This is a genomic window from Affinirhizobium lemnae (genome assembly GCF_022968395.1).
GTDB classification, from domain to species: Bacteria; Pseudomonadota; Alphaproteobacteria; order Rhizobiales; family Rhizobiaceae; genus Neorhizobium; species Neorhizobium lemnae.
This window is the reverse complement of sequence record NZ_JALJQZ010000018.1, coordinates 1-57,671: the sequence shown is the minus strand read 5'-3', so window position 1 is coordinate 57,671 and position 57,671 is coordinate 1. Positions and strand designations below refer to the sequence as shown.

Sequence of the window (57,671 nt, the reverse complement as noted above, 5' to 3'; positions counted from 1 at the left end):
CATCCAGGCCGAGACGCTGCGCGAAGGCGTGGCCTCCCGCGCCAACATCCTCGTCGCCGGAGGCACGTCCACCGGCAAAACAACGCTGACCAATGCGCTGCTCGCCGAGGTCGCGAAGACCGCCGATCGCGTGGTCATCATCGAAGATACGCGCGAGCTGCAATGCGCCGCGCCCAATCTCGTTGCCATGCGCACCAAGGATGGCGTCGCTTCGCTCTCCGACCTAGTCCGCTCCTCGCTGCGTTTGCGCCCCGACCGAATCCCGGTCGGCGAAGTGCGCGGTGCCGAAGCCCTCGACCTGTTGAAGGCCTGGGGCACCGGTCATCCCGGCGGTGTCGGCACGATCCACGCTGGATCTGCCATTGGCGCGCTGCGCCGTATGGAACAGCTCATTCAGGAAGCCGTCGTCACAGTGCCCAGAGCGCTTATCGCAGAGACGATTGATCTCGTTGCCGTGCTGTCCGGTCGCGGTTCAGCGCGCCGGCTTACCGAACTCGCCCGCGTCGAGGGCCTCGGCCCGGATGGCGACTACCGCATCGTCTCGGCCACGATTTTCCACCAGCCAGAAGAAGGAACCTCCCAATGATGCCTGTTGTTCAGCCTTCCCATCCCTTGGGCCAGCGCCTTACGCGCAACCGCCTCACCATGACCGTATCAGTTGCTACGCTCTCTGTGATCATGGCCGCGCCCGCTTATGCCTCCGGTTCGTCCATGCCGTGGGAGCAGCCGCTGCAACAGATCCTGCAATCGATCGAAGGACCGGTCGCCAAGATCATCGCCGTCATCATCATTATTACCACGGGGCTGACGCTGGCCTTCGGCGATACGTCAGGCGGGTTCCGTCGTCTCATTCAGATCGTGTTCGGCCTGTCGATCGCTTTCGCGGCATCGAGTTTCTTCCTGTCCTTCTTCTCGTTTGGCGGCGGAGCGCTGGCCTGATGATGACCGCTGGTGACGAGGTTCTGGGCTTCACTGTGCCTGTCCACCGGGCGCTCAGCGAACCGATCCTGCTCGGCGGCGCACCACGCGCCATCGCCATCCTAAACGGTACGCTCGCCGGCGCGGTGGGCCTCGGCCTGCGCCTCTGGCTGGTCGGCATCCTCATCTGGGCAATCGGGCATTTCGCGGCGGTATGGGCAGCCAAGCGCGACCCGCACTTCGTCGAGGTCGGTCGCCGCCATCTGCGCATCCCGGCGCACCTGACAGTCTGAGGGAAGCGCCGCCATGATGAACCTCGCCGAATACCGCAACAAAAACGCCCGGCTCGCTGATTTCCTGCCCTGGGTGGCGCTGGTCGGTTCCGGCATCGTGCTCAACAAGGACGGCAGCTTCCAGCGCACGGCGCGGTTTCGTGGTCCCGATCTGGATTCGGCCGTACCCGCTGAACTCGTCGCGGTTGCGGGCCGGTTGAACAACGCCTTTCGCCGTCTCGGCTCGGGCTGGGCGATCTTCGTCGAGGCGCAGCGCCATTCATCGAACCTCTATCCCGACAGCCGCTTTCCCGATGCCGCATCCGCCCTGGTTGATGCCGAACGAAAGGCTGATTTCGAAGAAGCCATTGCGCATTTCGAGTCCAGCTATTTCCTGACCTTCACCTATCTGCCGCCGACCGAGGACGCTGCTCGCGCCGAGACCTGGCTTTACGAGGGCCGCGAGAAGACCGGTATCGCCCCCCTTGAGGTGATGACCGGTTTCGCCGACCGCACCGACAGGCTGCTCCGCCTGATCGAAGCGTTCATGCCGGAATGCCGCTGGCTCGATGACGGCGAGACGCTGACCTATCTGCACGGCTGCGTTTCCACGCACCGGCACCGCGTCCGTGTGCCCGAGACGCCGGTCTATCTCGACGCGCTGCTCGCCGATCAGCCGCTGACCGGCGGGCTGGAGCCGCGCCTTGGCGGCGCGCATCTGCGCGTCCTGACGATAACTGGCTTCCCGACCGCGACGACACCCGGCCTGCTCGACGAGCTGAACCGGCTGGCTTTTCCCTATCGCTGGTCCACCCGGGCCGTCCTGCTCGACAAGACCGATGCGGTGAAACTGCTGACCAAAATCCGCCGCCAATGGTTCGCCAAGCGCAAGTCTATAGCCGCGATCCTGAAGGAGGTGATGACCAACGAACAATCGGTACTGGTGGATACCGACGCCTCGAACAAGGCGGCGGATGCCGATCTCGCGCTTCAGGAACTCGGCGCTGACTATGCCGGTATAGCCTATGTCACCGCCACCGTGACGGTCTGGGACAACGATCCACGCATAGCCGACGAGAAGCTGCGGCTGGTCGAGAAGGTCATCCAAGGTCGCGACTTCACGGCTATGCCTGAGACCATCAATGCGGTGGATGCCTGGCTCGGCTCCTTGCCAGGCCATGTCTACGCCAATGTGCGCCAGCCTCCGATCAGCACGTTGAACCTTGCCCACATGATCCCCCTTAGTGCCGTGTGGGCGGGGCCGGAACGGGGAGGTCCTAGCAGTGATGGGCACTTTGCAGCGCCCCCATTGCTGTTCGGCAAGACCGAAGGCTCGACCCCGTTCCGGTTTTCCCTCCACGTTGGCGATGTTGGCCATACGCTGATTGTCGGTCCTACCGGCGCGGGCAAATCCGTTCTGCTGGCGCTGATGGCCTTGCAGTTCCGACGTTACCAGCAGTCACAAGTCTTCGCCTTCGATTTCGGCGGGAGCATTCGCGCCGCGGCACTCGCCATGCGCGGCGACTGGCACGATCTTGGCGGCGGTCTAACCGAGGGCAGCGCCGACAGCGTATCGCTACAGCCGCTCGCGCGCGTCGATGACGCCGCCGAGCGTGCATGGGCGGCCGACTGGATCGGCGCAATCCTCGCCCGTGAGAGCGTCGCCATCACGCCGGAGGTGAAGGAACATCTCTGGACGGCGCTGACCTCGCTGGCCTCCGCGCCGGTCGAGGAACGCACAATCACCGGCCTCTGCGTCCTGTTGCAGTCCAATGATCTGAAGCAGGCGCTCCGCCCCTACTGTATCGGCGGGGCATGGGGCCGGTTGCTCGATGCCGAAATCGAATATCTGGGCACCGCCAGTTGCCAAGCCTTCGAGACCGAAGGGCTGATCGGCACTGAAGCCGCGCCCGCGGTGCTCGCCTATCTCTTCCACCGGATCGAGGATCGGCTCGACGGCTCGCCAACCCTCATCATCGTTGATGAAGGCTGGCTGGCGCTGGACGATGAGGGTTTCGCCTCCCAGCTCCGCGAATGGCTGAAGACGCTCAGGAAGAAGAACGCCAGCGTCATCTTCGCCACGCAGTCGTTGTCCGACATCGACGGTTCGGCCATCGCACCGGCCATCATCGAGAGCTGCCAAACCCGGCTTTTACTGCCGAACGAACGGGCGATCGAGCCGCAGATCACCGCCATCTACCGCCGCTTCGGCCTCAACGACCGCCAGATTGAGATCCTCGCCCGCGCCATGCCCAAGCGCGATTATTACTGCCAGTCACGGCGCGGCAACCGGCTGTTCGAGCTGGGCTTGTCGGAAGTGGCGCTGGCGCTTTGCGCGGCATCTTCCAAGACCGATCAGGCGACCATCGCGAAGATCATCGCCGAGCATGGCGCAGACGGCTTCCTCGACGCCTGGCTGCGCCATCGTGGCCTCGATTGGGCTGCCGACCTCATCCCCAACCTCACCAACCTGGAGACACTGTCATGACGCTTCGTCAATTCCCGGGCCGCACCCGCGCGGTGATGATCGCTGCCGCCCTTGCCATCCCGCTTTCAGCATCACCACTGCTGACGACACCGGCGTCCGCGCAATGGATCGTCTACGATCCGACCAATTATGCGCAGAACCTGCTCTCAGCGACGCGGGCGCTTCAACAGATCAACAATCAGATCACCTCGCTTCAGAATGAAGCGCAGATGCTGATCAACCAGGCGCGCAATCTGGCGAGCCTGCCATATTCGTCGCTGCAACAGCTCCAGCAGTCGGTGAGCCGCACCCAACAGCTTCTCGGCCAGGCCCAGAACATTGCTTACAATGTGCAAGCGATCGATCAGGCCTTCCAGACCCAATACGCCAATGTCTCCATGTCGGCCTCCGATGCGCAACTCGTTTCAGATGCCAAGACCCGTTGGCAGAACACGGTGGGCGGCCTTCAGGACGCCATGCGCGTGCAGGCCACCGTCGTCGGCAATATCGACACCAATCGCACCGAGATGTCATCTCTCGTTGGCGTCAGTCAGTCCGCCACTGGCGCTTTGCAAGCGACCCAGGCCGGAAACCAGCTCCTCGCCCTTCAGGCCCAGCAACTGAGCGATCTCACGGCGGTCGTTGCCGCCAATGGGCGGGCGCAGGCTTTGCAATCGGCCGAGCAGGCCGCCGCTGCCGAACAGGGGCGAGAACAACGCCGCCGCTTCCTGACGCCAGGTTCCGGTTATCAGGCTGGCAGTGCCCAGATGTTCTACGGCAATTGAGGGCGGCATAATGGACGGCAAGACCCTCGCGCGTCTCGCGGCCGTGATTTTCGTGGCCATCGCCATCATCGCGACAGCGATCGAGATGAACCACCGTGATGTGTCTCAAGACGCCTCCGTGACCTTTCCGCCTGCCGCCCCAAGGCCGGACCCGCTCGATGCGGAACTTGCCCGGTGCAGCGGGATTGGCGAAGCCGGAAGCCGCGATGCGGCTTGCCTGAAGGCATGGGCGGAAAACCGCCGCCGCTTCCTTGGCCAACCCGCCTGGTCAGCTCCGGGCCCGCAGCCGTCGTCGCCTGAGAATGGAGCGCACTGACTATGGGCAATACCGGCGTCATTGATCATTTTCTCGAGGTCTTCACCCGCTATATCGACGGCGGTTTCGGATTGCTCCGGCCCGAAGTGGCCTTCATCGCCACCACCTTGATCGTCATCGACGTCACGCTGGCAGCTCTCTTCTGGTCCTGGGGCGCCGACGAGGACATCATCGCCCGCCTCGTCAAGAAGACGCTCTTCGTCGGCGTCTTCGCCTATATCATCGGCAACTGGAACAATCTTGCCCGTATCGTCTTCGAAAGCTTCGCCGGTCTCGGTCTGAAGGCGTCGGGCACGGGGTTTTCGGTGAGCGATCTTCTGCGCCCCGGCAAGGTGGCGCAGACCGGCCTTGATGCGGGCCGCCCCCTTCTCGATTCCATCTCGAACCTGATGGGCTATTGGGCCTTCTTCGAGAATTTCATTCAGATCGCCTGCATGTTGTTCGCTTGGGCGCTCGTGCTGCTCGCCTTCTTCGTGCTCGCCATCCAGCTCTTCGTCACCCTGATCGAGTTCAAGCTGACGACGCTCGCCGGTTTCGTGCTGATCCCCTTCGGTCTCTTTGGCAAATCCGCCTTCATGGCCGAGCGCGTCCTCGGCAACGTCATTTCTTCCGGCATAAAGGTGCTGGTTCTCGCCGTCATCATCGGCATCGGATCGACGCTGTTTTCCGAGTTCACTGCCGGTTTTGGCGGCGCGACCCCGACCATCGACGAGGCCATGGCTATCGTGCTCGCGGCGCTATCGCTGCTCGGTCTTGGCATTTTCGGTCCCGGCATTGCCAGCGGCCTCGTGTCGGGCGGCCCGCAGCTCGGTGCGGGCGCCGCCATCGGCACTGGTCTCGCTGCCGGCGGCATGGTTGCGGCAGGCGCGGCAACAGTCGGCGCGGTCGCCTCCGGCGGCGCCTCTCTTCTCGGCGGTGCCGCAGCCGCCGCGCGTGGCGGCGCAGCGCTGGCCGGTGGCGCATCGACCGCCTACAGCCTCGGTGCCGCCGGTGAGACCGGCGCTTCCGCTGTGGCCTCCGGTCTTGGCAATGTCGCTTCGACGGGTGCCAAGGCTGCCGTTTCTCCCCTGAAGAAGGCTGCTGGCCGCGCGTCCGACAGCCTGAAATCCAGCTACCAGTCCGGCGCTCGTGCCGCCTTCGAGGCCAGTGGCGGATCGTCAACGGCCGGCACCGTAGGCGGCGATGGGCCGGAAACCGCATCAGGTTCCGCCTCTCCTTCTGAAAACCCTCCCGCCTGGGCGAAGCGCATGAAGCGCTCCCAGACCATGACGCACGGCGTTCAAGCAGCCGCGCACGCCGTCAAATCCGGCGACGCCCATGGCGGCGGATCGTCCGTCAATCTCTCCGAAGGCAATTGACCATGTTCAAGCGACCGTCCACCCATTACGGCAAATCTCCCGAACCCGAGACACCCTATCAGCGTGCCGCCCAGGTCTGGGACGACCGAATCGGCTCTGCCCGCGTTCAGGCAAAGAACTGGCGGCTGATGGCATTCGGCTCCCTCGCCTTGTCGGCAGGATTGTCGGGTGCGCTGGTCTGGCAGTCGATGAACGGCTCGATCGTGCCTTGGGTGGTGCAGGTCGACAAGCTCGGACAGGCGCAAGCGATTGCACCCGCGACTGCCGACTATCAGCCCAACGACGCCCAGATTGCCTTCTACCTTGCTCGTTTCATCGAACAGGTCAGGAGCATTCCCGCCGATCCGATCATCGTCCGTCAGAACTGGCTGCGCGCCTATGATTTTACGACGCAGGGCGGCGCGCTGGCGCTCAACGACTATGCGCGCGCCAATGATCCCTTCGCCAAGGTCGGCAAGCAACAGATCGCTGTTGAAGTGTCATCGGTCATTCGCGCCTCGCCGTCGAGCTTCCGCGTCGCCTGGATCGAGCGTCGCTATCAGGACGGATCATTGGCCGCGACCGAGCGCTGGTCCGCCATCCTTACCGTCGCCGTGCAGCCGCCCCGCGATGCCGACACGCTCAGGAAAAATCCCCTCGGGATCTACATCAACGCGATCAACTGGTCGAAGGAGCTTGGATCATGATCCGGCCGTCTCATCTGACCGCCGGACATCCGGCGGCGTGTAGCTACGCACTTCCGCCTTTCCGTAAATCCGGCTTGCCGCTTCTCTTGCTCTATGCCTCTGCGCTTGCCGGGTGCGCGACACCGCAAAAGCCCCCGGAAATTTCCTATAACGATGCCGCGCCCGCCGTTCTGGCGGCCGATCCGCCAAAGCCGGTTCAGGTTGTCGAATTGCCCAAAGTCCTGCCGCTCCCCGGCCAGTTGAAGCCGGTCGGCAAGGATGGCAAGCCCGCACCTGAACTGGCGGACCCGGCCGCCCGGGTGAGCGAAGCCAACGCCGCTGCCCGGATGCAGCCAGTTCGGAACGGCTTCATCAATTCGATGCAGGTCTACCCCTTCGTCGATGGCGCGCTCTATCAGGTCTATACCTCGCCGGGACAAATCACCGATATCGGCCTCCAGCCCGGCGAGCAGCTTGTCGGTTCCGGCCCGGTCGCGGCCGGAGACACAGTGCGCTGGATCATCGGCGATACCGAAAGCGGCTCAGGCGCCACCAAACAGGTCCATATCCTTGTCAAGCCGACGCGACCGGAACTGACGACGAACCTGGTCATCAACACTGATCGGCGCACCTATCACATGGAGCTACGCTCGACAGAAAAGACCTATATGGCCTCGGTCTCCTGGCAGTATCCGCAGGACCAGCTCATCGCACTCCGCCGCCAGAACACCCAGGCCGAGGCTCAGCAGCCGGTCGCCAGCGGCGTCGATCTCTCCCGTGTTAATTTCCGCTACGACGTGACCGGAGACCGAGCACCCTGGCGGCCCTTGCGCGCCTTCGATGACGGGCGGCAGGTGTTCATCGAATTTCCGCGCGGCATCGGCCAGGGCGAAATGCCGCCATTGTTCGTCGTCGGCCCCGAGGGCGACACGTCCGAACTCGTAAACTACCGCGTGCGTGGCAATTTCATGATCGTCGACCGCCTGTTCGCCGCCGCCGAATTGCGCTTCGGCGCGGGCAAGGACCAGAAACGTGTCCGCATCTCCCGGACCGACGGGAGGCCCGCGTCGTGAGCACAGAAGTCGATCCCGAAAGGCAAGAAGCCCAGAAGCCGGATGCGACTGAGGACGACGCCCGGCCGCTAACCGGCGAGCCCGTTTCTTCCATGCGTCTTCGCCCCGATCCACCGCGTGTCACGCGGCTGTCACGCAAGGTTCTGGCCGGTCTGGGGCTCGCCGCAGGCCTCGGCGTCGGCGGTGCCCTGATCTATGCCCTTCAGACAAGGAATGGCGGCAACCAGGGGCATGAACTCTATTCGACCGACAATCGCACCACGCCGGATGGTCTGGTAGGACTGCCCAAGGACTATAGTGGCGTTCCGAAACTCGGTCCCCCGCTTCCCGGCGATCTTGGGCGACCGATCCTGAACGCTCAGAACGGCGGTCAGCCGGTTGCAACGCCCGGCGTTGTCGCCAATCCGCCATCCGGCCCAAATCCGGAAGAGCAGCGTCGCGCGCAGGAGATTGAGGCTGCCCGCACCGCCCGGCTGTTTGCACCGACCGATGCAAATTCCACCAATATGGGCACGACCAATCCTGCGCAGACTACGGCGGCGGCGATGACCCCGCAGCCCGACCTCGCCAGTCTCGGTCTTGCGCCGCAGCCCTCAACACCCTCCGCGCAAGATCGCCAGCTTGCCTTCCTCAACCAGACGCCCGACAAGCGCACGGTTTCGACTGATCGCGTCGCCGCCCCGGCATCGCCGAACATCCTTCAGGCTGGGGCTGTGATTGCCGCCGCGCTCATCACCGGCATCCGCTCCGATCTGCCCGGTCAGATCGCCGCCCAGGTGACGGAGAATATCTATGACAGCCCGACCGGCAAAATCCTGCTCATCCCTCAAGGCACCCGCGTCATTGGTCAATACGACAATGGTGTAGGCTTCGGTCAGCGTCGCGTGCTCCTCGTCTGGAACCGGCTGATCTTTCCCAATGGCCGCTCGATCGTTCTGGAGCGCCAGCCCGGCGCGGACGCCGAAGGCTATGCCGGTCTCGAGGATGGTGTCGATTATCACTGGGGCGAGTTGTTCAAGGCGGCGGCCTTGTCCACGCTGCTCAGTGTCGGCGCACAGGCCGGTTCGTCCGGAAACGATGGCGATATCCTGCAAGCTCTGCGTCAAGGCGCGTCACAGAGCATCAACCAGACCGGCCAACAGGTGGTCAGCCGCCAACTCAACATCGCGCCAACTCTGACCATTCGGCCCGGATTCCCGGTCCGTGTGATCGTCACACGCGATCTTGTCCTCGAACCTTATGGATGTTGATATGGCGAAGTTGAAACTCTCGGTGATCGTCGATGACAAGCCCGTCAAGGTCACGCTGGAACTGCCGGCCGGCCTGCACCGCGATCTCGTCGCCTATGCCAACATCCTCGCCCGCGAGGCAGGCCAGTCGCCCGCCGATCCCGTCCGCCTGATCGTACCTATGTTGGAGCGGTTCATCGCCACGGACCGCGGCTTTGCCAAGGCGAAGAAATCCGTGTCCCAAACTACGCCGTCGATGTGACAAGCGAAACGTTTTGGGTCTCAAGAGAAGTCGCAATATCCAGAAACCGCAGGAAGGCCGGATTGTCGTTCTGGGCCGACCAGACCATGCTGTAGGGCAAGGTTTCGTTGCCGATAGGACGGAAGACGACGCCAGGAACCTGCGTCGCCGTGATGCCCTCGCTTGCCAGTGTCAGGCCCTGGCCGAGCGCCACGAGCGAAAGAAGGTTATGCCGCCCGACACTATGCGGCAGGATTTCCGGCTGGCGGCCCAGCCCGGCAAGCCTCTGGACCAGGTAGTTGTAAATCTCCTGTCCCGGGGCGGCGTCACTGACGATGAAGCGCTCGCCGATGACGTCGACCCAACCCACTTGCTCGGCGTCGGCAAGGACATGTTGTTCCGGCATGGCCACAAAGACCTGCTCTGACCAGAGATGGCGGCATTCGCAGCCTTCCCATTCGAGGGTTCCAGTCAGAAATGCCACATCAAGCTGCCGCTGACGGATGGCGGCGACATGCTCCGCCTGATCGCCATCGGCGAACGACATTTGGATGGCCGCGTACTTTTCGGAGAATTTCTGGATGAGGTCGGCCAGAAAGCTGGAACCCAATGACGACAGGATGCCGATCCGCAACTCTCCATCGCCCACCCGTCCGATAGCGGCGACTTCCGTTCGCGCAAGACCAATCTCGGACAGCGCCTTTCGGCCCCTGTCCACGAACTGCTTGCCCGCAAGTGTTAGTGTGACCCCACAGTGAGAACGGACGAACAAAGCCGTTCCAAGCCGAATTTCCAGATCGCGTACCCGTCGGCTGATCGCCGATTCCTGAACCCCGAGAGCCGCTGCCGCCCGACGAAAACTGCCGTGTTCGGAAGCGGCGAGAACGTAACTAATGTGGCGAAGTTCGATATTCGATCCCGGCACGCACACTCCATGAAGGCATTAAGAACTCCACAGAAACAAGTGTGAAGTGGCCAACATCGTCTCACGGTTTTGTGGCGGGCATTCGGCAAAACTTTGTCGTTCTTCACGTCTCTATCGTGCCTATCATTTGCGACCGTAGCTAAATCGCCCAATGCGCCAAAAGCAGTGGAAATCACACTATCGACAAAGCACAGGTAAATGCTGATGACCACGCTTATCGCTATGCTCCAAATCGGAGAACTGAAAAATGTGGCTGCGCGCCCTCATTCCCAATCGGCCGATTTCAGACCAAGGCTGCGAGCGTTCTCCGAAACCGCGCGTCGCACATTTTCACCGGCCCCATCTGGAAATTCGGCCGAGATTTCCAACACAAGGCGAACGTTCGCATTTGGATCAGATGTAAGCACCGACACGATTTCCTCGGCGATCTGCACCAAGCGCATTTTCGCGGTTGCGGGCGGAATCTCGGCGGAGCCATAGAAAGTTTTCAGCTTTGGGGTGGATGGTTCAGACGGGCTTACTACCACCGTCGGCGATGCGCTTCCGTCACTGGAGATAAAGCCGCTAGGCCCCTCAGCCACCCCGTTCGATGTTTTGGCAGTGGTCAGTGCAATAACCGGAGTCGCTGTTGGCCGGATTGCATCTTCATAGGCGTGAGCCGCTTGTGGCTCGATTAAAAGCAAGGTGTCATCGAAGACGGCATTGCCACCGCCGAGCGCAAAGCCCTCGAACTTGCCGTCAGCTTCGCCGTAGGCAGTGCCGAAAAAGTCCCTGCTGGCAGCGCCGGTACGGATCGCCTGCGCCAGAACATCCCTCGTCCTGAGGCGCGGCATGTAGAGATAGCGCAAGGTATCCTCGAAAAAACCGGCCGCGTTCGCCGCGCTCTGCCCCCCCTTCCAATAAAGCTCTTTGAGCTTGGTGCGCAGATGGATCGGCGACCAGATAGCGATCACCAACTCGTTGTCGGTGCAGACCCGCTCGATCTCGCCGCCGATGGAGCCGCCGGTCGTGTTCAAGGCAAACGCCTCGATGCCCGACTTGGGATCGGTTGGCGTATCCATCATCGGGCAGAGCAGCCATTTGTAGCACTCACGGACCACGCGCGGCAGCGCGTCCTCAGCACCCTTCAGTTCCTTCTCGGCCTGGTTTTTCTGCAAGAGGTCGATGTTCAGGCGGCCTTCCTTCACATCCTCGACGATCGACCCCCACGCGAGCGCGACGCGCGTTGCGTCGTTGAGCCTGGAAAGCGCGCCGTGATCGGGGGCAAGGAAGAGCAGCCGGTTGCTGCGATAGCGCGGCTTCGCGCCGTTTTTGCCGATAGTCTCAAGCACCGCCTCAAAGGCAAGCCGGTGCTCTTCGCGGGCAAACCAAGCCTCCGGCGGCAAAATGACAAGCCGCAGGGCGCTGTCGTCAGGCACGTCGCTATGCGGCGTGAAGGTGTGCACGCCGTCGAAGACATTGCCCACCGTCTTCTTCAAAGCGTCGGCGATCTTGCCGCGCACCTCCGTCCGGTCATCGAAACGGCGTTTTCTGTCCTCCATCTCCCGGCGCAAATTGGCGCGGGTATCGAACCAGAAGCGGGTGGCATCTTGGCTCTTGTCGCCGGAGGCGTTGAGATAGTGCAGCCGGTCGGCGAGCCGGCCGAGCGCATCGGAATAGACGGAGGCCGCCTGTCCCGGCTGAAGGCAGCCCAGAACGATATGCGCCCGGTCGAGACCGCGCGCGGCGACCTTGGACGCGACCGACGACGGGGCGCTGCCAAGGAAGATCGTTCGGGCAATGCGTCGCGCGGCCGCCACCTGGCCGAAGCGCGGCTCCTTGCTCTCCAGCGCCGTCGTTTCCGCACGGTCGCTATCGATGTCCCGCTCGATCACGGCATCCCAGCCTGCCGGCAGGTAGTAGGTGAGCTCGTTGCGGCTGCTGCTGTCATGCAGCGGCAGGCTGCCGGGCATGATTAGCAGGTCTTTGTTATCGTCCTTCCACAGCCGGTAGATGACCTTCGCCATGAGTTTCAGGACGCCGCGCGTGCGCTGGAAGCCATCGATGGTCGTCCAGTCCTCGTAGAGGCGATCAAACACCTCCGGGTGGATCGGATAGGCGTGCAGCAACCGCTCGTAATAGCGGCGCTCCTGCGTATCGGCCGGGAGCTTCACGCCCTCGGCGATATAGGCGTCGGCAAAGGCGCGACACACGGCTTCGCGGGTCTTCTCATCGCGCACCGGCTCGAACAGACGGCGGCGGACAATCTCGAACGCTTCCTCGGTCGCCACCGGCTTCCAAAGCGCCTGCACACGCCCGAAGGTCTTTTCGAGAGCACGCAGCGACGCCACTCCGCGCTGACTGCCCGCTTCAAGATCGGATTCCGGCAACGAGGCAAGCACGAAGGCGCGCGGCACCAGCTTCACCGCTTCGGTGAGAGCCTGCACAAAGGACAGGTTGGAGTCGTAACTACCACCGCTGATCGCCTGCGATTCCGGGAACTGGCGGATATAGGCGACCAACTCGTCGATCAGCACGACGCATGGCGCGTGCCGCTCCAAAAGGTCGCGCAACACGTCCTTGCCGGGGGATGTGCCGGTAGCGTCTGCCTCGGCAACGAGCGCGAAGGCTTCCGCGCCACCAAATTGCCACGCCATCTCGCCCCATAGGGTTTTGATCGTCTGGCTCCCGCGCTTCCACGGCTGCCCCGGCGCATGTGCGGTGCCATCCAGCACCGCGACTCGGGCCCGCGGCACATCCATCAAGCCTGCGCGGTCAACCAGAGCCGGGATGCCGGCGAGATCCGACAAAGCGCATTTGCGGCTGGCCAGGTGATAGACGGCAAGCATGGTGTGCGTCTTGCCGCCACCGAATGCGGTCTGAAGCTGCACGACCGGCTCGCCGCCCCGGCCGGCGAGGCGCTGCGCCACCTGCGTCAGCAACATCGCCATGCCTTCGGTAATAAAGGTGCGATCGAAGAACGCGCCCGCATCCTGATATTCGCGGCTGGCCCTTCCGGTGCTGACCGCCGTGATGTCGGCCGCGAACTCCGATTGCTGAAACGTGCCTTCGAGCACGTCCCGATGGGGTACAGCCACTTCTCTCCAAGGTTTCATCGACGGCTCCCCCTTCAGCCAAACAGATCACTTTGATGCGCCTTCGGCGCCGCAGTAGCGGCGGACTCGATGGCGCTCCAGCTTGTTATGATTTCATTGTAGGCACGGGCGTCCTCGGCCCAGCCAGCCCGCTCACAAAGTGTATAGAGGCGGTAGGAGAGTTGACGCGTTGCCTCGGCTTTTGCGGCGACTGCAGAAAGCACCTTACCCGCGCCGCTTTCGCCCTCTGCCCGAAAGATGCGGATGATTTGGTGCAATGCTTCCCACACCGGAAGCCGATCATCCTTGGCAGGATTCCAACCACCAGCATATTCGCTCCATTTCAGCAACCGAACAACACCGCCCGCCGCGTAGAGAACGCCCGATTGTCTTACGCCATCCACGCTGGTGCCCTTGGCCCGGGCAAGCGTATCTGCTTCACCAAACCGGCCGTCTTTCCATCCATACTGCTCGAACCAGTGTAAGCAGAATTGGGTGTCGTGATCGAAGTCATCCTCGGCAAGGAAACGATTGATAAGCTGGTAAGCCGTTTGAACGCTCATCACCGTTCCGTCCGCTTCAAGAACGGCAGCATATTTGGAAAACACGGCCATGCCGGGGCCAATGATAGCCTGCGACAGGTCCACCGGCGCGACGGGCGAGTGATCATCACCTGAGCCGCGCGTCATTTCATCAAGTGCTTCAGGCAGAACCTGATTCAACTCGCGCTGAAATGCACGTCGCGAAATGGTAGCGGCGGCAGCAGGTCTTCGGCGGGCTATTAGAACAATGCTGGAGGCAAGGGCGTTTGAATCATTTTCTCTCATACGTCCGGGCTTTTCAGTGCGAGTAGGCCAAGTTCCACTGATTGCGAAACCCGCGCGGACGACCGCTTCGAGAAACGTCTCCCAACCCTTGCTAGATGTGCCCGCTTCCGCCTCGTCGTCAGCCTGTTTGAAGGCATAGTAGATGGATACAGGAAATGCAGGATGCGTTAGATCTGCCAAACGGTGCATCGCTTGCGTCATGCCGTCCAAGAAAAACTGGGCTGCGGCATCTCCCCCGCCGTGACGGGCAGGTGTCGCAACCAACTCATCTTCTTTCGGGGTAGAAACCGTGGCAAACAGGTCTGGAAACGCCGACCTCAGCGAATGGCGCAACCATACATAGAAAAAATCAGACAAATCTGCATAGCCGATATTGTCGTAGTAAGGAGGATCAGTCGACACAACCTTATTGAGTGAAATTGATTGATTGTTCGCATCAGCTTGGATTGAACGTCCTTGCAATCCATGCCCCAGCGCCTCAAATCCCTTGATTTGACGCTCATATAGATTGTTGAAGCTACCGGATGAATCACTAAATGGATTGCTCTCCGCATAATCCCAAACCATCGGCAGTGCTTGCCGAGAGAACACACTGCGCATTTGTGTATTTGCGCTATTCCAGCCGCAAAGCGATGATGAATGGTTTGCAACTTGGCTAACTAGGAATGCAAGATAAACAGTAATTGCCTTCGCATAAGAAGCAGCTTCTATCTCCTGCAACCCAGAATCCTTTGCGTCACCCTCTATCAACTCCCGCAAATCGGATACTAATTCCGACATTGTTGAAAGAATAACGAGTTGTCGATTGGTGAATAAATCACTCCATTGACGCATGCCATAGGCACCAATACGAAATCCCAAAGCTTGTTGGAAAAACTCAATATCGGGCTTCCAATTTGGCGTCGCATTTAGTGCCAGCGCCTCCATTTCTGAAGTGGGCGACAGATAGACTCGCCCTTTGGCTCCTTCTGCAACTACCGCCATGAGGCGGGCGCCCAGCCTGCCTGCCTGCGCTTCCGTTTTGATATATTCAGTGCTGATAGGTACGTCAGACAACAAGCAGCGGAAATTACCTCGTGCCAGCTTAGTGCCTTGCTTGGCGTCGTTTGACGGACGTCCAACCTGAGCGACGAAGTGATAATGATCGCCATCTACTACGGGCTCAACATAGGCTTCCTTTTTTTCTTTAGTCGAAAGCACAAATGATGAGGCCAAAGGCACGTTGACATGCCGGAATGCAGGATTTGGACTCTTCACAGTCCTTGCCCATATCCACGCGAGCACTGTGAGCTTCTGACCAACCATCGGCTTCAGGTCTGGCCTCTCGTTTGCCATATCCGCCGTGATCTCCACTGGTGGATAAAGATGGCCGATCCGCTTTTGCGCTTCATCGCGCATCCACTGGCCGTAATAGCGAACGTCCTCGGCAAGACCCTGTGCCCGCTCCCAACGCTTGCTCCAAGCGTCGCAGCTCGCTCGCGCCTGCGGGTTTACCGGCGACTGACCAGCAAACTTTGAAGGAATCTCGATCATCGCCTTGTTGATGAGTACAGGCACGGGATTGATATCGGAGGCGTAGCTCTCAAGTCCAAGGCGCTGTGCCTCAAGCGGCAATGCACCACCACCAGCGAACGGGTCGTGGAAGGCGGGCAGCTTTTCAGGATTGAATAGCTCAGCCGCCTGCGGGTGATCGCTGTTCAAATTACAGGTCTCGCGCCACGACTTGCGGATTTCAGCACGAGCTTTTTCTAGCACCGTCTCGTTGTTGGTGTTCTCCCACTTCACCAGGTCTTTGATGATGGCAAAGAGCCTATTTCGGCTAGCGGACCAGCTCGCCTTGATGTTATTCGGAGGAATTTCGCCCGGATGCTCAAGCTCCCATTTCCACGACGGGTCGTTAACCATCTGCGCAAAGATGACGGCGCGCGCCGCCGCGAGGGGACGCCGAGCCCACCACAGATGTAAGGTACTAGGATGACCGTGACGGATCGACTTCTCGCGCGCGGCCGCTTCGTTTATCGCGTCCAACGGCAGAGCGACTTCGATCAGCTTCTTCGGTGCTTTTATAGTTGCGTTCATTCTTATTGTCTTTCCGTCAGCACATGGCGGATGGCTGTGTAAAATGGTAGGCTCTGCGCGACCTGAAGCTCTTCGGCGAAATACGCGCGAATATCGTCTGGCGGCCAACCTTCGTTGAAAGCTGTGTCGGCGTCGTTGACGTATCCCGACACTGCGATCTTGCGCATGGCGCGCAACCGGCCCCACTCGGCATCAAGCGAGAAGACCCGCAGCGTCTCGCTGGCGCGATGCAGGTCCGCTTCAGAAAGGCCATGCCGGATACTGATCGTTCCGTCCGCCTGGAAAATAAAGAAGGCGTCGGGGTCGTCGGCACACGGATTGACGAGGTGGTTGACATTGTACGGGCCTGCACCTTGATCTTTGAAATGGCCGCAGGAGTCAGTCTGATCGCAAGACCAGAAGAGATTCCCCCAGTCGAAGGTGAGGTGACGATAGGCTGTATCACCCTTGGGACGGAAGTGCTCTATATGCTGCCCAAGTGTGTCGATGTCGCCTTCACAATAGGCGCAGCGGAGGCCCTGCATCGCTTTTAGGTGCGTCCTGATCTCTTCCTTGTGAGCAGGCTTCACATCGCCCCATGAATGCGCTCCATGATGATACCCGCTCAAGCAGGGTGGCGCGGCGCAGTTCGTCCGATCAAGTTTCCGCATGTCACGCGCCCTCCGGTCGACTCTTGGTTAGCCTGAACCGTTGGAAGCGGGCCAGACGATCGACCTCCAGTATGACCGGATGGGTTTCGCCATAATGGGCGATCAGGCCTTGCCGCAAGGCGACTGCTTCCCGCCCTTCGGCTTTGCCCCCCTCGATAAGCTTGCGATAGGCGCTAAGGGCATCCGTCTCCGCAAGCTGCGGAACCGGGTCCACGTCCATCACGCTCGCCAGGACATCCGCGCTCTCGACGCCGCGGGTTTGAATCAAGGGTGTCTGGATCACCACGTCACCATCCTTGATCTGCAGGACGCGAATCGACGACTTATCGACCGTCGAAAGCACATGCGGGCTGTGCGTGCTAACGATGATCTGCAACGCTGGAAAAGCCTCTTGAAGCAGACCGAGCACCTGCTGCTGCCAGCGGGGATGTAGGTGCATGTCCACTTCATCAACTATCAGCACGCCGGGAGTTTCGACGGCGGCCCGATCACTTAATTGCGGATTGAGGCTGGCGCAACGGCGCGCGACATCGGCAACAAGGGCGAGCATGGTGCGCACGCCGTCGCTCAGCATAGATAGGGGCAACTCACCTCGTGTCTCGTGCTTGGCCGTCAGGGTGCGAAACTCGTCATCCCAACGAAGCCTTGACCAGCCGGTCGGCCGAAGAACCGTGTCCGTGGCCGTTTTTACGCCTTCGATCATTGCAAGATTGGCTTGCAGGCTCTCGCGGAAAGAAGGCGATGCCGTCTGCCTGAAACGGTGCTCGAACCAGGCCGAAATGCCCTTGAAGGATGAAGACGAGGTCAGGCAGTCGGCATAGCCGGAGACGCGCTCCCCGACATTTGTGACGGAGGAGCGGCGATTTTCAGTCTGCCGCTGCTCGTTCCAGAGCCGGCCCGTCCCGTAGTAGGCGATGAGCGGCAACACCGCCGAGTCCGACAGGAACGGCTGCGCGGCCGTTTTCATCGGCTCAAAGTGCCGCGTGCTCGGACGCACCTTGTCGCCGTAGGTTTTAACTGCACTCTTCCACACCACGGCAGCGCCTTGGACAGTCGCCTGCGCTTCGTATTCGGTCGGCAAGCAAGGTGACATCCCGCGCTCCTGGCCGAGGACCAGGCGCACGTCGTTCCTCTCGATCCGCTGAACCTTCTCTAGTGACTCGAGCGTGTTGACGAAGACCGACAGCGCAACTCCGGCAGCATCGAGCACGGCGGTTTTGCCGCTGCCATTTTCCGCGACCAGCACGGTGAGACGATTATGGAACTCGACTTCACAATGAGCAAAACAACGGAAATTCGTGAGCGACAGCTTGTCGAGGCGTAACGCAGTCATTGGGCCTCCGCCTTAGCGAGCAGATCGCCGAGATTGAAGTTTATGGACGCTACACCCCAGCCGGGTTCACGGTCGAACGGACTGGGAATGTAGTGGGGGCCGTCGATAGCGTCGTCATCTCCTACGATGACAATTGCCAGAACGAACTTCTCTCCCTGATTGAAAGCGTAGAGCATCTCATTGCGCGTGATGGTGACGGTGCTCGCGCCCTTCACCCGCCCCTTCACTTCAATGTGCCTGGGATCACGTTGCCGCCCCTCAACGGCTGGCGGATAAGATGTTAGATCCCAGCCGCATTTTGCGGCGGAGACATCGACGACACGGCAACCGCGCGCTTCCTCTGCCTGTCGAACCGCCGTCATGGCAAGCTGTTCAATGCGCGAACGCGCCGCTGCATCGGCTGCGAAGGTCGTCGCCACCGGATCGACCGGCTCGTCACCACGAAGCTTGTTAATCAAACCTGCCGGCACGATCAGCGCTGCGCCCAGCACGACCGGCGTGCCGTTCACGACATGACGCATGGCCTGAAGCTCCTTCTTGCGGCCGTCGAGGCGGCCTTGAAGATCGCCAAGCGTGCGTTCGACATTCTGAAGGTTGAGCCGCACGTCCTTGCCGACCTCGGCGTCGTCCTTGAGCTTCAGCCAACGATCTTGCCAGAAGGCGATTTCCTTGCTCAGCCGCGCATGGACGGCCTTCAACGTCTTCTCCACATGGTCGATACGCCGCTGAGCAACGTCGCCATAATGCTCCGGCACTAAGGTCGTCGCCGCCAAAGACAAGGCCCGGGCTTCCTGACCAGAAGACAGCCACGGAGCATCGAGCACGTCCTTGAGCAAGGGACGCTCGGCTTCCGGCAGAGGATCAAGGTCGAGGTGTGGCGCCCATCCGGCAAAGGCCGCTTGCCCGTCCGGGCCGACACGCACGAATTGCAACCGCTTGGAAAGCACCGAGCCGTCGCCAGATTTGATCTCGTGCGTCAGCAGAAACAGCATCCCCGGTTCGAATCCTTCATCGGATGGATCAACCAGGATCGCCCCCTGCCGCAGAAGGTTGGTGTGCAGCTCAAGGATCATGTCCGACATGGCAAGCATGAGCGGATGGCCGGGGTGCATGAGCACGGCGCGTTCCAGCCCCGGCTTGTCGAGCGGCTGAATAGCCTGGCGCTCGAAGCAAACGCGGCTGTAGCGCCGCAGAACCGGCTCATGCTCACGACGGTTTCGACCCGTGAGGCGGCGGTCGCGTTCGCGGATCGCCGCCGGAATATGGGTGATCTCCGACCGTCCGGCCTCACGCGGATGCGCTGTACCACCAAGTGCGTCGAGAGCCTTGTTGAAAAAGGCACGCACGAAGAACGGCTGAAGCCGTCGCGCCTCCGCCTTTTCCATCTCCTCCTTCACGGCAAACAGCCGATCCGCACTCATCGTCTCCTGCGCAAGAGCATTGCGGTTCAAGAGAGATTTCAGGTGGTCGTGGTCGAGCGCGTTGTCGATCTTCTGGGTCAGCCGGGCACGGACTTCTGGGCGATCGCCATAGCAGATGGCCTCGACCAGAAGATCCTTGAGACTGGTCCCCTCGAACACCTCGCCCAGAATATCGAAGACGCGGCCATTAAGGGCCTGGCTCTCAACCTCCAGCTTCATCAGCAAGCGGTGATAGACATCGCCCTCGCGGGTTTCCTTGGAGACGAGATTCCACAGGTGGCAAACCTCGGTCTGCCCGATGCGGTGGATACGGCCAAACCGCTGCTCCAGCCGGTTCGGATTCCAGGGCAGGTCATAGTTGACCATCAGGTTGGCGTTCTGAAGGTTCACGCCTTCGCCAGCGGCGTCCGTCGCCACCAGCACGCGCACATCCGGATCGGAGCGGAAGAGCGCCTGAAGACGGCGGCGCTCGTCCCGATGCGTGCCGCCGTGGATGGTCACGATCGCATCGGGATTGCCGAGCACACCGGCAATCCGCGCCTGAAGATAGTTCAGCGTGTCGCGATGTTCGGAAAAGATGATGATCTTGCGCTGCCGGCCAGCGGCGTCGCGCGTTTCGGGATGGTTCTGAAGGATTCTGGATAGCTCATCCCATTTGCGATCCTTCCCAGATGCGACGACGGCTTTGGCCTGCTCCTCCAGCCCCTTCAGGATGACGATCTCGGCTTCAAGCTCGACGTCGGTTTTGGCGGCCGTGGCGTCGTCGATCAAGTTTTCTTCTAGGGTTTCCTGCTCTTCGGCGCTCAGGTCGTCGTCATCCTCCGGAGCGCCAGCGTAGGTTGCCGCAAGGGCGTGCTGCCCCTTGATACCGAGTCTTTCGTCGCGCAGCCGGCTTTCGAGCCGCTCGCGGCGGCGCTTGAGCGACTGGAATATTGCTTCCGGGCTTGAGGCGAGACGTCGTTGCAGCGCGGCTAATGCGAAACCGACAGAACCCTTGCGTGCACCTTTGAGCTGATCCGCCTTGCCCATCTCGGTTTGCACATAGTTGGTGACGGCCTCGTACAAGGCAGCTTCGATTGGGGAGAGTTCGTAGTTGACCGTGTAAGCCCTGCGCTCCGGGAAGAGCGGCGTGCCGTCGAACTTGAGCAGTTCCTCCTTGACCATGCGACGCATGAGGTCGGAGGCATCGACCTTGTGAACGCCATCGCGGAACTTGCCGTAGAAGCGATCAGCATCGAGCAACGACAGGAAAAGCTGAAAGTCCTCCTCCTTGCCGTTATGCGGTGTTGCCGTCATCAACAGCAGGTGCCGAACATGCGCGCCCAGCTTCTCCGCGAAGCGAAAACGGCCAGTCTTTTCCAGCTTGGAACCGAAATAGTGCGCAGACAGCTTATGCGCTTCGTCAAAGACGGCCAAATCCCAGCCCGGCGCGCAGAGCTTTTCCTGAAGCTCTTCGTTGCGGGAGAGCTGATCGAGCCGGACGATAAGGCGGGGATAGTCGTCGAACGGGTTCCCACTCGGCGAGGTCTGCTCCAGGAGCTGCGAATAGACGTGAAACTCCAGCCCGAATTTCTCGTGAAGCTCATCCCGCCATTGTTCGACCAAGCTGCCAGGCGCGACGATCAGGATGCGATGCGAGTCCGCGCGCATGATGAGTTCGCGGATATAGAGGCCCGCCATGATCGTCTTGCCGGCGCCAGGGTCGTCGGCAAGGACGAATCGCAAAGGTTGCCGGGGCAAAAGCGATTCATAGACAGCTGTAATCTGGTGCGGTAGCGGCTCAACATTCGAGCTATGGACAGCCATCATCGGGTCGAACAGAAAAGCAAGGTCGATCCGCTTGGCCTCGCAAGCAAGCTGAAACGCCGCACCATCGCCGTCGAAGGAAAACGGCCGTTCCACCGTGGCAAGATCAACAGAAGGCTCATCGCCCCTGTTGAGAAGCCGCTCCTTCATGCCACCGTCAGGGGTCCGATAAATAAGCTGAACCGATCCCTCCCCAAGGGGAACGAGAGCAACAGCCGTCACCACTTGGGACGGCTCGATCCCTGATAAACTAACGCCGGATCTTATATCTTCGAGCTTCATACTACGGCCGGCTTTCTTGGAGTCTCTGGAGCCTTCGCCCAAAGGCCCTCTATAACCAGATGGGATGCGATAAGACTTTTCATTCCGGTGCCTTACCCGCGTAAGGCACCACATTAACTTCCTTGGCCTTTTTACGCGCCTCCGCAATGTCAAAGCTGTTCTGCATCCGCATGAGGGTCTCCATTGAAATGCCAAACGCCTTCTCGATGCGGATCGCCATCTCCGGCGACAAGTCAGCTCGTTCGTTCAACAGGGCCGACAAGGCGGCACGGGTGACACCAAGAGCATCTGCTGCGGCGGTGACCGACAAGCCGAGAGGGCCGATAACCTCATTCTTTACGAAGCCACCAGGATGAGCAGGAGACATCAAACGGCTACCATTCATTGCGCTCACATCCGAGGATCAATAGACACAGGTCAGCCCCACGTCGGCTTGTTCATGTTCCGAATCTGCCAACTAAAATTAGCAAAACGCATCGCATAGCGTCAAGCTACACTTTACACTCACCCACATGAGACTTTACCAACGACCGTTACGTGAATAGTTCAAAGACAAAATGCGGCTTGGAGATTGCCTCTATATGCGCCCCCAGATGTCTGCATATTTGTCGGAGCGCGATGTCACCAATTTGTATCCTCTGACTATCCCCTTTCCCTACGCCTGAAGAATAGGACTTCCCCGGTTACTATCGTGAGCTCATGCTCATTCATGCAGGAGCGTGCGCCTCCAGGTTTCGACAAGCCTGCCGGTGCCCCCGGGCGACCGATCCGTTCCGATACGGGCACCAATATCGACCATTAATTGAACACAGGCGGCGATGCGCCTGCCGAAGGAGGTCCTATGCCAGGAACCAATTTTCTTACGCCGGACGAAGTAGCTGAACGCTATCGCGGCAGCATTTCGGTGGGAACCTTGCGAAATTGGCGCTCGATGAAGATCGGGCCGTCGTTCGTAAAGATCGGCAAAGCCGTCCTCTACCAGGTCGATGAGTTAGAGGCTTGGGACGAACGGAACCGTGTCCAATGCCGCAATTCAAAGCGACTTGGGCACGAGACCGCAGATCATCATGTGTGACCGCTCCACCCTGCAGCGGCGGACGTGCCGGTGTTGTTCCCAACACACCCGCCTATCTCCTTCAATAGGGACAAACTGTCCCTAAGGCGGCCGACCATATGACGACCGGCCTGGTGGGCTTCATGCGGGTTCGCCGCCATTCCCACCGCCATGCTTGATCCGCCCCGCAGTGCGGCGTCTCCCATGGTCCCCGCGCTTTTCGGGTCCGGGGCCCCACTCTGCGTTTAGGCCGCCGGCGGCTCAGCAACGGATCCGGCGTGAAACCCACGAGACCATACGCCCGAAGCAAGCTGCCAAATCGGGAGCTATAGGCACTGCTGGACGGCATCCCGTCACATTGGTCGATAACGATTCCGGAAAGCAGACCCCGTTGATGATACAGCTTTCTCAGGGACTGCAACATCTCCTCATCGCTGAGGCGAAAGGAGCGCGCGCTGATCATGGTTCTTGCCGCTTCGAATAACTCGCGCTCGACGACGGCTGCAAACGCATCCTGCGCACGGATCCACATTTCGGGATCGTTCTGGACGCGCTTTTTCTTCAGCTTGAAGGATTGGCGGTTCCAAACATTGTCGCCCACATATTTTTCATTGATCAAAACCTGGTGGACGGTTCCCCTGGTCTAAGGACGCCCGAGGTCTGTGAGAATGCCACGCCTATTGAGATCGGCTGCAATCTGGCTTTCGCTGTATACCTGATGAACAAACGAGCGGTAGATTTCACGAACCAGATTGACTTCCTCGGCAGGGCCCAGCGTTAGGATCACCCGATCGGTCTGGATGCTTTTGTGCTCGCCCCGTTCGAGGAAGCCCTTGGTGACACCGTGCTCATCGATGAGTGTTCGACGTAAGCCGAAGCCCGCTGGCCCGCCCTGCCTATAACCCTTCTCGATCAGGCGACCTTGGCCTCCAAACACCTTGGTTGATAGCTCACGGCTGTATTCGCCCGCCATCGCCCGCTTCACACCTTTTACAATGGTCGAAATCGGGCTACCGTCGTTGTCGAATTGCTCGGCGCAATACTCCACGGCGATACCGGCGCGTCGGCAGAGATATTCGTAGTACGCGCTTTCGTCAGCATCCTGGAATCTTCCCCAGCGGCTAACGTCATAGACGAGCACCAAGGTGAATTCGACGCTCCCGGATCTGACGTCCTCGATTAACTGTTGAAGCGCGTCGCGCCCCTCGATCTTGAGACCGCTCTTCCCGGCATCGGCATAGGTCTTGACGATCTCGATCCCGCGAGACTGGGCATATTGTTTGATGGCGCCGGATTGGTTTTCCGTAGAATACATCTGATGATCCGTCGACATGCGGACGTATTCGGCAGCGCGAAGGGGGCGTTCCAGCTGCCCTGGCCGATTATCGTCGTAAAATCTCCGGTTCATCTCATCACGCACTCCTGGACATAACCGCGGCAGTTAAGACGTCTGAAGCCGCAGTTTGTGGCAAGCCTCTGCCGCCTCTCCGCATGGACACCATTCTAGCTGCGGAGAAAATGGAAGATGTTGCCGAAAAAGGGCAGGAAATTACCCCTATGGAAAGGCGTCCTCGGTGGGCGTGAAATCTATGCGCGGACCATCGCTGAGCTTCTGCGCAAAGAGCATGGCGATAGCCATCGCGCGATTAAACAGCTTATGCGCCAAACAGATGCAAGCGAAAGGACCGTCAAGCACTGGCTTGCGGGGCAGCACGGGCCGGACACCGTATATTTCTTGCGGCTGGTGGTTTCCTCGCCCGTTATCAGAGCCTTCTTTTTAGGACTAATCGAGAGTCCATTGGCGACGCCACTGACGGAAGCAGTTGATCGCATTCCGCTCGCACGAGCTCGCGACGCCTATGCTTCCGGTGAAATCGCCGGTGGCGACACAGCAGCGCAGGGGCTGAAGACTGACCCTAATCATGTCCGCAAAAGTGACCCTAAAAATGTCCCCGATCACTTCGCCTTCAATAAGCGGCAACGTTGGTTTTTGAACCGAATCACAGAAGGACGTTGCGATGCGAAAGAGATAGCCACAGCATGGACCGTGAGCCTCAAGACAGCGCGTCGTGATATCGCGGCGCTTAAAGAGGCCGGTCTAATAAACTATGTTGGCTCGCGGCGGAAAGGACGATATCGTAGGATTAGGGAATAACGAGGATATTTCACTCGGGGATTGTGCTCTGCCCCCGACGAATCAATGTCCCCAGAATCCGAAAACAAGACAGGTGTAGAGTGGTGTCGTGCTTGAACGGGATTGGCTGGATGCAACCATGATCAATTGTGTCGATCACGATAGCGCATCAAATGCCGCTCCCAAATCCCGGCACCACCTGAAAAGAAAAACACATAAATTCCTTTAATATCAAAAAGATAGTGAAGGGCGTCGGATGATCCACAATCACCCCTCAGGCGATCCGACACCGTCACGGGCCGATATCGACATGACCAACACGATCATCCAGACGGCAAAGCCGCTGGGGATCACCGTGCATGATCACATCATCATCGGCAAGGACGGGCATGTGAGCTTCAAGGGCCTGCGCCTGATCTGACCGCCCTCGTCACGCCACCTGAACGATGTGGCCGGCGGACACTTCGCGATATTCCCGTCTGGGCGGCTGATAGCCCATAGGTCGTACCGGACTCTTCAATTCGTCCTCCATGAGACCGCGCCGAATGCCACGCCTCGAAGGATCCGGCACGGGAACCGCTGACATAAGTTTGCGCGTGTACGGATGCTGCGGATTTTCAAATACGGCAGCGCGTGGGCCGATCTCAACGATTTCGCCGAGATACATGACGGCGACCCGGTGGCTGACCCGTTCGACGACGGCCATATCGTGGCTGATGAACAAGAACGCGAGGTCAAGTTGCTCCTGCAGATCCAGAAGCAGGTTGCAAACCTGCGCCTTGATCGAGACGTCCAGAGCCGAAACGGATTCATCCGCAACGATCACCTTCGGATCGAGTGACAGCGCACGGGCGATGGCAATTCGCTGACGCTGTCCGCCGGAGAATTCATGCGGATAACGGCTCATCATGGATGCTGAAAGGCCTACCCGCTCCAGAAGGTCTGCCGTCTTCTGTTTCGCTTGAACCGCATTACCCATTCCATGCTTGAGAAATGGCTCAGCGATCGCCTGACCAACCGACATGCGCGGATTGAGGCTCGAGAATGGATCCTGAAAGATCATCTGGATGCTTTTGCGCATGCGCTGCAATTGCGACGAGCCAAGCTCCCGTACATTCTGACCGTCCAATTGAATGTCACCGGATGTCGGTTCTATCAACCGCATGACCGAGCGTCCGGTCGTCGACTTGCCGCAGCCTGACTCCCCGACAAGCGCCAAGGTCTCACCCTGCTTCAAGTCGAAGGAAACATTTTCGACCGCATGGATCGAACCGGTCTGGCGACTGAACAGGCCTGAGCGAACCGGAAACCGGGTTACGAGGTTCTCGACCTTCAGGATCGGAGCATCCCGTTCGAGCATCGTCCTGCTTGGCTGCGGCTCAGTCGTGATACCGGTGACCGTATCGACAATCGGGAACCGTAGCGGCACCGCCTGCCCTTCCATCGAACCTAGTCTCGGCACCGCAGAAAGAAGAGCGCGGGTATAGGGATGCTGCCCTCGATGAAAGATCTGCTCGGTCGCGCCGCTTTCCACCGCATCGCCGCGGAACATCACGACGGTGCGGTCAGCGATCTCAGCGACCACACCCATGTCGTGCGTGATGAAGAGAACAGACATGCCCTCTTCCTCCTGCAGCGTCTTGATGAGGTCCAGGATCTGCCCCTGTATCGTGACATCAAGTGCCGTCGTCGGCTCATCGGCGATGAGCAGTTTCGGCCGTGAGGCCAAGGCCATAGCAATCATCACACGTTGACGCATACCGCCGGAAAACTGGTGCGGGTACTCGTCGAAGCGGGAAGCGGCATTTGGAATGCGCACCTTTTCCAGCATGCGGATGGTCTCGGCACGGGCGTCAGTGGCTGACATTCCCTTGTGGCGCGTCAGCACTTCCGAGATCTGCCGTCCGATCGTGAAGATCGGGTTCAGCGATGTCATCGGCTCCTGAAAGATCATGGAGACTTCATTGCCACGGACTGCTCGCATCTCTTTTTCGGACAGGCTCAACAGATCCCGTCCGTTGAGCAGCACCTGACCTTCAATGCGGCTCGCGTCCTTTGCCAGAAGCCGCATGATAGAGAGCGATGTGACGCTCTTGCCCGAACCGGATTCGCCGACGATAGCCAGTGTCTCGCCGGGCCTGATATCAAAGGACACATTCCGAACGACAGGCTTCCACTCGCCATCGACACGAAATGCAGTTGTCAGGTTGCGAACGGAAAGAATGGGTTCTGCGGTCATTTGGGCATCCACGGTGTAGAGAAGGATGCAGATGCACGGCCCGCAGCGGCGCGTTCTGCTTCAAGGGCGGCGATCTTCTGGTCGATAACGGTACGATCAATCATCCCATGCGGGTTACTGCGCGTTGGCATAGTCTCCGCCACATGGATGTATCGTTCCTGCGCGACAGCATAAAGCCTGCGCAATTCGGCAAGGGGATCGCCATGATCATCGGCGCGAATGTTCAACCAGGCATAATCCTGATCGCGGCAGATGACGAGAGCAGCGGATTGCTTCCCACGCTTGTCGCCGCCTGCCGCCTCGCCCGCTTCCATCGCGGCAAGAAGCCTTTCTGCGAAGGGCAAATTCGAACTTTCCTGGTAAGCTCGCAGAGTCTCTTCGATGACTTGAGGGCCTACCAGCATGTTTCCGGCAACCGAGACATTGTCGGCAACCAGATGGCCTGCCCAATTTATGCATTTGGAACCGGTGAACGCTGCGTTCCGTCCTGATGCGTCGATCAGGTGCATCTGGCGCTGCTCTGCGCCGTCATCGCGCTCCGTCACGAGCCGAATGATCTCGTCAGGAGATTTGCCCTCACCCAGCATTTTCAGGCCGTCGGTGCCGTAAAGCGGGCTGACGAAGGCCTGCGTTGCCACAGCGCCAATGCCGCCCCGAATGTAGGGCACGGCGCAACCAACGGCGAAGAATCGGCTGGCAACAGCGATGCCCAGATGTCCGGTCTCAGGATCCCTTGCAACGATAGAATAGGTCATGGTCAACGCCCCACAGCATAGGCTTGCATCAATCGCGGTGTCGCTGCCGCTCGCAGCAGGCCATCCGCGTCCCGGCGCGCAGCCGTCAAACGACCGACCGTCCAGTTCTCGGCCACAGTCACCTGATGGCCGCGACGGCGAAGCTCAGCGATCGTCGCCTCCCCGAAGCCTGCTTCCATCATGATGTGCCCCGGTTCCGATGTTCGCGGATAGAACGAGCCCGGAAAGTGGGTCGTATGGAACAGCGGCGCATCGATTGCGGCCTGAAGGTTTTTGCCGTGATGCACGTAGCGCAGGAAGAAGGGCAATTGCCACTGGTCCTGCTGGTCGCCACCTGGTGTTCCGAACGCAAGCGTCGGCTTGCCCTGATAGAGCGCGAGTGAGGGCGTCAATGTCGTGCGAGGCCGCTTGCCGGGCGCCAGCGATGTCGGCAGGCCATCTTTCAGCCAGAACATCTGTGCGCGCGAGTTCAGCGGGAAGCCGAGGCCGGGCACGACCGGCGAAGATTGCAGCCACCCACCGGAAGGCGTGGTCGAGACCATGTTGCCCCAGCGATCAATGACATCGATATGGACCGTATCGCCCTTCTTCTCAGACAAATGCGCCATGGTCGGCTCGTAAACCGCGCCCTTGCCGGAAAATTCCGCCAGCATGGCCATTGTCGCATCGCGCTGGTTTTCGTAGCCGGGAACAAGACCGGGCCTCAGTTCCATGGAAGCCGTGTCAGAAATGAGCTTACGGCGCTCAGTGTTATAGCTTTCTGACAGAAGAAACTCGGTCGGTATCTGGCCGAATTCCGGATCGCCGTAATAGACTTCGCGATCGGCGTAAGCGAGCTTCATTGCTTCCACCACGTAGTGCACGAAGTCTGGACCGGTTGGGTCCATCGACTGCAGATCAAATCCCTTCAGCAAGGCAAGGGACTGGAGCAAGACTGGCCCCTGCCCCCATGCGGGCGTCTTGGCAACGGTCCAATCATTATAGTCGAAGGTCTGCGGCGCTTCGATCGCCGCCGAATATCCCGCCATATCGTCGGCTGTCAGCACCGCCTTATGGCGCTGGCCGCTCGCATCCATCACCTCTGCCGTCTGTAGATAGCGGTCGATCGATTCGGCCACGAACCCGCGATAGAAGGCATCACGCGCGGCCTGAACCTTGTCCTCGCGGCTACCGGCGGCAGCCTCGGATTCCGAGATGATGCGCTTCCAGGTTTCGGCGAGAACCGGATTGCGGAAGTTGGAATGCGGCTCCGGTGCAGATCCACCCGGCAGCCAGGTCTCGAACGAGGTTGGCCATTCCTTCGCAAAGAAGTCCGCCAATCCCTTGATGGTTGCCGAAACACGCGGCAGCACGGGATGCCCATGTTCTGCGTAATAGATCGCAGGCTCGAGCACCTCGCGAACGGACATGCTGCCATAATCGCGCAGCATGAGCATCCAGCCATCGAACGCGCCTGGAATGACGGTTGCCAGCAGGCCATCGCCTGGAATGAGTTTCAAACCTTCAGCGGTGTAGTGTTCAATCGTGGCAGCGGCAGGTGCGGGCCCTTGCGCACAAATCACCTCAACCTTGTCGGTCTTCTTCGAATAAATGATCGCCGGCATATCGCCGCCCGGACCACAGAGATGCGGCTCTACCACCTGAAGCACGAAGGCGGTGGCAACGGCTGCGTCGAATGCGTTTCCGCCCTTTTCCAGAATGCTCATGCCGACGGCGGAAGCAATCCAGTGGGTCGAGGTCACGACACCGAAAGTGCCGAGAATTTCAGGACGCGTCGTGAAGTCACTCATCAACAATGCCTTTCAGACTTAGTTTTCGCGGGGGTCCAGCGCATCGCGCAGACCATCACCCAGGAGATTGAAACCGATGACGACGAGGAAGATTGCGATGCCCGGCCACATGGCCATCCAAGGGGCCTGTGTCAGGAAGTTCTTCGCAACGTTCAGCATGGAGCCCCAGCTGGCGGCAGGCGGCTGCTGACCGAGCCCCAGGAAGGAGAGCGAGGCTTCGGCAATGATTGCCGTCGCGACCGTCAGGGTGGCCTGCACGATGATTGGTGCTGTGACATTGGGCAAAATGTAACGCAGCATGATATCGAGATGGCCGAGGCCCACTGACCGTGCGCCCTCGACAAAATCTTCCTGCTTCACAGCCAGTACCTGGCCACGCGTCAGTCGGACGAAGATCGGCATTGCGCTCAGGCCAATGGCGATCATTGCATTGGTAAGGCTTGGGCCGAGAAAGGCTGCAAGCGCAATCGCCATGATGAGAAACGGCATGGCAAGCAAGGCTTCGGTGATGCGCGATATGATGAGATCTACCCAACCGCCGAAATAACCAGCGAGAATTCCGAACGGCACTCCGATGGCCACTGCGATGGCGACGGAAAACACCCCGGCCATGAGTGACGCCTGCGCGCCCCAGATCATGCGAGAAAGAATATCACGGCCCAGATCATCCGTGCCAAGCCAATGAGCAGCGGATGGTGCCTTGCGGATGGCCGACCAACTGGTTGCGACGGGATCCGGAATTGGCAAAACCGGTGCCAGGGCAGCCAAAGCCACGAAGAAGATGATGATGATGAAGCCAGCAACGGAGCTGCGGTTGGCCTTCAGCTTGCGCCAGGCACGGCTGCTTTCGCGTTTGGCAGGAACAGCGGTCTGCGAGACGGCGCTCATAGCGTTGCCCTCAGTCTTGGATTCAGCAGCACGTAGAGGATGTCAGCGGCGAGATTCATGACGATGAAACCCACAGCCGTGCACATGACGACGCCCTGCACAACAGCGTAGTCCCGGTTGAAGACGGCATCGACAATCAGCTTTCCAAATCCCGGAACCGTGAAAATCTGCTCCGTCAAAACAGCTCCGGCCAGCAGTTCACCGAAAAGCAGTGCGCTCAGCGTGACAACCGGAAGCAAAGCATTGCGGAAGCTGTGGGACAGGATCACTTCGCGTGGCGAAAGGCCTTTGGCACGGGCAGTACGAATGTAATCAGACGACAAAACACCCAGCATTGCGGAACGGGTATGGCGCATCAGCGTCGCCGCGAGCCCGGTCCCAAGCACGAAGGATGGCATCAGCATCGTCTGGATCGATCGCACCGGATCCACGAAAATGGATTCGAACCCGGAGGCTGGAAGCCAGCCGAGGTTGACCGAAATCAGCAGGATCAACATGATGCCCAGCCAGAAGTTGGGAACGGACAACCCCGACAGGGCCACTAGATTGGCGATGTAATCGAGAATCGTATTCTTCTTCACCGCAGCCAATATGCCCATCGGCACGCCGATGATGACGGCGAAGAACATCGACATGATGGCGAGCTGGATCGTGACGGGCAGCTTCTGCCCAATCAGTTCCAGGACCGGCTGGTTGGTGCGCAGCGAAACGCCGAGATCACCCTGGGCAACGCCACCGAGCCAGCGAACATATTGCAGGGGGATCGGGTCGTTGAGGTGATACTTCTCCCGAAGCTGCTCAAGCACCGCTGGATCACGCTCCTCACCGGCCATGGCCATGATGGGATCACCGGGAAGCAGCTTTTGAAGCGAGAAAACAAAAATGGAGATGATCAGCAAGGTCGGGATGGCGACCAGCAGACGCTTTCCAATATAGACGGGCATTTGCACCATCCCTATGGGGCTCGATGGCTGGCCGAAGGCACAACCACGCGGATTGAAAAGTGGCGCCGCAGGCTGAACTCCGCGGCGCCTGCTTACCTCAGCTGCCCTTCTTCAGGCCAATAAGACGAATCATGCCATCCGGCGAGGGGGTGAAACCGGTAACATTCTTCTTCATGGCCCAGATCCAGGACTGGTGACCGAGGTAGATCATTGGCTGCTCGTCGTTCAGGATGACAGCTGCAGCATCATACTTCTGCTTGCGTACCTTCTCGTCGGTAGAGGCACGCGCTTCGTTCAACAACTTGTCGACTTCCGCATTGCAGTACTTCGTGTCGTTAAGGCCACCCTTGCAGGTGACGAACTGGTGGATGTTGCCATCCGGATCGACGCGGCCCGACCAGTCGGAACGGCTGAGCTGGTAGTTGCCCCGCGTCTGTTCATCCAGCAGCGTGGCGAATTCGGTCGACTTCAAGGTCACGTCAAACCCGGCTTCCGCCACCATGGACTGGATGATCTGCATCGTCTGCTGAACGACCGGATTGTTCGGGATCTGGATCTCGACGGGTACACGGTCGAAGCCTGCTTCCTTGATCAAGGCCTTTGCCTTTGCAACGTCGCGCTGCGGAACAGGAACGGCCTTGTTGAACCAGGCGCTGCTTGGTGGGAACGGCTGGTTGCCCGCAACAGCCGTGCCTTCGAATACAATCTGCATCAGCGCTTCACGATCCATGGCCAGCGAAAACGCCTGACGCAGGCGCTTGTCCTTGCCCATCGGGTTGTTGGCACGCGCGCCATTCCCAACGTTCACGTAGATCGACATGTTGCCGATGTTGACGACATCCGCATAGGTGAGCTTGGAATCACCCTTGACGGCAGCCGCATCCGTGGGCGCCAACCGCTCGATGAAATCCAGATCGCCGGACTGTAGATTGGCCAGCCGCACCGTGGAATCCGGAATGGGCGTGTAGGTCACCTTGTCGATGAAGACATTGTCCTTGTTCCAGTAGTCCTTGAACTTCTCCAGAACGATGCGATCCTGCTGCACACGCTCCACGAATTTGAAAGGTCCGGCGCAGACCGGCTTGGACCCAAAATTGGCGCCCAATTCCTTCGCAGCCTTCGGCGAGACAATCATGCCTGCGCGGTCGGACAACTGCGCCAGAAGCGTCGCATCCGGCTGCTTCAGCGTGAACTTGACTTCGAGCGGACCTGCGGCCTCAACTTTCTCGACAGAAGCAAGCTCGCTCTTGCGGCGCGATTCCGCCATCGTCAGATTGCGTTCGATCGTGGTCACGACGGCCGCCGCATCCAGCGGGGTGTCGTCATGAAATTTCACGCCTTCACGCAGTTTCATGGTCAGCACCTTGCCGCCTTCTGACCAGGCCCAATCGGTTGCCAGCTGCGGAATGATCTTCAGGTCCGGAGAGACGTCAACCAGCTTGTCGCACATGGCAGTATAGACGATACGGCCGACAAAGCTTCGCGACTGTGCCGGGTCGAGCACATCCGCATCGTCCTGCAAACCGATTTTCAGTTCGACGGCAGCGGCCGGCAGCGCAGTCAAGACGCCGAAGGCCAGAGCGGTCGTCAGGCGCAAGATCTGGTTCATGATCATTCTCCTCTGATCGGTTGGTTCAATTGGTTCGGATCTTCCGGCTTGTTGCCGCCGGTTCGAATGTCTCAGGAAGCCTGCTGGCCCAAGTCAGCAGGCTCATGGTCAAGCGAGGTTTCGCGGATTAGGCGCTCTTGCAGCATCAACAGATGCTGACGCATTGTTTCTCCCGCGCGCGCAGGATCGCGCGCTGCAATCGCCTCGATGATGTCTTCATGCTGCGCATAGGCCATGGTGATTGCCGTGCCGGACCGGGCGCGTTCTCGAATGGTCTGCCAGGCTTCGTCCTGACGGACGTGGTTCATCACATCAAAAATGGTCAGAAACAGCTGGTTGCGGGCACTTTGAGCAATCTGGCGATGCAAAGCGCCATCCCAGAGCTCGCGGGCGTCCGCGTCTTCGCTCTCGCGAATCTTTCGAGCCAACTCACGCATGCGAACCAATTCTGCAGGTTTCGCGCGCATGGCCGCCAGTTGAGCCAGTTGCGGCTCTATCCGTAGGCGAACCTCCATAATCTCCATGAAGTCCGTTCCCGCAACAATGGTATCAACATTTCCGGACCAGTTGCCGGGCCTTTGACCAACAAAAGTGCCCGATCCCTGCCTGCGCCAAACCTCGCCTTCAGCCTCCAGAACCTCCAGTGCCCGACGAATTGCCCGTCTTCCGACACCCAGCATTTCCGAAAGATTGCGTTCGGTTGGCAGCTTCCCATCGGCGGCCACCTTCCCGTCACGCAACAGTTCACGCAGCTTTTCGAGCGCGTAATTTGCATTGTCTGGCGGCGGGATGTTCTGGACCATTGTGTGAACCAATTCTTGGATTGGTTCATTTGTGGTATCATGTCTTTATTGTGTCAAGCTAAAATATGAACAAGTTTGTGCAATGCACATTGTTTGTGCGAAGCCGCTCCGCTCGCGGCTCCCACTGACTTGTCGGAAACCAAGCGCGTCAGGAATTGGTTAGAATTGCAGGTTATATTTGACGTAATACAGATGTTGCGGTGCAATAGAGACCGTAACACGCAACGAGGCTCATCATGTATCAATACGATCTGGTCGTCATCGGTAGTGGACCTGCAGGCAGAAGAGCTGCAATTCAGGCTGCCAAGCTGGAAAAGCGGGTGCTTGTTGTCGAGCAGGGACGGCGCGTCGGTGGCGTGTCGGTGCACACTGGGACGATCCCCTCCAAGACGCTTCGCGAGACGGCGCTGAATCTGACCGGCTGGCGGGAGCGTGGCTTCTACGGTCGCGCCTATCGGGTCAAACAGGAAATCAGCGCGGAAGACTTGCGCCGCCGCCTGCTGATAACGCTCGACCATGAAGTTGAGGTGCTCGAGCATCAGTTTGCCCGGAACAGGGTTCAACAGATGCGTGGACGGGCTCAGTTCGTCGATCCGCACACGCTTGAAATCGCCAAGAGTGATGGCGAGATGCTTCGCGTCACGACGGCATCGGTTCTGCTCGCCGTCGGCACCCGTCCCTACCGCCCTCCTCACATTCCCTTTGATGACGAAGCTGTCCTCGACAGCGATGAATTGCTGGAGATCAAGCGGGTCCCGCGGTCACTGATTGTCGTTGGTGCAGGCGTTATTGGTATCGAATACGCGACCATCTTCAGCGCTCTCGATACGCAGGTCACGGTGGTTGAGCCGCGTGAGACAATGCTGGACTTCATCGACAAGGAAATCGTCGAAGACTTTACCTACCAGCTGCGCGACCGCAACATGAAGCTCATTTTCGGCCAAACAGTCGAATCGGTCGAGCGCGAACCGAATGGCGGAAAATGCCGCGTCACACTGAAAAGCGGTCGCAGTCTCCAGGCGGAAATGGTTCTCTTCGCAGCGGGGCGCGTTGGAGCGACGGACACGCTGAACCTGGCCGCAGCCGGGCTGGAAGCCGATAACAGAGGTCGGCTGAAGGTTGACCCCGAAACATTCCAGACTTCTGTTCCTCACATCTACGCGGCGGGTGATGTCGTCGGCTTTCCGAGTCTTGCATCCACCTCGATGGAGCAGGGTCGCATCGCGGCGCGGCACGCGGTTGGCGTACCCGCCAGCGAACCGCCGCAATATTTCCCCTATGGCATCTATGCGGTGCCGGAAATTTCCACCTGCGGGCTTTCAGAAGAAGAAGTTCTTCAGCGCGGCATTCCCTATGAGACCGGCATTGCCCATTTCCGGGAAACCTCTCGCGGTCACATCATGGGCCTCGATACCGGCATGCTGAAGATGATCTTCTCACTGAAGACACGCCGCCTGCTGGGCGTTCACATCGTTGGCGAAGGCGCGACCGAACTGGTTCACATCGGACAGGCTGTCCTCAATCTAAAAGGCACCGTCGAGTACTTCGTCGAGAATACATTCAACTATCCAACGCTCGCGGAGGCCTACAAGATCGCGGGATTGGATGCCTGGAACCGGATGGGAGAAGGGCCAAAGGAGGCGCCGGTCGCGACAGCCCAGCCGACAGATACCGGCAACACCGTGAGTCCGCAGGACATGCCACTGAAGCCCAAGAAAAAAGCCGCCTCGTAACGGGGCGGCTCCAATTCGCCAGACAAAAAAGGCGGCTCCTGGCCGCCTTTTTCATAGATATCAGCGCGAATAAAATTCGACGACCAGGTTCGGTTCCATGATCACGGCGTAAGGAACGTCGGACAGGGTCGGAACGCGAACGTAGGTGGCAACCATCTTGTTGTGATCAACTTCGATGTAGTCCGGAACGTCACGCTCTGCGAGCTGAACGGCTTCAAGAACCGTAACCAACTGCTTGGACTTCTGGCGAACTTCGATAACATCGCCGGCCTTGCAACGGTAGGAACCGATGTTGACGCGAACGCCGTTGACCGTAACGTGACCATGGTTCACGAACTGACGAGCGGCCCAGATGGTCGGAACGAACTTTGCGCGGTAAACGATCGCATCAAGGCGCGACTCGAGCAGGCCGATCAGGTTTTCACCGGTATCGCCCTTGCGACGGTTGGCTTCGTCGTAGATCGAACGGAACTGCTTCTCGCGAAGGTCACCGTAGTAACCCTTGAGCTTCTGCTTGGCGCGGAGCTGAACACCGAAGTCGGACAGCTTGCCCTTGCGGCGCTGACCGTGCTGGCCAGGACCGTATTCGCGACGGTTGACTGGGGACTTCGGACGGCCCCAGATGTTTTCGCCCATACGGCGATCGATTTTGTACTTGGACGACGCGCGCTTGCTCATCGTATTTCCTTCCAATGTAAACAGACCGGTCTGTCGCCAGACCGGACCAGAGGAAACACGCCCTCCTAAGAGCAACATCTTGCGATGGCTCTGACAGGCTTCTCACAGAGCGTCCGGAGATAGCCACGGGACATGTCAAAGATACACCGAGCTTTACCGCCCTGTGCTGGCGCGGTCTTTAGGGGTCAACAAGGAAATTGTCAACCGCTTCGTCATCTCAACAACATCGTCAGGAGATCGCGAGATAAAGCGAAGCATTTACTTAAGTGAATGGGCGTCGATATTTTTTGAGTTCCGCCCTTGAAGCTCGGCGTGAGCAAAACCATTTTCGCCTGTGGCACCGGGCCCCTCTGACGTGTACTGCCGGATCGACTCGTGATGTCGGTGCTAGAGAGTCAACTTGATCCGGCTTCGGATAAACCGTCATGGAATTTCTCTTTGTCGATCTATTGGGCAAGCCTCTCTGGATGTGGCTCACCTTCGTTGCAGTCGTTCTCGTCCTACTTGCCCTAGATCTGGGCGTTCTTCACAAGGATAGCCGTGAGATCGGCATCAAGGAAAGTTTTGCACTTTCGGCGTTTTACATCGCACTGGGCCTCGCATTTGGCGGCTGGATCTGGTTCCAGAGTGGCGAACAGGCAGGTCTCGAATATTTGACAGGCTTCGTCGTCGAAAAAAGCCTTGCCATGGATAATATCTTCGTCATAGCGATGATATTTGGCTATTTCTCTATTCCTCGTGCCTACCAGCATCGAGTTCTTCTCTGGGGTATCCTCGGCGTTATCGTACTGCGTGGTGTGATGATCGCCGCCGGTTCAGCCATTGTCGAAAACTACAGCTGGGTTCTTTACCTCTTTGCGGCCTTCCTGATCATCACGGGCATCAAGATGCTTTTGACTGCTGACCAGGAATATGATGTCGCATCGAACCCGGTTCTCAAGTTCCTGCGCAAGAAACTGCCAGTCACTGACGGGCTACGCAACGAGAAGTTTCTGGTGCGCGAGACCGACCCTGCGACGGGCAAGCTCAAGACCTTCATCACGCCGCTGTTCCTTGCGCTTGTGATGGTTGAGCTGGCAGACGTTATTTTTGCAGTCGACTCCATCCCGGCAATCTTTGCGATCACCACCGATCCGTACATTGTCTACACGTCCAATATCTTCGCGATCCTTGGCCTGCGTGCCCTCTACTTCGCACTGTCGGCGCTGATCCACCGGTTCGCATACCTGAAATATGCTCTGTCGGTCGTCCTTATCTTCATTGGCTCCAAGATCTTCCTCGCGGATATGCTGGGCCTTGCCAAGATCCCGCCGGTCGTCTCGCTGACGGTCACCATAGGTATCCTGGCTGCGGGCATCCTGGGCTCTCTTTGGGCAACACGGAACACGAAGCCGGAAATCGAAGCAAAGCACTGACATCCGGTGCGCTCAAAACTCCGAACCGCGCCCTTACCGGCGCGGTTTTTGTTTGCAGGTAGCCGATTTTTGAGCACTCATGCGCAAGTGCTTTTTTATCCTGAACATTCGAATCGGATGCCCTGCCATGACTGCCACACACGATACCGTCCTCGATCGCTTCCTGCGTTACGTCGTGATCGATACCCAATCGGACGCAAGGTCAAGTTCTCAGCCCTCGACGGAGAAGCAGAAGAACCTGGGAAGACTGCTGGAGCGGGAACTCAAAGATTTGGGACTTGATGACGCTCACCTTGATGAGCACGGCAATGTCTACGCCACCATCCCTGCGACGAGCAGCAAAGACGTGCCCGTTATCTGCTTCTGCTCCCATATGGATACAGCGCCGGATTTTACAGGCACCAACGTCAGGCCCCAGATCGTGCGCAACTATCAGGGTGGAGACATCCATTTGGTGGGTGACACTTCTCAGGTCATTCAGGTAAGCGAGCATCCGGAACTCAAGAACCAGATCGGCCATGACATTGTGACGACCGATGGCACCACGCTTCTCGGCGCCGACGACAAGGCAGGCATTGCCGAGATCGTGACGGCCGCCCAATTTTTGCTTCAGCATCCTGAAATCCCGCGCGGAGCAGTCAAGATTCTGTTCACGACCGACGAGGAAATAGGGCGCGGTGCCGACAAGGTGGATCTCAAGAAGCTGGGGGCCAAGTTTGGCTATACGCTGGACGGTTCGACGGTCGGCGAAATCGAAAACGAAACCTTCTCTGCCGACGGTGTGACGATTGAAATCACCGGCGTCGCGATGCATCCCGGTACCGCAAAGGATCGGATGGAAAACGCCATCAAGATCGCCAGCCGCATCGTTGCCAATCTGCCGCAAGATCAGACACCTGAGACCACCGAAGGACGACAGGGCTTCATTCACCCGGTTGGCATTTCCGGCGCCATGGAAAGTGCCCGTATCAGTTTCATCATTCGGGATTTCGAAGAGGCGGGGCTGGTGGAAAAAGAGGAGCTTCTTCGATCCATTGCTGAAGATGTGTTGAAGTCCTATCCCGGCTCAAGTTTTACCTTTACGGTCAAGCAGCAATATCGAAACATGAAGGTCGTTCTCGATCAGTATCCGGATGTGGTTGAAAACCTTGTCGAGGCGACAAAGCGGGTCGGTCTGACGCCGAAGCTTGCCAGCATCCGCGGCGGAACAGACGGATCACGCCTTTCGTTCATGGGCCTTCCCTGCCCCAACATCTTCACCGGCGGGCATGCCTATCACTCCCCGCTGGAATGGGTCAGCGTTCAGGACATGGAAACATCGGTGGAAACCATCGTCGAACTGGTCAAGGTCTGGGAAGAGCGCGCAGCCTGATAACTTCTTTGAGAGAGACCTCCGGGGTTTCTCTCACTCCGCGGCAAAGCGATCGACCGCGGCAGGTTCATCATCGGTCGCATCCGCGGCACCGGGCGCGGTCTGAACGTCGAGATCCGGAAAAGCCACGATGCGCTTGCCCGAGAAATCTGAGTGAACGACGATCAGATTCTGCTCCTCAAAATAACCGAGAAGCCGCCGCGCACGCCGCGCCGAATGCGTTCCATAGGCCTTTGCAATACGCATATCCGATGGACAGGGCTCTCCAATCAGAGCAGCCTTGGCCATCAGCAGGAAGACCCCTTGAAGATCGTCTGACACACGAGCTGACAACTCAAGTGCCGTCTGCCAGCCAGGTGTTGCCGCCGTCTCTTCATCGACACCGGCGCGAGAGATGGCAACCCGTCTGCGAAACTCACTCATCGACATGGGCGTACCGGGCAGGCGGCGCATGCGAGCACGCACTAGAAAGTCCTGATATAGAACTGAATCAGTGCGATAGGCCGCCTGTGGATCGTCAATGATCTCAGAGAGAACGGCAGCAATCCGCTCCTCACGCTGCTCCGCCGTCAATTCCGGCTGTGCGGGCTTGGCGGGTTCTGCCGGGGCAGGCATGGCCACCTGAGGCGAACGGGATAACTCAGCCAGAATATCCGTCGTTGGGCGCGGTGCAGGCGGCGCGCGCCGCATGATGGGACGGGTGAACTCTTCCGGATCGGGCGTGAAGATCAGGTCCTCCACATCCTGCGGCGCATCCGGCAAGGGCATCAACTTCGGGGACGAGGAGCGCGCCGACGTCTCAACGGATCCGATGACGATTGGCAGCGGTCTGCGGGAAAGCGCCGGACCGAGCGCGACGAAATTGCCGCGCTTCAGGTCTCGGAACATTTCGGCTTGACGCCGGTCCATGCCCAGAAGGTCGGCAGCGCGGGCCATATCGATATCGAGGAAGGTACGCCCCATCAGGAAGTTCGAGGCTTCAGCTGCCACGTTCTTGGCCAGCTTGGCCAGACGCTGAGTCGCGATAACCCCGGCCAAACCGCGCTTTCGACCGCGACACATCAGGTTCGTCATGGCGCCGAGTGACATCTTTCGGGCATCTTCCGACACATCCCCACCGACGGACGGCGCGAACATCTGCGCCTCATCCACCACGACGAGAACCGGATACCAATATTCGCGATCAGCATCGAAGAGGCCGTTGAGAAATGCGCCAGCGGCCCGCATCTGCTCTTCAAGATCCAAGCCTTCCAACGTCAGCACGCAGGACACGCGGTGCTGACGGATACGTGTCGCGATCCCGACAAGCTCAGCTTCGGTCCGTTCGCCATCAACGACGATGTGGCCGTATTTATCGGCGAGAGTGACGAAATCACCTTCTGGATCGATGATAACCTGCTGGACCCATGGAGCTGACTGTTCCAGGAGACGCCGCAACAAATGCGATTTACCGGAACCGGAATTGCCCTGAACAAGCAAACGAGTTGCCAGAAGCTCCTCGATATCGAGCTTGGCCGGCTGTCCGCCGGACAGAGTTCCCATATCGATGCCTACCTGCACGCTACTCACCTCAATCAAATGCTGAAGACTGCGCCGGACTCGAGGCACATCAAAATACTCTTACCAGACAATTCGACTCGCATCCCGCTCAAAGCCCGGAGATCAACAGAGAATTCTCTTTAACAAAGTCTAGGTAGCAGCCCGCCGCATGCCAGCCGCCAGAAAACCGGCGCCGATCAACAGGGTTCCGCCAGTCCGGTTGACCGCTCGCTGAACACGAGGGCTGCGGATCGTGTTTCTGGCGGTTGAGGCCAACAGCGCATAAAGTCCGGCATTCAGCGTCGCCAAAACCAGAAACGTGACTTCGAAGATCACCATCTGAGCCAGAAACGGCTGGTTCACGTCGAGAAACTGCGGGAGGAAGGCCACGAAAAAGATGATGCTTTTGGGGTTCAGGGCAGTGACCGTATAGGTGTGCAGAAAGATGCGCATGGGCCAAAGACCTGCTTCTGCCTCGGCTTTATCGATTTCGGCTGTCTGCACCGGCGCACGCCAGAGCTTGATGCCCAGATAGACGAGGTAGGCGGCACCAACCCACTTCAAGACCGTGAAAAGGCTTGCATAGGTTGTCAGAAGCGCGCCAAGGCCCAGCATGGATGCTGTCATGGCTGTGAAATCGCCGAGAGCCACGCCTGCAACCGTCGCTCCAGCAACCTTACGACCATGGGTCAGCGAGTACGAAATGACCAGCAAAATTGTCGGGCCGGGAATGGCCAGAACCACCGCAGCGGTTGCGACGAAAGCCAGCCAGTTTTCCAAAGACATGACACTACCTCCAACTGCAGGAATCAGGCTGTAGGAGACCAGTATCCATGTCCGGAGCGATAAGGGATACGGCTAAAAATGGGGAGCAGAATTTTGCTTCCTCTCTATCACTCCAACCGGCTATCATGCCAAATATTGTCAGCATATTGTCGGAGTATCGCGGTGGCTAGAACCGACCGACTTCTCGATCTTGTCCAAATGCTGCGACGTCATCGCCTGCCCGTCAGCGGTGAAGCGCTCGCACTGGAACTCGACGTTTCCCTGCGGACGCTCTATCGAGACATTGCGACATTGCGTGCGCAAGGCGCCGATATCCAGGGCGAACCGGGCATTGGCTATGTGCTCAAGCCAGGGTTCCTGCTGCCACCTCTCATGTTCTCCGAAGACGAGTTGGAGGCACTTGTGCTCGGCATGCGCTGGGTAGCGCGGCGCACGGGAGGAAGCCTGAGTACCGCCGCAGACAATGCCCTTGCTCGCATCTCCGCAGTTTTGCCGAAAGATCTGAAGGATCAGCTGGATAGCACGCTTCTGCTAGTCGGACCTACGGTCGTGACGGATGATCGCGCCGAAGATATCACGCTCATTCGAACAGCTATTCGCAGGGAGCGCAAGCTGCTGTTATCCTATCAGGACGCGTCAGGCGAGCCGAGCGACCGGAAGATCTGGCCCTTTGCACTTGGCTTTTTCGATCAGGTCCGTGTCATTGCCGCGTGGTGCGAGCTGCGGAATGACTTCCACCATTTTCGGGCCGACCGGATCATTCGCATGACTGCCATGGAAGAACGCTACCCGAAGCGAAAGAATGCGCTTTTGAAGACATGGCGTGACATGCAAACCATCGGCGAAGTGATCTGACTACTGACAAAATCTGTCAGTACGCGCTGGTAGATCTCCTTCAGCAGAAACGAAGGAGATCCCATCATGCAGCCTGCAAATTTCATCCTGCTTCACGTTCGTGATGTCGACGCCAGCAGCAGATTCTACGAAGCGCTTCTCGACCGGCCCCCGGTCGAAAAGTCGCCAACCTTTGCCATGTTCGTTTATGCTGGCGGCTTCAAGATCGGTCTCTGGAAAGCGGCAATTGTCGCTCCTGCCACATCCGGTCAAACCGGCAGTTCAGAGATCGTTCTGACGTGCGACACAGACCAAGAGGTCGATGATATTTGTGCCGCATGGCAGGCGAAGGATGTTTCCATTCTTCAACGCCCGGAAGGCATGGATTTCGGCCGGACCTTTACCGCAGAAGACCCGGATGGCCATCGTATCCGTGTATGTTGCCGCGCAGACGAACCGGTATGAGGTTTTGTCTCGCCCGCATCGAGCGGGCGAGACCGTCCTCGATTGTTGCCATCAAAAACGGATATCCCACAACGAGAACTTTCTCGGGCGCAGATGATCTTCGTCGACCGAAGCACCGATATCTTTGAGCATGCGATCAGAAAGCTGGGCAAGATCATTCGTTTTCTGCCTTTCGGCGAGTACCGCTTTCAGCAAGGCCAACAAGACAGCCCACAGCCCGAATTGATAGAACAGTTTGCTTACTGCCAAACCCACAGGATCAGCAACCTCAGAGTGCAATTTGCGCATAGCGTTTTATTCTGGCGTCTCTCAACGGCCAGATCCTACAATGATGAAAGGACGCCGGATCGCATCAGCCAGCAACGAATACACGCTAACTCACTGCTTGAGCGTCGGATGTTTGGGTGAAAGCCGAAAGGCAGCCTTGAAAGCTTTAGTGAATAAAGCCAGCCATATAGCCTGGACGTCGCATCAAAATTGTGTGCGCGGTCGGGGCTGTTCCACCAGAAAGGCGTACAAGCAGGGACATGGTTGTCATTCTCGCCTCCTGTTTGAGTTGCGGACGCCCAAACACTGTCACAGCCTGCATCGGACGGCAAGAACTACATCTCAAAATTGAATACGAGATCACGTCTCTGTTGCGAATGCGCAACGATTAAACGTCATAGCACGCTGAGACCGAAGCCTTGCATAAGCCGCTGCGTGGCAAAGCCGGGGTTTCCGGATGTGAAATAAGCAAAGTCAAAGCCGGACGGGTGTTCGTGATGTGGAGACACAGGAACGAGTCGCCTTGCTTGCCGGGCAATCGCCTCCGCTGGATCCAGCCAATCAACCGGCCAAGGCGCAAGTCTGCGAAAGACATTCGCCATGAAGGGATAGTGTGTGCAGGCAAGCACGACAATATCCGTCTTGGCGCCGTCCTTCTCGATAAAGCATGGAGCGATCTCTGCCCTGACATCGTCATCGGAGACCGGTTCGCCACGAATGTAGGCCTCCGAAAGCCGCGCCAGATTTTCAGAACCAACCAGCCGAACGTGACATTGGCTGGCGAAAGACTGGATCAGGTCACGCGTATAGGCTCGACGGACGGTTCCCGGTGTTGCCAGAACCGAAACCAAGCCGGAGCGCGTGCGCTCTGCTGCTGGCTTGATGGCGGGCACGGTTCCGACAAATGTCATTTGCGGGAATGCAGTTCGAAGATCAGCGCCTGCCAGCGTAAAGGCAGTGTTGCAGGCAATGATGCAGATTTCGGGCTCATACTGAGACAACAATTTTGCGAAGAGGCTGAGAATACGCTCATTGAGAGCACCCTCTTCCCAGCCGCCGTATGGAAAGCCGGCATCATCTGCGACGTAAATGAAACCACGCTCTGGCATCAATACCCGCGCTTCGCGCAAAACCGTCAAACCGCCGATGCCTGAATCAAAAACCAAGACTGGTTTGAGGTCAGCCGTCTGCTCCATCATCCGCCTTCCCCTCTCCGGTATCGATCGGCTTTTTCGCTTTCGGCCAACGGCGCTGGAATTGATCAAGCGACGTTATCACGCCACGAAGAACGCTGATTTCCGGCTCTGTAAAGCCGGGGCGCGACAGGACAGCGCGAAGGTTGTCGATCATCTTTGGCACTTTTGTGGGCGGATGAAAGTAATTGCGCGCATCCAGTGCCTCTTCGATCTGATTGAAGAAGCCGAACAGCTGCTGCTTGGTCGCAGGCTTCTGATCAACCACCTGAAATGGCGTGGCGGCGATATCCTCCATCCCGCTTTTCATCCACTCGTAGGACATCAGAAGAACGGCCTGGGCGATGTTGAGGGATGCAAAGGCGGGGTTAACTGGAAACGTGACGATCTCATCGGCCAGCGCCACCTCTTCATTGGTCAGACCCCAGCGCTCCCGACCAAACAGGATGCCGGTCTTTTCCGCCGCGTTGAACCGCTCCCGCAACATGCCGGCGGCCGTCACGGGCGAACGGACATGCTTGAATCCGTCCCGCTGGCGAGCGGTCGTCGCAAACACAAAGTTCAGGTCCGAAACCGCCTCATCCAGCGTCTCGTAAACCTTCGTACCTTCGATGACATGGTCGGCCTTGGCAGCGGCGGCTTGCGCTTTCTCGCTTGGCCATCCATCACGCGGATTCACGAGGCGGAGTTCAGCCAGGCCGAAATTTGCCATGGCGCGCGCAACCATACCGATGTTTTCGCCCAATTGAGGCTCAACGAGGATGATAGCCGGGCCTTCTGCCAGAAGTTCGCGCTCGCTGTTTGTGCCTGCCATGGTAACCTTGCCGTGTTGATTTTCCAGCGTTCACTGGCACAAGAACGCCGGAAAATCAAAGGCAACGATTCAAACAAACGCGATTCGATTAGTTGGCCGCCATTTCCTTCAACTGCTGGCGAAGCGACATCGTGGTCTTTCCGTCCTTCTCGACGTGACGAATATCATCAACGAAATACCATTGCGTGGGGACGGCATATCCCTCTTGCACGAGATCGAAATCGACGCGGCGAACGGATTTATCGCCGAAACAGTCCATTGCGGAAAACTCCACGCGGACGGTGACTTTCTTTCCCTTCTGCTGGCCTTGCTTGTAGGTCACATTCTTCAGCGGGCAATTGTCCTGGCCGCCGATCACCGGATCGTAATCCAGCAGCATTTCGCCGTCTTTTTCCTTGGTCTTCAGCATGGCCGCGACCATCTCGCGCGTGAAAGCGAGACTGTAGAGGGCCATGAGCGAATTGGGATCGAAGTATTCCCCCTTCCCTTTGACAGCGACTTCCATCACCGCCTTGACCGGATCGAGCGGCTCGTTGGCTGAGGCTGCGACCGCGCATCCAAGAAGCGATGCGGCAACATAAGCAAATCGAAGATAATACATGCAAACTACCCCTGAACTGGCGCCACAGACACCCTTCAGGAACCGAGGCCGATCACATCCAGCCCATCCTGGCTTTAACTGGCCTCGCCATGAGCGGCAGATCACTGGCCCTTGGCGATAGCCTGCATCTCTGCAAGGATTGAGTCTTTCTCGCCATCGCCAATCCGATGGATGTCGTCGATCACCGTTTTGCCGTTTTCCGTAATGATGTCAAAGCTGACTTCGCTTATTCCGTCCTTGATCTGGGCATCATCAATGCAGGTCCACATCTTGAAGGAAACCTTGACCTCCGTCACACCGTTTTGTGGTGCAGCCGGAGTGATCTTGATGTCCTGCAGCGGGCAACCATCTTGCGAATTCGTGATGACATCATAGCCAAAGGGATCTCCCGGCTGATTGTTTTCCGTATCATAAGCCGGATGCTTGGATGCCTCTTTGTAGGCATCCTGGAAGCGCTTGCTGTAGAGCTTCGCGAGCGGCTCCTTGTCGAAAATGTACTTCCACTCCTGATCAACGCTCTCCCAATTGAACTTTGTCATGTCCATCACCTGCTTCACGGGATCCGTAACATCCGCCGCAAAGACGTTGGTTGCCAAACCGGAGGCGAGCAGGACGATCGGAAGCATGCGCATGAGTAGCGAATCCTAAAAGCAGAAAGATGGCGCACCGTAGCCCTCTTCCACCTTTTGGCAATGGCAAATCGTGCACCGGCGCTTTGCACTGCGACGCGTCAATGCTATAGCGCACCGGACCCGTTCACAACAGTTGGGAACTTCCGTCTCCCGCAGACAAAGAGGCAGGTATATGAAGAAGATCAAGGTCGCAAATCCAGTCGCCGATCTCGACGGCGATGAAATGACGCGCATCATCTGGCAGCTTATTAAAGACAAGCTGATCTACCCCTATCTCGACCTCGACATCGACTATTACGACCTCTCTGTTGAAAACCGCGACGCGACGAACGACCAGGTTACGGTCGATGCGGCAAATGCCATCAAGAAATATGGCGTTGGCATCAAGTGCGCCACGATCACCCCTGACGAAGCACGCGTGAAGGAATTCAACCTCAAGGAAATGTGGAAGAGCCCGAACGGCACGATCCGCAACATACTCGGCGGCGTTATCTTCCGCGAGCCGATCATCTGCAAGAACGTTCCGCGCCTCGTTCCGGGCTGGACACAGCCGATCGTCGTTGGTCGTCATGCCTTTGGTGACCAGTACCGCGCCACAGACTTCAAGTTCCCGGGCAAGGGCAAGTTGACGATCAAGTTCGTCGGTGAAGATGGCACGGTCATCGAGAAGGAAGTGTTCAACGCTCCTGGCGCCGGCGTTGCCATGGCCATGTACAACCTGGATGAGTCGATCCGCGAGTTCGCGCGCGCCTCCATGATGTATGGTCTGATGCGCAAGTGGCCAGTTTACCTGTCCACCAAGAACACGATTCTCAAGGCCTATGACGGTCGTTTCAAGGACATCTTCGAAGAAGTCTACGAGACCGAATTCAAGGATCAGTTCAAGGATGCCGGCATCACCTACGAGCACCGCCTGATCGACGACATGGTTGCCTCCGCGCTGAAGTGGTCCGGTGGCTACGTCTGGGCGTGCAAGAACTATGATGGCGATGTGCAGTCGGACACGGTTGCCCAGGGCTTCGGTTCGCTTGGCCTGATGACCTCAGTTCTTCTGACGCCAGATGGCAAGACGGTTGAAGCAGAAGCCGCACACGGTACGGTTACGCGTCACTATCGCCAGCATCAGAAGGGCCAGGAAACCTCGACGAACTCGATCGCCTCGATCTTCGCCTGGACCCGTGGTCTCGCACACCGCGCAAAGCTGGACGACAACGCCGAACTAGCTCGCTTCGCCTCCACGCTGGAAAGCGTTTGCGTGGCAACTGTCGAAGACGGCTTTATGACCAAGGATCTGGCCCTCCTCATCGGTCCGGATCAGCCGTGGCTCTCGACCACTGCCTTCCTCGACAAGATCGATGAGAACTTGCAGAAGGCCATGGGCGCATAAGTTGCCTACCTCTTCGAAACTCGACGGCGCGGCTTTGACCGCGCCGTTTTTGTTTCTGTGGCTTGCAATCCCTGCACAATGAATTAACCTGGAACAAAACAGAAACACTCACAGGAGGATCATTGTGGCGTCGCTAGTCCTTTATACCAACCCCATGTCGCGCGGTCGCATCATACGCTGGATGCTGGAAGAGATCGGCATGTCATACGACGTGGTTGTCATGAATTATGGGCCGGAGATGAAGGCGGATGCGTATCGCGCAATCAACCCCATGGGCAAAGTTCCGACGTTGAAGCACGGCGAATCCGTCATTACCGAGTGTGCAGCAATATGTGCCTATCTCGCCGATGCATTTCCCGAAGCGAGGCTTGCGCCGCCCACTGACCAGCGAGCCGACTATTATCGCTGGCTTTTCTTTGCAGCCGGGCCGCTGGAAGCAGCGATCACTAACCAGAGCCTTGGATTTGTCGTCCCAAGCGAGCGACAGGGCTCTGTTGGCTACGGTTCTTATGATGCGGTTCTCAACGCCTTGGAGGCGCATCTTGCACAACGCGAATACATTGCAGGCTCCAGTTTCTCGGCGGCCGATGTCTATGTCGGTTCTCACCTCATGTGGGGGCTTCAGTTTGGCACGATCGAAAAGCGAAGCGTCTTCGAAAGTTACGTCGACCGCCTTGCCCCGAGACCCGCACATGTTCGCGCGACCGAACTCGATGATGCACTGATCTCCCGGTAGAAGGATCAGATATCATTCGCCCTACGGCGCGCCGGCTGGCTGCACTGCTTCCAGTTGGCGATCCGGGGATCTCATGATAATGACGCGCGCATGACAAAAGGCACTCATTCTCCTGTTCATGTGGTTGGCGGCGGGCTGGCCGGATCTGAAGCTTCGTGGCAACTGGCGCGGGCTGGTGTGCCCGTTATCCTGCATGAAATGCGCGGCGTGCGTGGAACCGACGCTCACAAGGGCGATGGACTAGCAGAACTTGTCTGCTCCAACTCGTTTCGTTCGGACGACGCAACCGCCAATGCGGTGGGGGTTATTCATGCCGAAATGCGTCTGGCGGGCAGCCTCATCATGGCCTGCGCCGACAAGCATCAGGTTCCCGCCGGTGGCGCCCTGGCCGTGGATCGCGACGGATTTTCTGACGCCGTAACAAAGGCAATTGAGGAACATCCACTGATCACGGTCGTGCGTGAAGAGGTTGCAGGTCTGCCGCCTGCGGACTGGGGCCTCACGATCTTCGCGACCGGACCGCTCACGTCTGCATCGCTTGCCTCCGCAATCCAGGCTGAAACCGGCAAGGATTCGCTGGCCTTCTTTGATGCGATCGCCCCGATCGTTCATCGTGATTCCATCGATATGGACATCTGCTGGTATCAGTCCCGCTACGACAAGGTGGGGCCCGGCGGTAATGGCAAAGATTATATAAACTGCCCCTTGGACAAAGAGCAGTATGATGCCTTTGTCGACGCCTTGATTGCTGGCGATACGGTCGGCTTCAAGGAATGGGAAGGCACTCCCTATTTCGACGGCTGCCTGCCCATTGAGGTGATGGCAGAGCGCGGCCGCGAGACACTGCGTCACGGCCCGATGAAGCCCATGGGTTTGACCAATGCGCATAATCCAACGGTCAAGGCCTACGCCGTCGTACAGCTTCGTCAGGACAATGCGCTGGGCACGCTCTACAACATGGTCGGCTTCCAGACGAAGCTGAAATACGGTGCTCAGGCCGAGATCTTCCGCATGATTCCCGGCCTCCAGAACGCGGAGTTCGCCCGCCTTGGCGGCTTGCACCGAAACACATACATCCACTCGCCAACCTTGCTGGATCATACGTTGAGGCTGAAGAGCAGGCCGACACTGCGGTTTGCGGGCCAGATCACGGGCTGCGAAGGCTATGTGGAGAGTGCGGCAATTGGTTTGCTTGCCGGTCGATTTGCAGCAGCGGAGCGCACAGGTCAAGAGATCTCGACGCCGCCTGCCACGACGGCTCTGGGCTCGTTGTTGAACCACATCACCGCAGGTCACCTCGTCTCAGAGGATGAGCCTGGAAGGCGCTCTTTCCAGCCTATGAACATCAATTTCGGTCTGTTTCCCGAGCTCGAGCTCGGATCGATTGTCAAACCGGAAGGCGTGAAGCGCTTCAGGGGCAAAGACAAAACGATCATGAAACGACAGTTGATGGCGCGGCGTGCGCTTCAGGACTGCGCGCACTGGCTCGGCGTCAATCTCCCGGCGTCAGATTGTGCTGGAGTCGAGATCTCCGTCGAAGCTTGAAACAGCCTTAGGCGTTGCCAGTAGATTGCCGAGCAACCAGAGCGATACTTCGGCTGCGTCTTCGGTGTTCGCGAATATGAACGTCCCGTTCTGGCTGGGCGCATCGAGAAATTCGATCTCGAAGCCCCTGCCCGTGGCAAGCGGCGTGACGCGTGCGCTGCCCGGTTCAATGAGGTGACATGAAAAATGCCGACGGTGGTTGCGCATGATACCTGCCTTGTTGTCATGCGTGCGGACAAAGATCGCATTGCCATCTACCGTCTGATGCAAGCTTCGAATGGCCTCGTTGGGAAAGGCCCGACCAAATTCCAGTATCGCAAGCCCGGTGTCGTGCAGGCTGTCTTCGTCGTCCTTGGCCATTCGGGTGACGTAATAGGCGACGGCGACCAGAGCCAGGCAGACGAGACCCCAAATGATCAAACTCAGACTCATGCCGGTATCGCTCTCTCAATTGAATCAGGTCTGCTTGCTGCAGCTAATGCTTCGGGAAAATAAATCCCGTGGCTTGCGCGAGTGTGGATCAAACTGCTTGGCAGACTTCGATCAAATACGATTGCGGATAAGGCCTCTAAGCATCCGGATCTGGCGCAGCCATTGGGGCGACGGGGAGAAATCGGTCACGACGCTTCCTGCTTTCCGTTCAGCCTGAGCCAGAATCGACGGCACGAGGGTGACGGGAAGGAAGGCGGGCATCAGGTTTTTCGGAATAACACCAGCCGAACGCGCCTTGTGCAAATGCTCCTGTCCAAGAGCGACGAAGGCACGGATCGCATTGTCCAGTTTTTCCCCGCCTTCGGCATTAAGAAACATGTCCCGATCCAGCCCGGTGGCGCGAAGGATATCTTGCGGAACATAGATCTGCCCTCGGCGCCGATGAATAGGCATCAGCAACAGGATGCCGGAAATTGCCTGGGCGACACCGGCATGGCCCGAAATCTCGCTGATGCCGGTTACGGTCTCGCGGTCGAGGATCATCGCCGCGAGTTGCAACAATGCCGAGGCGGTTTCACCGGCATAGCCCTCAAGGGAGGACCGATCCGGCATGGGATCGTCATACAGATCGAAGATGCGCGCATCGAGCATATTCAGCAGAGGCTGACGCGGAAGGTCGAACGTCTCGAGTGACTTCAGCAACCCTGCGGCCACAGGATTGGCAGCCGCATCTCCCTTCGCATCCCCCTCAAGCAGATCACGCCACCATTGCAGTCGAATTTCGCCCGCCAGCGGCTGCTTTGTAAGCTCTCGGATACGGGCTGTTTCCGCATTAAAGGCATAAAGGGCCGCCAGAAAACCCCGCTTTTCAATAGGTGACAGAAGACACGCCAGATACCTGTCACGATCGGTATCGCGCAAAGTGGCAAGGCAGATTTCCAGCGGATCGCTCATCGTCTCGCGCACCATGCGTCAAAAGCAGAAATCAGATCGCAATCAAAGCTGCAGCGACCGGACGCGATTCGCTGAGCATGATGTTATACGTGCGGACCGCCGCGCCAGTTCCCATGGGATCAGACGAAATTCCCCTCGCCCGCAAGGCGGCCTTCAACGGCGCCGGGATCGGACGGATGTCACTCCCGGTGCCAATCAAGAGAAACTCGAAATCGCCCGCCTCTGCCAGTACACGATCGAACACCGACACATCAAGCGGCGCTCCTTCTGTCATCTCCCAACCGTAGATACCCGAGGGAAGGCAGAGAAGCGAACCGCGATGAGACATGTCCGCGAAGCGAAAGCCACCATTGCCATAGGCATCGATGGGAGCTCGCCCCGGAAAATGCGCATCACGGATTTCAACGTTTCTTGCCACTGTTAAACGCTCGGCTTTCCGCTGACTACGCTATCGGGCTTCTTCCCCTTTTCGTCGCCCGTCTCCTTGTTGAAGGCATCGGGCCGCAGACGGAAGGCAATCAGGATCGGTGCAGCGATATAGATGGACGAGAATGTACCGATTGCCACACCGAAGAGCATTGCGAAGGTGAAGGAACGGATGACCTCGCCGCCAAACAGATACAATGCGGAAAGTGCAATCATCGTCGTCAGGCCGGTCAAGACCGTGCGGGACAGCGTCTGGTTGATGGAAATGTCGATGAGCTCGGTCAGCGGCATCTTCTTATAGCGCCGCAGGTTCTCTCGCATTCGGTCGTAGACGACGACCGTGTCGTTCAACGAATAACCGACGATGGTCAGGATCGCCGCGATGCTGGTGAGATTGAACTCGATGCCCGTCAGAACAAAGAGGCCAATCGTCAGGATCACATCGTGCATCGTCGCAATGATGGCACCGACGGCGAACTGCCATTCGAACCGGACCCAGATGTAGACCAGAATGAACAGCAACGCGATGCCAACGCCAAGTGTCGCGCTGTAGGATAGTTCACCCGATACCGCCGGACCGACGACTTCAACGCGACGGAACTCGTAATCAGTACCAAGCTCGTTACGAATGCGTTCGAGCGCAGATTGCTCGGCATTCTCACCGCCCTCTTGCGCCTGCACACGCACCAGAACGTCCTGCGTACCGCCAAAGCCCTGCGCCTGGACCTCTCCGAGGTTCAACTGATCAAGGCGCGCACGAATATCACCGATGTCGGCATCGCCCTGCTTTGCCTTGAGTTCGATGATCGAACCGCCCTTGAAGTCGATGCCTAGGTTCATGCCAACCGTCGCAAATGCAAGAAGCGATGCGATGGATAGGGCAGCCGCAATTGCGAAGTTGTATTTACGGATCGCCATGAACGGCAGGCCGCGTCCATCAAAAATACCTGTCCGGATTCCCTTCGGCAGAGCTTTTGGCTTCGAGCGACGAATCCAGAGAGAGAACATCCAGCTTGTGAAGGTGAAGGCCGTGAAGACCGTGGTGATGATACCGATGGCCAGCGTGACGGCAAATCCGCGGACCGGACCGGAGCCGAGATAGAAGAGCACCAGCGCAGCGATCAGAGTTGTGAGGTTGGCGTCGATGATCGTCGCGAATGCGCGCTGGAAGCCACTATCGATGGCAGGAATGATTGATCGTCCGCTTTTGACTTCCTCACGAATGCGCTCGTAGATGAGAACGTTCGAATCGACCGCCATCCCCATGGTCAACACGATACCGGCAATACCAGGTAGCGTCAGCGTTGAGCCGATCATGCTCAGAACCGCCAGGATCATCACGATGTTGACCGCGAGCGCGACGTTGGCCAGGAAACCGAAAAAGCCATAGAATGCAAACATGAAGAAGGCGACGGAGGCCGCGCCGATGATGCTGGCTATGACGCCAGCACGGATGGAGTCTGCACCGAGACCCGGACCGACCGTGCGTTCTTCAACTACAGTCAGCGTCGCAGGCAAGGCGCCGGCGCGCAGAAGAACGGCCAGATCGTTTGCACCCTGAACCGTGAAGTTACCGGAGATCTGGCCCGATCCGCCGACAATTGGTTCACGAATGACCGGAGCAGAGATAACCTGATCGTCGAGAACAATCGCAAAGGGACGACCGACATTCTGCTGCGTTGCCTGCGCAAAACGCTGCGCGCCGCGCGAGTCAAAGCGGAACGTAACGACAGGCTCATTGTTCTGCTGGTTGAAGCTCGCCTGCGCGTCGACAAGGTTCTCACCAGACACGAGTGCACGGCGCTCAACCAGATAGGGAACTGCCGGATCATCCGTGGAATACATGATCTGCGAGGCCGCCGGAGGGCGGCCATTCAGCGCCTCCTGGACCGGCATGGACGTGTCAACCATGTGGAAGGAAAGCTTAGCGGTCTGGTTCAGCAGCGCCTTCAGGCGCTGAGGATCCTGCAGGCCCGGCACCTGAACGATGATGCGATCGGTTCCTTGACGCTGAATGAGGGGCTCTGTCGTCCCCAACTCGTCAACGCGGCGGCGAACGACTTCAATCGACTGCGTCAGAGCCGACGACATGCGGTACTCGATACCAGCGTCTGTGAGGTTCAGGCGAAGCTGTCCGTTGCCTTCATCCTGAAGCGTCACTTCGGTGATCGTACCACCAAAACTTCCAGCGGATACCGGGTTGGTCAGTGGCTGTAGCGCCGTCTTGGCAGCATCCAACTGCGCGACATCCGTCAAGCGCACCTGGATCTGCTGGCCGGTTCCACTCAGGCCCGTATAGCGAATGTTGCCTTCGCGAAGCACGTTTCTGACATCGCCGACGATCGTCTCGAGACGCTCTTTGAGGATATCTGCACGCTCGATCTTGAGCATGATGTGCGACCCGCCCTGCAGGTCGAGACCGAGCGTAACCTTCTTGGTCGGAAACCAGTGCGGTAGTTTAGCCAACTGCTCGTTACTGAAAAGGTTCGGAACCGCGATCAGCGCGCTGACTGCGATGACGAACCAAATAAAAAGCGTTTTCCAGCGGGAGAAGTAAAGCATGGAACTCTCGACACTCTGATTTCATACGAACGGGCGCGCCATGAGGCGCGCCGCGTTCCGGATAGGATAGAATTACGCGGCTTCAGTCTTGACCGGCTCGCCCTTGACGCGGACTTCAGCGACGTAGGAACGCATCACGCGCACACGCACACCTTCCGCGATTTCCACTTCGAGTTCGTTGTCATCGACAACCTTCGTGACTTTGCCGGAGATCCCGCCACCCATGACAACCTGATCGCCGCGACGAATGTTCGAAAGCGTTTCCTGCCGCTTCTTCATCTGCGCGCGCTGCGGGCGGATCAGGAAGAAGTACCAGACCACCATCAGGGGCGCGAAAAGGAAAAGCATTTCGAGGCCGGAACCGAAGGCGGATCCAGCGGGTGCAGCGCCCTGGGCTTGGGCGAATGCTTCAGTAATGAACATCTATGACTCCCAGAAATTCGGAACGAGGCACCCCGTTTCGAGCGGCCGGACTATAGTTACCCTTAACGCAAAAGCAACAGATCGACCGGCTCGCAGAGTACCGAATTCAGGGCTAATACCCTTTCGGCCTGCAAAACACCATGCTAACCCGCTGCAAAACATGCTCTGTAAGACCAGAAAACGCGCCTGGAGGATCAAATGTCCGTGGATAATGCTGCTGCTCTGCTCGCGGAAATCACACGACTGGCAAACGCGCTGGAAAGACTTGCGGGACCTCCTCCGGCTATCAATGACTGGTCGGCTGCGGATTGCTTTGTCTGGCAGCCTGTCAATCAGCGACTTCATCCGGTGCGCAAGCCGAACCGCGTTGCCCTCAAGCTCATACGCGGCGTCGATCACGTTCGGGATATTTTACACGAAAACACACAACGCTTCGCGGAGGGCTTCCCGGCGAACAATGTCCTTCTCTGGGGCGCGCGTGGCATGGGAAAATCGTCGCTGGTAAAATCCGTACATGCCGACATCAATGCCAGCATCGACCCGGATTTGAAGCTTATCGAAGTTCACCGGGAAGATATCGCTTCGCTGCCTGCCCTCCTCGATCTCTTGAAAGAGAGCAGCAAGCGCGTCATCGTTTTCTGCGACGACCTGTCCTTCGACCACGACGATACGGCCTACAAGTCGCTGAAGGCAGCACTTGACGGCGGAATCGAGGGACGTCCCGACAATGTTCTTTTCTATGCAACCTCGAACCGGCGCCACCTCCTGCCACGCCACATGATGGAGAATGAGCAGTCGACAGCGATCAATCCATCCGAAGCGGTGGAAGAAAAAGTCTCGCTGTCGGATCGGTTTGGTCTCTGGCTTGGCTTCCACAAGTGCAACCAAACCGACTATCTCACGATGATCGATGCCTATGCCGAGCATTTCGAACTGGGCATCACGCAGGGTGTTCTTCACGCCGAAGCGCTGGAATGGGCAACGACAAGAGGCGGGCGCTCAGGCCGCGTCGCCTGGCAATATATTCAGGATCTCGCGGGGCGACTGCGCAAACCGCTCGACCGCGCCTGAACACAAAAAAGCCCGGCCTGTCGCTCAGGACAGCCGGGCTTCTCAGTTCTCGAAACGCACTACTCTATTCAAGATAAGTCGAAGGGTTGACCGGGCTTGCATCCTTGCGGACTTCGAAGTGAACCTGCGGACGCTTCGCATCACCACTCATGCCAGAGGTCGCGATTGTCTGGCCACGCTGGATCTTCTGGCCACGAGACACCGAAATGTTCGACGCGTGACCGTAGACCGTAACCTTGCCATCGTCGTGGCGGATCAGGACCGTATTGCCGAGCTGCTTGAGACCGTTGCCAGCGTAGATGACGACGCCGTTTTCGGCAGCCTTGATCGGCGTGCCTTCCGGAACCGAGATGTCGATGCCGTCATTGCGGCTGCCATTCACGTTCTGGCCGAATGAAGCGATGACCGCACCAGTGACCGGCCAACGATATTTTCCGATACCCGTTGAGCTTGGCGCAGGCGTCGTATCGTCCATCTTGTTCTGAACATCGCTCAAGCTGGCGGTCTGAGCAGTCGCGGGCTTTTCCTGCGCTTTTGGCTGGGCAGCCTGCGCCTTTACAGCAGCAGCTTCCGCCTTGTCAGCGACGGCCGCGATGGGCTTGTCGGCTGGCTTGCTCGGGATGGAGGCAGTCTTGACCGTATCTCCGGAACCACCGACCTTCAGCGTCTGACCAACTTTGAGATTGCCATCTGTAATGCCGTTCATGGCCTTCAATTGATCGATCGGTGTATTGGTGGCGCGCGCGATCTTTGCGAGGCTATCCCCTGACTTCACCGTGTAGGTGCCTTCGCCCGGTTGCCCGCCGGATGCTGGCGGCGTCAGCTTGCCTGCTTCCGCCTGCGCCTTGTCACGCATCGGCGGGGCGCCCGGCACAACCGCCATCTTCTGGCTTTGGTCCGCCGGGATTGGCTGCGGGCTGTTCTTCGGAAGGTCAATCGCGCCAGCCGCCATCTTCGCCGCATTTGAGCGATTGGCGTACGTCGGAATGACCACGATCTGGCCAGCGACCAGACGTCCATTGTTGGCCTTCAGGATTTCCTGCTCCGGAACACCATATCGCCTAGAAAGCGTAGCAGCAGTTTCTCCGGGGCGAAGTGTAACTTTCGGAGCATTGCTGACAGACCAGCCATTCGCTGCCGGTGTGGAGCCAGTTGTCACGGCATCGCTCATCACAGCCGGAGCCTGCGCCTTCATTGCAGGCGCAGACGAAATCCGCGGCGGCATTGGCTGCGCCATGGCTTCCTGACGGGTCTGCATGTCACGGGCAGGCGGCAGTGGTTGCGCCGTCGGCGGGGCAAGCTGCGCACGCTGGATTGGCGCGGAAGAAACAGCACGGACCGGAGATGCGCTCGCGACCGGATACGCCCCGGAGTTTTGATAGCCCTGATTGGCAACAGGCGCCCGCGCCGGTGCGACAGCAGCGGACTGATATCGACCACCAGTGCCAACATCTTCGGCTGGAATTGGAGGAGCACCATAGGCACCGCCGCCCTGACGCTGCGGGATAGATGCCGTTGTCAGGTTATCCTTATCAAAGATACCCGTAAAGCGAGACGCGTCGGAACTGCATCCCGTTGCTGCACTCGCCAGAAAGGCCGCAACGGCAAAGCGTACGGTTGACTTTCTCATGTTCGACGAACTCTTCAAACGCATGACCCGACCTACACAACGACAGTACTCAATGTAGGTATCATTAAAGCGCGTTAGTCTTACTGACCGGTTAAGGCGCGTCCGAACGATTCACTTTTTTCGCAATTTGCTAACCATGAATACGCAAGCGTTTGGCAGGGCCTAGGCGGTAGTGACGATTTAGCTATTTGAGCCAGATGGCGATGGCTGCGAGTTTGACGAATCCCATGAAGTTGGCG

General features: G+C 58.6%; 51 protein-coding genes and 2 pseudogenes (1 of these 53 running past the window's edge). 23 read left to right on the top strand and 30 right to left on the bottom strand.

Annotated elements, in window-relative coordinates:
- The 11 genes in view from trbB to MUU53_RS12890 are tightly spaced (at most 59 nt apart) and all read left to right on the top strand, a layout consistent with a single transcriptional unit that may run on beyond the window.
- On the top strand, positions 1–586 hold the 3' portion of the coding sequence (gene trbB, locus MUU53_RS12940; protein ID WP_247261254.1) for a P-type conjugative transfer ATPase TrbB. Its footprint begins 407 nt before the window's first position; only the last 586 of its 993 coding nucleotides appear in the window; the start codon falls outside the window, past its left edge; the stop codon is at positions 584–586.
- A 59-nt stretch (positions 587–645) separates the two neighbouring features.
- A complete protein-coding gene (locus MUU53_RS12935) occupies positions 646–939 on the top strand; it encodes a TrbC/VirB2 family type IV secretion system protein (protein WP_247261280.1) in 294 nt (97 codons plus the stop codon).
- Positions 939–1,211 carry a VirB3 family type IV secretion system protein gene (locus tag MUU53_RS12930; RefSeq protein ID WP_247261253.1) on the top strand — a complete coding sequence of 91 codons (273 nt, stop codon included), beginning with the start codon at positions 939–941 and terminating at the stop codon, positions 1,209–1,211. Before MUU53_RS12935 ends, MUU53_RS12930 begins: the two co-directional genes overlap by 1 nt.
- Positions 1,212–1,224: 13 nt before the next feature.
- Positions 1,225–3,678 (top strand): conjugal transfer protein TrbE, encoded by a 2,454-nt coding sequence (trbE, locus tag MUU53_RS12925; RefSeq protein WP_247261252.1) that lies wholly within the window; start codon positions 1,225–1,227, stop codon positions 3,676–3,678.
- The gene (gene trbJ, locus MUU53_RS12920; protein WP_247261251.1) at positions 3,675–4,442 is read left to right on the top strand and encodes a P-type conjugative transfer protein TrbJ; all 768 of its coding nucleotides are present in this window, start codon (positions 3,675–3,677) and stop codon (positions 4,440–4,442) included. The genes trbE and trbJ overlap by 4 nt, the downstream gene beginning before the upstream one ends.
- Before the next feature lie 10 nt (positions 4,443–4,452).
- Positions 4,453–4,758: a putative entry exclusion protein TrbK-alt gene (gene trbK-alt / locus MUU53_RS12915; RefSeq protein WP_247261250.1), complete on the top strand. Its 306-nt coding sequence runs from the start codon at positions 4,453–4,455 to the stop codon at positions 4,756–4,758.
- 2 nt (positions 4,759–4,760) lie between these two features.
- A complete protein-coding gene (gene trbL / locus MUU53_RS12910; protein ID WP_247261249.1) occupies positions 4,761–6,116 on the top strand; it encodes a P-type conjugative transfer protein TrbL in 1,356 nt (451 codons plus the stop codon).
- A gap of 2 nt (positions 6,117–6,118) precedes the next feature.
- Positions 6,119–6,802 (top strand): conjugal transfer protein TrbF, encoded by a 684-nt coding sequence (gene trbF / locus MUU53_RS12905; protein ID WP_112796390.1) that lies wholly within the window; start codon positions 6,119–6,121, stop codon positions 6,800–6,802.
- Positions 6,799–7,854 (top strand): P-type conjugative transfer protein TrbG, encoded by a 1,056-nt coding sequence (trbG, locus tag MUU53_RS12900; RefSeq protein WP_247261248.1) that lies wholly within the window; start codon positions 6,799–6,801, stop codon positions 7,852–7,854. The genes trbF and trbG overlap by 4 nt, the downstream gene beginning before the upstream one ends.
- A complete protein-coding gene (locus MUU53_RS12895; protein WP_247261247.1) occupies positions 7,851–9,104 on the top strand; it encodes a TraB/TrbI/VirB10 family type IV secretion system protein in 1,254 nt (417 codons plus the stop codon). Before trbG ends, MUU53_RS12895 begins: the two co-directional genes overlap by 4 nt.
- A 1-nt stretch (position 9,105) precedes the next feature.
- On the top strand, positions 9,106–9,345 hold the full coding sequence (locus MUU53_RS12890) for a DUF2274 domain-containing protein (RefSeq protein WP_247261246.1): 240 nt from the start codon (positions 9,106–9,108) through the stop codon (positions 9,343–9,345).
- Here the strand turns inward: MUU53_RS12890 and MUU53_RS12885 are convergent.
- The 7 genes from MUU53_RS12885 to MUU53_RS12855 form a co-directional block, all read right to left on the bottom strand.
- A complete protein-coding gene (locus tag MUU53_RS12885; protein ID WP_247261245.1) occupies positions 9,329–10,249 on the bottom strand; it encodes a LysR family transcriptional regulator in 921 nt (306 codons plus the stop codon). The two genes, MUU53_RS12890 and MUU53_RS12885, sit on opposite strands and share 17 nt — an antisense overlap.
- Positions 10,250–10,512: 263 nt before the next feature.
- Complete coding sequence (locus MUU53_RS12880; protein ID WP_247261244.1) at positions 10,513–13,326, bottom strand: ATP-binding protein; 2,814 nt, start codon at positions 13,324–13,326, stop codon at positions 10,513–10,515.
- Between the two features lie 32 nt (positions 13,327–13,358).
- Entirely contained in the window at positions 13,359–16,229 is a 2,871-nt protein-coding gene (locus MUU53_RS12875; RefSeq protein WP_247261243.1) for a DUF1156 domain-containing protein, read from the bottom strand.
- 2 nt (positions 16,230–16,231) lie between these two features.
- Complete coding sequence (locus MUU53_RS12870) at positions 16,232–16,879, bottom strand: retron system putative HNH endonuclease (protein ID WP_247261242.1); 648 nt, start codon at positions 16,877–16,879, stop codon at positions 16,232–16,234.
- Between the two features lies 1 nt (position 16,880).
- Positions 16,881–18,212: an AAA family ATPase gene (locus MUU53_RS12865; protein WP_247261241.1), complete on the bottom strand. Its 1,332-nt coding sequence runs from the start codon at positions 18,210–18,212 to the stop codon at positions 16,881–16,883.
- Positions 18,209–21,721, bottom strand: coding sequence for a helicase-related protein (locus MUU53_RS12860; RefSeq protein WP_247261240.1), 3,513 nt, complete (start codon positions 21,719–21,721; stop codon positions 18,209–18,211). The genes MUU53_RS12865 and MUU53_RS12860 overlap by 4 nt, the downstream gene beginning before the upstream one ends.
- A 79-nt stretch (positions 21,722–21,800) precedes the next feature.
- The gene (locus MUU53_RS12855; protein WP_247261239.1) at positions 21,801–22,106 is read right to left on the bottom strand and encodes a HigA family addiction module antitoxin; all 306 of its coding nucleotides are present in this window, start codon (positions 22,104–22,106) and stop codon (positions 21,801–21,803) included.
- 456 nt (positions 22,107–22,562) lie between these two features.
- Between MUU53_RS12855 and MUU53_RS12850 the strand changes: the two genes are divergently transcribed.
- Positions 22,563–22,796, top strand: a complete 234-nt coding sequence (locus MUU53_RS12850; RefSeq protein WP_247261238.1) for a helix-turn-helix domain-containing protein — start codon at positions 22,563–22,565, stop codon at positions 22,794–22,796.
- A gap of 61 nt (positions 22,797–22,857) precedes the next feature.
- Here the strand turns inward: MUU53_RS12850 and MUU53_RS23370 are convergent.
- Both MUU53_RS23370 and MUU53_RS23365 read right to left on the bottom strand, forming a co-directional pair.
- Positions 22,858–23,403: pseudogene (locus tag MUU53_RS23370) on the bottom strand (recombinase family protein); the annotation flags it as partial.
- Positions 23,404–23,418: 15 nt separating this feature from the next.
- Entirely contained in the window at positions 23,419–24,183 is a 765-nt protein-coding gene (locus MUU53_RS23365; protein ID WP_425524255.1) for a recombinase family protein, read from the bottom strand.
- 117 nt (positions 24,184–24,300) lie between these two features.
- On the opposite strand from MUU53_RS23365, the gene MUU53_RS12840 reads away from it, so the two are divergent.
- Positions 24,301–24,930 carry a DeoR family transcriptional regulator gene (locus tag MUU53_RS12840; protein ID WP_247261237.1) on the top strand — a complete coding sequence of 210 codons (630 nt, stop codon included), beginning with the start codon at positions 24,301–24,303 and terminating at the stop codon, positions 24,928–24,930.
- 235 nt (positions 24,931–25,165) lie between these two features.
- Positions 25,166–25,330: pseudogene (locus MUU53_RS12835) on the top strand (JAB domain-containing protein); the annotation flags it as partial.
- A gap of 9 nt (positions 25,331–25,339) precedes the next feature.
- Here the strand turns inward: MUU53_RS12835 and MUU53_RS12830 are convergent.
- The 7 genes from MUU53_RS12830 to MUU53_RS12800 form a co-directional block, all read right to left on the bottom strand.
- Entirely contained in the window at positions 25,340–27,148 is a 1,809-nt protein-coding gene (locus MUU53_RS12830; RefSeq protein ID WP_247261236.1) for an ABC transporter ATP-binding protein, read from the bottom strand.
- Positions 27,145–27,903 carry a DUF1028 domain-containing protein gene (locus MUU53_RS12825; RefSeq protein WP_247261235.1) on the bottom strand — a complete coding sequence of 253 codons (759 nt, stop codon included), beginning with the start codon at positions 27,901–27,903 and terminating at the stop codon, positions 27,145–27,147. Before MUU53_RS12825 ends, MUU53_RS12830 begins: the two co-directional genes overlap by 4 nt.
- 2 nt (positions 27,904–27,905) lie before the next feature.
- Positions 27,906–29,693 carry a gamma-glutamyltransferase family protein gene (locus MUU53_RS12820; protein WP_247261234.1) on the bottom strand — a complete coding sequence of 596 codons (1,788 nt, stop codon included), beginning with the start codon at positions 29,691–29,693 and terminating at the stop codon, positions 27,906–27,908.
- A gap of 18 nt (positions 29,694–29,711) precedes the next feature.
- The gene (locus tag MUU53_RS12815) at positions 29,712–30,581 is read right to left on the bottom strand and encodes an ABC transporter permease (protein WP_247261233.1); all 870 of its coding nucleotides are present in this window, start codon (positions 30,579–30,581) and stop codon (positions 29,712–29,714) included.
- Positions 30,578–31,525, bottom strand: a complete 948-nt coding sequence (locus MUU53_RS12810; protein ID WP_247261232.1) for an ABC transporter permease — start codon at positions 31,523–31,525, stop codon at positions 30,578–30,580. The genes MUU53_RS12815 and MUU53_RS12810 overlap by 4 nt, the downstream gene beginning before the upstream one ends.
- A 97-nt stretch (positions 31,526–31,622) precedes the next feature.
- Entirely contained in the window at positions 31,623–33,134 is a 1,512-nt protein-coding gene (locus MUU53_RS12805; protein WP_247261231.1) for an ABC transporter substrate-binding protein, read from the bottom strand.
- Positions 33,135–33,205: 71 nt separating this feature from the next.
- Positions 33,206–33,937 (bottom strand): FadR/GntR family transcriptional regulator, encoded by a 732-nt coding sequence (locus MUU53_RS12800; RefSeq protein WP_247261230.1) that lies wholly within the window; start codon positions 33,935–33,937, stop codon positions 33,206–33,208.
- A 236-nt stretch (positions 33,938–34,173) separates the two neighbouring features.
- Between MUU53_RS12800 and sthA the strand changes: the two genes are divergently transcribed.
- On the top strand, positions 34,174–35,670 hold the full coding sequence (gene sthA / locus MUU53_RS12795) for a Si-specific NAD(P)(+) transhydrogenase (RefSeq protein ID WP_247261229.1): 1,497 nt from the start codon (positions 34,174–34,176) through the stop codon (positions 35,668–35,670).
- Positions 35,671–35,730: 60 nt separating this feature from the next.
- On the opposite strand, the gene rpsD is transcribed toward sthA, so the two are convergent.
- Positions 35,731–36,348, bottom strand: a complete 618-nt coding sequence (gene rpsD / locus MUU53_RS12790) for a 30S ribosomal protein S4 (RefSeq protein WP_062554618.1) — start codon at positions 36,346–36,348, stop codon at positions 35,731–35,733.
- Positions 36,349–36,773: 425 nt separating this feature from the next.
- On the opposite strand from rpsD, the gene MUU53_RS12785 reads away from it, so the two are divergent.
- Both MUU53_RS12785 and pepT read left to right on the top strand, forming a co-directional pair.
- Positions 36,774–37,763 carry a TerC family protein gene (locus MUU53_RS12785; RefSeq protein ID WP_247261228.1) on the top strand — a complete coding sequence of 330 codons (990 nt, stop codon included), beginning with the start codon at positions 36,774–36,776 and terminating at the stop codon, positions 37,761–37,763.
- Positions 37,764–37,890: 127 nt separating this feature from the next.
- A complete protein-coding gene (gene pepT / locus MUU53_RS12780; protein ID WP_247261227.1) occupies positions 37,891–39,135 on the top strand; it encodes a peptidase T in 1,245 nt (414 codons plus the stop codon).
- Positions 39,136–39,168: 33 nt separating this feature from the next.
- On the opposite strand, the gene MUU53_RS12775 is transcribed toward pepT, so the two are convergent.
- Together MUU53_RS12775 and MUU53_RS12770 are read right to left on the bottom strand one after the other, a co-directional pair.
- Positions 39,169–40,695 carry a helicase HerA domain-containing protein gene (locus MUU53_RS12775; protein ID WP_247261226.1) on the bottom strand — a complete coding sequence of 509 codons (1,527 nt, stop codon included), beginning with the start codon at positions 40,693–40,695 and terminating at the stop codon, positions 39,169–39,171.
- Positions 40,696–40,824: 129 nt separating this feature from the next.
- On the bottom strand, positions 40,825–41,460 hold the full coding sequence (locus tag MUU53_RS12770) for a LysE family translocator (RefSeq protein ID WP_247261225.1): 636 nt from the start codon (positions 41,458–41,460) through the stop codon (positions 40,825–40,827).
- Between the two features lie 162 nt (positions 41,461–41,622).
- Here MUU53_RS12770 and MUU53_RS12765 point away from each other — a divergent pair, with 162 nt between their 5' ends.
- Entirely contained in the window at positions 41,623–42,315 is a 693-nt protein-coding gene (locus tag MUU53_RS12765; protein WP_247261224.1) for a helix-turn-helix transcriptional regulator, read from the top strand.
- A 66-nt stretch (positions 42,316–42,381) separates the two neighbouring features.
- Positions 42,382–42,759, top strand: a complete 378-nt coding sequence (locus MUU53_RS12760) for a VOC family protein (RefSeq protein ID WP_247261223.1) — start codon at positions 42,382–42,384, stop codon at positions 42,757–42,759.
- A gap of 51 nt (positions 42,760–42,810) precedes the next feature.
- Here the strand turns inward: MUU53_RS12760 and MUU53_RS12755 are convergent, their stop codons facing one another.
- From MUU53_RS12755 to MUU53_RS12735, 5 genes are all read right to left on the bottom strand, one after another.
- Positions 42,811–43,047 carry a YjiS-like domain-containing protein gene (locus MUU53_RS12755; RefSeq protein WP_247261222.1) on the bottom strand — a complete coding sequence of 79 codons (237 nt, stop codon included), beginning with the start codon at positions 43,045–43,047 and terminating at the stop codon, positions 42,811–42,813.
- A gap of 374 nt (positions 43,048–43,421) precedes the next feature.
- Entirely contained in the window at positions 43,422–44,225 is an 804-nt protein-coding gene (gene murI, locus MUU53_RS12750; RefSeq protein ID WP_247261221.1) for a glutamate racemase, read from the bottom strand.
- Positions 44,206–45,033: an RNA methyltransferase gene (locus tag MUU53_RS12745; protein WP_247261220.1), complete on the bottom strand. Its 828-nt coding sequence runs from the start codon at positions 45,031–45,033 to the stop codon at positions 44,206–44,208. The genes murI and MUU53_RS12745 overlap by 20 nt, the downstream gene beginning before the upstream one ends.
- Before the next feature lie 88 nt (positions 45,034–45,121).
- On the bottom strand, positions 45,122–45,634 hold the full coding sequence (locus MUU53_RS12740; protein ID WP_247261219.1) for a hypothetical protein: 513 nt from the start codon (positions 45,632–45,634) through the stop codon (positions 45,122–45,124).
- Positions 45,635–45,735: 101 nt separating this feature from the next.
- On the bottom strand, positions 45,736–46,266 hold the full coding sequence (locus tag MUU53_RS12735; RefSeq protein WP_247261218.1) for a hypothetical protein: 531 nt from the start codon (positions 46,264–46,266) through the stop codon (positions 45,736–45,738).
- Positions 46,267–46,438: 172 nt separating this feature from the next.
- Here MUU53_RS12735 and MUU53_RS12730 point away from each other — a divergent pair, with 172 nt between their 5' ends.
- From MUU53_RS12730 to trmFO, 3 genes are all read left to right on the top strand, one after another.
- A complete protein-coding gene (locus MUU53_RS12730; RefSeq protein ID WP_247261217.1) occupies positions 46,439–47,653 on the top strand; it encodes an NADP-dependent isocitrate dehydrogenase in 1,215 nt (404 codons plus the stop codon).
- A gap of 124 nt (positions 47,654–47,777) precedes the next feature.
- Entirely contained in the window at positions 47,778–48,389 is a 612-nt protein-coding gene (locus MUU53_RS12725; protein ID WP_247261216.1) for a glutathione S-transferase family protein, read from the top strand.
- Positions 48,390–48,479: 90 nt separating this feature from the next.
- The gene (trmFO, locus tag MUU53_RS12720; RefSeq protein ID WP_247261215.1) at positions 48,480–49,934 is read left to right on the top strand and encodes a methylenetetrahydrofolate--tRNA-(uracil(54)-C(5))-methyltransferase (FADH(2)-oxidizing) TrmFO; all 1,455 of its coding nucleotides are present in this window, start codon (positions 48,480–48,482) and stop codon (positions 49,932–49,934) included.
- Here the strand turns inward: trmFO and MUU53_RS12715 are convergent.
- The 5 genes from MUU53_RS12715 to yajC all read right to left on the bottom strand — a co-directional run bounded on the left by MUU53_RS12715 (position 49,896) and on the right by yajC (position 54,731).
- Positions 49,896–50,360, bottom strand: coding sequence for a hypothetical protein (locus tag MUU53_RS12715; RefSeq protein ID WP_247261279.1), 465 nt, complete (start codon positions 50,358–50,360; stop codon positions 49,896–49,898). The genes trmFO and MUU53_RS12715 overlap by 39 nt on opposite strands.
- A 117-nt stretch (positions 50,361–50,477) precedes the next feature.
- On the bottom strand, positions 50,478–51,320 hold the full coding sequence (locus MUU53_RS12710) for a phytoene/squalene synthase family protein (protein ID WP_247261214.1): 843 nt from the start codon (positions 51,318–51,320) through the stop codon (positions 50,478–50,480).
- Positions 51,321–51,351: 31 nt separating this feature from the next.
- A complete protein-coding gene (locus MUU53_RS12705) occupies positions 51,352–51,738 on the bottom strand; it encodes an Mth938-like domain-containing protein (protein WP_247261213.1) in 387 nt (128 codons plus the stop codon).
- A gap of 2 nt (positions 51,739–51,740) precedes the next feature.
- Positions 51,741–54,308 carry a protein translocase subunit SecDF gene (gene secDF / locus MUU53_RS12700; RefSeq protein ID WP_247261212.1) on the bottom strand — a complete coding sequence of 856 codons (2,568 nt, stop codon included), beginning with the start codon at positions 54,306–54,308 and terminating at the stop codon, positions 51,741–51,743.
- 72 nt (positions 54,309–54,380) lie between these two features.
- Positions 54,381–54,731: a preprotein translocase subunit YajC gene (yajC, locus tag MUU53_RS12695; protein WP_062554635.1), complete on the bottom strand. Its 351-nt coding sequence runs from the start codon at positions 54,729–54,731 to the stop codon at positions 54,381–54,383.
- Between the two features lie 198 nt (positions 54,732–54,929).
- Between yajC and MUU53_RS12690 the strand changes: the two genes are divergently transcribed.
- Positions 54,930–55,802 carry an ATP-binding protein gene (locus tag MUU53_RS12690; RefSeq protein WP_247261211.1) on the top strand — a complete coding sequence of 291 codons (873 nt, stop codon included), beginning with the start codon at positions 54,930–54,932 and terminating at the stop codon, positions 55,800–55,802.
- 64 nt (positions 55,803–55,866) lie between these two features.
- On the opposite strand, the gene MUU53_RS12685 is transcribed toward MUU53_RS12690, so the two are convergent.
- Positions 55,867–57,432 (bottom strand): peptidoglycan DD-metalloendopeptidase family protein, encoded by a 1,566-nt coding sequence (locus MUU53_RS12685; protein ID WP_247261210.1) that lies wholly within the window; start codon positions 57,430–57,432, stop codon positions 55,867–55,869.
- Positions 57,433–57,671 lie beyond the last annotated feature (239 nt).

What these genes read in the sequence shown, in the direction of transcription:
- MUU53_RS12855 (WP_247261239.1), bottom strand. Translation starts at nt 22,106, where the DNA reads ATGAATGGTAGCCGTTTGATGTCTCCTGCTCATCCTGGTGGCTTCGTA.
- MUU53_RS12770 (WP_247261225.1), bottom strand. Translation starts at nt 41,460, where the DNA reads ATGTCTTTGGAAAACTGGCTGGCTTTCGTCGCAACCGCTGCGGTGGTT.
- MUU53_RS12785 (WP_247261228.1), top strand. Translation starts at nt 36,774, where the DNA reads ATGGAATTTCTCTTTGTCGATCTATTGGGCAAGCCTCTCTGGATGTGG.
- yajC (WP_062554635.1), bottom strand. Translation starts at nt 54,731, where the DNA reads ATGTTCATTACTGAAGCATTCGCCCAAGCCCAGGGCGCTGCACCCGCT.
- MUU53_RS12745 (WP_247261220.1), bottom strand. Translation starts at nt 45,033, where the DNA reads ATGGCAGGCACAAACAGCGAGCGCGAACTTCTGGCAGAAGGCCCGGCT.
- MUU53_RS12810 (WP_247261232.1), bottom strand. Translation starts at nt 31,525, where the DNA reads ATGCCCGTCTATATTGGAAAGCGTCTGCTGGTCGCCATCCCGACCTTG.
- MUU53_RS12685 (WP_247261210.1), bottom strand. Translation starts at nt 57,432, where the DNA reads ATGAGAAAGTCAACCGTACGCTTTGCCGTTGCGGCCTTTCTGGCGAGT.
- trbJ (WP_247261251.1), top strand. Translation starts at nt 3,675, where the DNA reads ATGACGCTTCGTCAATTCCCGGGCCGCACCCGCGCGGTGATGATCGCT.
- sthA (WP_247261229.1), top strand. Translation starts at nt 34,174, where the DNA reads ATGTATCAATACGATCTGGTCGTCATCGGTAGTGGACCTGCAGGCAGA.
- MUU53_RS23365 (WP_425524255.1), bottom strand. Translation starts at nt 24,183, where the DNA reads ATGAACCGGAGATTTTACGACGATAATCGGCCAGGGCAGCTGGAACGC.
- MUU53_RS12860 (WP_247261240.1), bottom strand. Translation starts at nt 21,721, where the DNA reads ATGAAGCTCGAAGATATAAGATCCGGCGTTAGTTTATCAGGGATCGAG.
- MUU53_RS12740 (WP_247261219.1), bottom strand. Translation starts at nt 45,634, where the DNA reads ATGTATTATCTTCGATTTGCTTATGTTGCCGCATCGCTTCTTGGATGC.
- MUU53_RS12830 (WP_247261236.1), bottom strand. Translation starts at nt 27,148, where the DNA reads ATGACCGCAGAACCCATTCTTTCCGTTCGCAACCTGACAACTGCATTT.
- MUU53_RS12820 (WP_247261234.1), bottom strand. Translation starts at nt 29,693, where the DNA reads ATGAGTGACTTCACGACGCGTCCTGAAATTCTCGGCACTTTCGGTGTC.
- MUU53_RS12730 (WP_247261217.1), top strand. Translation starts at nt 46,439, where the DNA reads ATGAAGAAGATCAAGGTCGCAAATCCAGTCGCCGATCTCGACGGCGAT.
- trmFO (WP_247261215.1), top strand. Translation starts at nt 48,480, where the DNA reads ATGACAAAAGGCACTCATTCTCCTGTTCATGTGGTTGGCGGCGGGCTG.
- MUU53_RS12850 (WP_247261238.1), top strand. Translation starts at nt 22,563, where the DNA reads ATGCCAGGAACCAATTTTCTTACGCCGGACGAAGTAGCTGAACGCTAT.
- MUU53_RS12815 (WP_247261233.1), bottom strand. Translation starts at nt 30,581, where the DNA reads ATGAGCGCCGTCTCGCAGACCGCTGTTCCTGCCAAACGCGAAAGCAGC.
- MUU53_RS12870 (WP_247261242.1), bottom strand. Translation starts at nt 16,879, where the DNA reads ATGCGGAAACTTGATCGGACGAACTGCGCCGCGCCACCCTGCTTGAGC.
- murI (WP_247261221.1), bottom strand. Translation starts at nt 44,225, where the DNA reads ATGATGGAGCAGACGGCTGACCTCAAACCAGTCTTGGTTTTTGATTCA.
- MUU53_RS12840 (WP_247261237.1), top strand. Translation starts at nt 24,301, where the DNA reads ATGTTGCCGAAAAAGGGCAGGAAATTACCCCTATGGAAAGGCGTCCTC.
- trbE (WP_247261252.1), top strand. Translation starts at nt 1,225, where the DNA reads ATGATGAACCTCGCCGAATACCGCAACAAAAACGCCCGGCTCGCTGAT.
- trbL (WP_247261249.1), top strand. Translation starts at nt 4,761, where the DNA reads ATGGGCAATACCGGCGTCATTGATCATTTTCTCGAGGTCTTCACCCGC.
- secDF (WP_247261212.1), bottom strand. Translation starts at nt 54,308, where the DNA reads ATGCTTTACTTCTCCCGCTGGAAAACGCTTTTTATTTGGTTCGTCATC.
- MUU53_RS12735 (WP_247261218.1), bottom strand. Translation starts at nt 46,266, where the DNA reads ATGCGCATGCTTCCGATCGTCCTGCTCGCCTCCGGTTTGGCAACCAAC.
- MUU53_RS12875 (WP_247261243.1), bottom strand. Translation starts at nt 16,229, where the DNA reads ATGAACGCAACTATAAAAGCACCGAAGAAGCTGATCGAAGTCGCTCTG.
- MUU53_RS12805 (WP_247261231.1), bottom strand. Translation starts at nt 33,134, where the DNA reads ATGAACCAGATCTTGCGCCTGACGACCGCTCTGGCCTTCGGCGTCTTG.
- MUU53_RS12935 (WP_247261280.1), top strand. Translation starts at nt 646, where the DNA reads ATGACCGTATCAGTTGCTACGCTCTCTGTGATCATGGCCGCGCCCGCT.
- rpsD (WP_062554618.1), bottom strand. Translation starts at nt 36,348, where the DNA reads ATGAGCAAGCGCGCGTCGTCCAAGTACAAAATCGATCGCCGTATGGGC.
- MUU53_RS12760 (WP_247261223.1), top strand. Translation starts at nt 42,382, where the DNA reads ATGCAGCCTGCAAATTTCATCCTGCTTCACGTTCGTGATGTCGACGCC.
- MUU53_RS12930 (WP_247261253.1), top strand. Translation starts at nt 939, where the DNA reads ATGATGACCGCTGGTGACGAGGTTCTGGGCTTCACTGTGCCTGTCCAC.
- MUU53_RS12865 (WP_247261241.1), bottom strand. Translation starts at nt 18,212, where the DNA reads ATGACTGCGTTACGCCTCGACAAGCTGTCGCTCACGAATTTCCGTTGT.
- MUU53_RS12825 (WP_247261235.1), bottom strand. Translation starts at nt 27,903, where the DNA reads ATGACCTATTCTATCGTTGCAAGGGATCCTGAGACCGGACATCTGGGC.
- trbG (WP_247261248.1), top strand. Translation starts at nt 6,799, where the DNA reads ATGATCCGGCCGTCTCATCTGACCGCCGGACATCCGGCGGCGTGTAGC.
- MUU53_RS12890 (WP_247261246.1), top strand. Translation starts at nt 9,106, where the DNA reads ATGGCGAAGTTGAAACTCTCGGTGATCGTCGATGACAAGCCCGTCAAG.
- pepT (WP_247261227.1), top strand. Translation starts at nt 37,891, where the DNA reads ATGACTGCCACACACGATACCGTCCTCGATCGCTTCCTGCGTTACGTC.
- trbF (WP_112796390.1), top strand. Translation starts at nt 6,119, where the DNA reads ATGTTCAAGCGACCGTCCACCCATTACGGCAAATCTCCCGAACCCGAG.
- MUU53_RS12710 (WP_247261214.1), bottom strand. Translation starts at nt 51,320, where the DNA reads ATGAGCGATCCGCTGGAAATCTGCCTTGCCACTTTGCGCGATACCGAT.
- MUU53_RS12755 (WP_247261222.1), bottom strand. Translation starts at nt 43,047, where the DNA reads ATGCGCAAATTGCACTCTGAGGTTGCTGATCCTGTGGGTTTGGCAGTA.
- MUU53_RS12800 (WP_247261230.1), bottom strand. Translation starts at nt 33,937, where the DNA reads ATGGTCCAGAACATCCCGCCGCCAGACAATGCAAATTACGCGCTCGAA.
- MUU53_RS12690 (WP_247261211.1), top strand. Translation starts at nt 54,930, where the DNA reads ATGTCCGTGGATAATGCTGCTGCTCTGCTCGCGGAAATCACACGACTG.
- trbK-alt (WP_247261250.1), top strand. Translation starts at nt 4,453, where the DNA reads ATGGACGGCAAGACCCTCGCGCGTCTCGCGGCCGTGATTTTCGTGGCC.